General features: G+C 67.7%; 52 protein-coding genes (1 of these 52 cut by a window edge). 30 read left to right on the top strand and 22 right to left on the bottom strand.

The genetic code is table 11. The features are described from left to right. The first annotated feature begins 110 nt into the window (after positions 1-110). Positions 111-1,202, top strand: coding sequence for an ABC transporter substrate-binding protein (locus tag ACULPM_RS03985; protein WP_445331064.1), 1,092 nt, complete (start codon positions 111-113; stop codon positions 1,200-1,202). Positions 1,203-1,356: 154 nt separating this feature from the next. Here the strand turns inward: ACULPM_RS03985 and ACULPM_RS03980 are convergent, their stop codons facing one another. Beyond that, a complete protein-coding gene (locus ACULPM_RS03980) occupies positions 1,357-1,905 on the bottom strand; it encodes a nucleoside-triphosphatase (protein WP_445331063.1) in 549 nt (182 codons plus the stop codon). 45 nt (positions 1,906-1,950) lie between these two features. Here ACULPM_RS03980 and ACULPM_RS03975 point away from each other — a divergent pair, with 45 nt between their 5' ends. After that, a complete protein-coding gene (locus ACULPM_RS03975; protein WP_445331062.1) occupies positions 1,951-2,736 on the top strand; it encodes a Rossmann-like domain-containing protein in 786 nt (261 codons plus the stop codon). Positions 2,737-2,835: 99 nt separating this feature from the next. Here the strand turns inward: ACULPM_RS03975 and ACULPM_RS03970 are convergent, their stop codons facing one another. From ACULPM_RS03970 to ACULPM_RS03955, 4 genes are all read right to left on the bottom strand, one after another. After that, entirely contained in the window at positions 2,836-3,957 is a 1,122-nt protein-coding gene (locus ACULPM_RS03970) for a hypothetical protein (RefSeq protein WP_445331061.1), read from the bottom strand. A 209-nt stretch (positions 3,958-4,166) separates the two neighbouring features. Next, positions 4,167-4,892 (bottom strand): ABC-2 transporter permease, encoded by a 726-nt coding sequence (locus ACULPM_RS03965; RefSeq protein WP_445331060.1) that lies wholly within the window; start codon positions 4,890-4,892, stop codon positions 4,167-4,169. Next, positions 4,892-5,782 (bottom strand): ABC transporter ATP-binding protein, encoded by an 891-nt coding sequence (locus ACULPM_RS03960; RefSeq protein WP_445331059.1) that lies wholly within the window; start codon positions 5,780-5,782, stop codon positions 4,892-4,894. The genes ACULPM_RS03965 and ACULPM_RS03960 overlap by 1 nt, the downstream gene beginning before the upstream one ends. A 78-nt stretch (positions 5,783-5,860) precedes the next feature. Then, complete coding sequence (locus ACULPM_RS03955; RefSeq protein WP_445331058.1) at positions 5,861-6,229, bottom strand: GntR family transcriptional regulator; 369 nt, start codon at positions 6,227-6,229, stop codon at positions 5,861-5,863. Positions 6,230-6,555: 326 nt separating this feature from the next. Here ACULPM_RS03955 and thiC point away from each other — a divergent pair, with 326 nt between their 5' ends. From thiC to thiD, 4 genes are read left to right on the top strand one after another with little or no spacing between them, the layout of a single operon-like run. Further along, positions 6,556-7,917: a phosphomethylpyrimidine synthase ThiC gene (gene thiC / locus ACULPM_RS03950; protein WP_445331057.1), complete on the top strand. Its 1,362-nt coding sequence runs from the start codon at positions 6,556-6,558 to the stop codon at positions 7,915-7,917. Positions 7,918-7,944: 27 nt separating this feature from the next. Further along, entirely contained in the window at positions 7,945-8,778 is an 834-nt protein-coding gene (thiM, locus tag ACULPM_RS03945; RefSeq protein ID WP_445331056.1) for a hydroxyethylthiazole kinase, read from the top strand. Next, positions 8,775-9,461, top strand: a complete 687-nt coding sequence (thiE, locus tag ACULPM_RS03940; protein ID WP_445331055.1) for a thiamine phosphate synthase — start codon at positions 8,775-8,777, stop codon at positions 9,459-9,461. Before thiM ends, thiE begins: the two co-directional genes overlap by 4 nt. 9 nt (positions 9,462-9,470) lie before the next feature. Then, the gene (thiD, locus tag ACULPM_RS03935) at positions 9,471-10,301 is read left to right on the top strand and encodes a bifunctional hydroxymethylpyrimidine kinase/phosphomethylpyrimidine kinase (protein WP_445331054.1); all 831 of its coding nucleotides are present in this window, start codon (positions 9,471-9,473) and stop codon (positions 10,299-10,301) included. An 18-nt stretch (positions 10,302-10,319) separates the two neighbouring features. Here the strand turns inward: thiD and ACULPM_RS03930 are convergent, their stop codons facing one another. Both ACULPM_RS03930 and ACULPM_RS03925 read right to left on the bottom strand, forming a co-directional pair. Beyond that, positions 10,320-10,670 (bottom strand): DUF2200 domain-containing protein, encoded by a 351-nt coding sequence (locus ACULPM_RS03930; protein ID WP_445331053.1) that lies wholly within the window; start codon positions 10,668-10,670, stop codon positions 10,320-10,322. A gap of 52 nt (positions 10,671-10,722) precedes the next feature. Continuing rightward, positions 10,723-11,133 carry a helix-turn-helix domain-containing protein gene (locus tag ACULPM_RS03925; protein WP_445331052.1) on the bottom strand — a complete coding sequence of 137 codons (411 nt, stop codon included), beginning with the start codon at positions 11,131-11,133 and terminating at the stop codon, positions 10,723-10,725. A gap of 222 nt (positions 11,134-11,355) precedes the next feature. Here ACULPM_RS03925 and ACULPM_RS03920 point away from each other — a divergent pair, with 222 nt between their 5' ends. The 4 genes from ACULPM_RS03920 (at position 11,356) to ACULPM_RS03905 (ending at position 14,895) form a co-directional block, all read left to right on the top strand. Next, positions 11,356-12,774 (top strand): FtsX-like permease family protein, encoded by a 1,419-nt coding sequence (locus ACULPM_RS03920; RefSeq protein WP_445331051.1) that lies wholly within the window; start codon positions 11,356-11,358, stop codon positions 12,772-12,774. A 55-nt stretch (positions 12,775-12,829) separates the two neighbouring features. Beyond that, positions 12,830-13,120: a type II toxin-antitoxin system RelB/DinJ family antitoxin gene (locus ACULPM_RS03915; RefSeq protein ID WP_445331050.1), complete on the top strand. Its 291-nt coding sequence runs from the start codon at positions 12,830-12,832 to the stop codon at positions 13,118-13,120. Continuing rightward, a complete protein-coding gene (locus ACULPM_RS03910; protein ID WP_445332318.1) occupies positions 13,108-13,593 on the top strand; it encodes a GNAT family N-acetyltransferase in 486 nt (161 codons plus the stop codon). The genes ACULPM_RS03915 and ACULPM_RS03910 overlap by 13 nt, the downstream gene beginning before the upstream one ends. Before the next feature lie 120 nt (positions 13,594-13,713). Next, entirely contained in the window at positions 13,714-14,895 is a 1,182-nt protein-coding gene (locus ACULPM_RS03905; protein WP_445331048.1) for a helix-turn-helix domain-containing protein, read from the top strand. Here the strand turns inward: ACULPM_RS03905 and ACULPM_RS03900 are convergent. Next, entirely contained in the window at positions 14,892-15,215 is a 324-nt protein-coding gene (locus tag ACULPM_RS03900; protein ID WP_445331047.1) for a DMT family transporter, read from the bottom strand. The genes ACULPM_RS03905 and ACULPM_RS03900 overlap by 4 nt on opposite strands. Before the next feature lie 675 nt (positions 15,216-15,890). Between ACULPM_RS03900 and ACULPM_RS03895 the strand changes: the two genes are divergently transcribed. From ACULPM_RS03895 to ACULPM_RS03885, 3 genes are all read left to right on the top strand, one after another. Further along, positions 15,891-16,523 carry a type IV toxin-antitoxin system AbiEi family antitoxin domain-containing protein gene (locus tag ACULPM_RS03895; protein ID WP_167930624.1) on the top strand — a complete coding sequence of 211 codons (633 nt, stop codon included), beginning with the start codon at positions 15,891-15,893 and terminating at the stop codon, positions 16,521-16,523. Beyond that, a complete protein-coding gene (locus tag ACULPM_RS03890) occupies positions 16,513-17,400 on the top strand; it encodes a nucleotidyl transferase AbiEii/AbiGii toxin family protein (RefSeq protein WP_445331045.1) in 888 nt (295 codons plus the stop codon). The genes ACULPM_RS03895 and ACULPM_RS03890 overlap by 11 nt, the downstream gene beginning before the upstream one ends. 118 nt (positions 17,401-17,518) lie before the next feature. Next, on the top strand, positions 17,519-18,346 hold the full coding sequence (locus ACULPM_RS03885) for a TipAS antibiotic-recognition domain-containing protein (RefSeq protein ID WP_445331044.1): 828 nt from the start codon (positions 17,519-17,521) through the stop codon (positions 18,344-18,346). A 418-nt stretch (positions 18,347-18,764) separates the two neighbouring features. Here the strand turns inward: ACULPM_RS03885 and ACULPM_RS03880 are convergent, their stop codons facing one another. Continuing rightward, on the bottom strand, positions 18,765-19,274 hold the full coding sequence (locus tag ACULPM_RS03880; protein WP_445331043.1) for an AAA family ATPase: 510 nt from the start codon (positions 19,272-19,274) through the stop codon (positions 18,765-18,767). A gap of 140 nt (positions 19,275-19,414) precedes the next feature. Here ACULPM_RS03880 and ACULPM_RS03875 point away from each other — a divergent pair, with 140 nt between their 5' ends. Continuing rightward, on the top strand, positions 19,415-19,858 hold the full coding sequence (locus ACULPM_RS03875) for a zinc ribbon domain-containing protein (RefSeq protein ID WP_445331042.1): 444 nt from the start codon (positions 19,415-19,417) through the stop codon (positions 19,856-19,858). A gap of 126 nt (positions 19,859-19,984) precedes the next feature. Here ACULPM_RS03875 and ACULPM_RS03870 read toward each other — a convergent pair whose 3' ends face one another. Then, positions 19,985-20,614, bottom strand: a complete 630-nt coding sequence (locus tag ACULPM_RS03870; RefSeq protein ID WP_445331041.1) for a helix-turn-helix transcriptional regulator — start codon at positions 20,612-20,614, stop codon at positions 19,985-19,987. A 485-nt stretch (positions 20,615-21,099) separates the two neighbouring features. Between ACULPM_RS03870 and ACULPM_RS03865 the strand changes: the two genes are divergently transcribed. Then, the gene (locus ACULPM_RS03865) at positions 21,100-21,837 is read left to right on the top strand and encodes an alpha/beta fold hydrolase (protein ID WP_445331040.1); all 738 of its coding nucleotides are present in this window, start codon (positions 21,100-21,102) and stop codon (positions 21,835-21,837) included. Between the two features lie 264 nt (positions 21,838-22,101). Here ACULPM_RS03865 and ACULPM_RS03860 read toward each other — a convergent pair whose 3' ends face one another. The 3 genes from ACULPM_RS03860 to ACULPM_RS03850 all read right to left on the bottom strand — a co-directional run bounded on the left by ACULPM_RS03860 (position 22,102) and on the right by ACULPM_RS03850 (position 24,091). Then, positions 22,102-22,668: a nucleotidyltransferase family protein gene (locus ACULPM_RS03860; protein WP_445331039.1), complete on the bottom strand. Its 567-nt coding sequence runs from the start codon at positions 22,666-22,668 to the stop codon at positions 22,102-22,104. A 140-nt stretch (positions 22,669-22,808) separates the two neighbouring features. Then, the gene (locus tag ACULPM_RS03855) at positions 22,809-23,339 is read right to left on the bottom strand and encodes a hypothetical protein (protein ID WP_445331038.1); all 531 of its coding nucleotides are present in this window, start codon (positions 23,337-23,339) and stop codon (positions 22,809-22,811) included. A gap of 29 nt (positions 23,340-23,368) precedes the next feature. Next, the gene (locus ACULPM_RS03850) at positions 23,369-24,091 is read right to left on the bottom strand and encodes a DNA alkylation repair protein (protein WP_445331037.1); all 723 of its coding nucleotides are present in this window, start codon (positions 24,089-24,091) and stop codon (positions 23,369-23,371) included. 100 nt (positions 24,092-24,191) lie between these two features. Here ACULPM_RS03850 and ACULPM_RS03845 point away from each other — a divergent pair, with 100 nt between their 5' ends. From ACULPM_RS03845 to ACULPM_RS03820, 6 genes are all read left to right on the top strand, one after another. Further along, positions 24,192-24,470 (top strand): type II toxin-antitoxin system RelE/ParE family toxin, encoded by a 279-nt coding sequence (locus tag ACULPM_RS03845; RefSeq protein ID WP_445331036.1) that lies wholly within the window; start codon positions 24,192-24,194, stop codon positions 24,468-24,470. Continuing rightward, the gene (locus tag ACULPM_RS03840; RefSeq protein ID WP_445331035.1) at positions 24,457-24,789 is read left to right on the top strand and encodes a HigA family addiction module antitoxin; all 333 of its coding nucleotides are present in this window, start codon (positions 24,457-24,459) and stop codon (positions 24,787-24,789) included. The genes ACULPM_RS03845 and ACULPM_RS03840 overlap by 14 nt, the downstream gene beginning before the upstream one ends. A 153-nt stretch (positions 24,790-24,942) precedes the next feature. After that, positions 24,943-25,452: an RNA polymerase sigma factor gene (locus ACULPM_RS03835; protein ID WP_445331034.1), complete on the top strand. Its 510-nt coding sequence runs from the start codon at positions 24,943-24,945 to the stop codon at positions 25,450-25,452. After that, on the top strand, positions 25,449-26,213 hold the full coding sequence (locus tag ACULPM_RS03830; RefSeq protein WP_445331033.1) for a hypothetical protein: 765 nt from the start codon (positions 25,449-25,451) through the stop codon (positions 26,211-26,213). Before ACULPM_RS03835 ends, ACULPM_RS03830 begins: the two co-directional genes overlap by 4 nt. Before the next feature lie 123 nt (positions 26,214-26,336). Continuing rightward, positions 26,337-27,266: an ABC transporter ATP-binding protein gene (locus ACULPM_RS03825; RefSeq protein WP_445331032.1), complete on the top strand. Its 930-nt coding sequence runs from the start codon at positions 26,337-26,339 to the stop codon at positions 27,264-27,266. Further along, positions 27,259-28,524, top strand: a complete 1,266-nt coding sequence (locus ACULPM_RS03820) for an ABC transporter permease (RefSeq protein ID WP_445331031.1) — start codon at positions 27,259-27,261, stop codon at positions 28,522-28,524. Before ACULPM_RS03825 ends, ACULPM_RS03820 begins: the two co-directional genes overlap by 8 nt. Before the next feature lie 36 nt (positions 28,525-28,560). Here ACULPM_RS03820 and ACULPM_RS03815 read toward each other — a convergent pair whose 3' ends face one another. Further along, positions 28,561-29,331, bottom strand: a complete 771-nt coding sequence (locus ACULPM_RS03815; protein WP_445331030.1) for an Abi family protein — start codon at positions 29,329-29,331, stop codon at positions 28,561-28,563. A 425-nt stretch (positions 29,332-29,756) separates the two neighbouring features. Here ACULPM_RS03815 and ACULPM_RS03810 point away from each other — a divergent pair, with 425 nt between their 5' ends. Together ACULPM_RS03810 and ACULPM_RS03805 are read left to right on the top strand one after the other, a co-directional pair. After that, the gene (locus ACULPM_RS03810; RefSeq protein ID WP_445331029.1) at positions 29,757-30,470 is read left to right on the top strand and encodes a response regulator transcription factor; all 714 of its coding nucleotides are present in this window, start codon (positions 29,757-29,759) and stop codon (positions 30,468-30,470) included. Next, the gene (locus tag ACULPM_RS03805) at positions 30,460-31,659 is read left to right on the top strand and encodes a sensor histidine kinase (protein WP_445331028.1); all 1,200 of its coding nucleotides are present in this window, start codon (positions 30,460-30,462) and stop codon (positions 31,657-31,659) included. Before ACULPM_RS03810 ends, ACULPM_RS03805 begins: the two co-directional genes overlap by 11 nt. Before the next feature lie 89 nt (positions 31,660-31,748). Here ACULPM_RS03805 and ACULPM_RS03800 read toward each other — a convergent pair whose 3' ends face one another. Both ACULPM_RS03800 and ACULPM_RS03795 read right to left on the bottom strand, forming a co-directional pair. Continuing rightward, positions 31,749-32,444 (bottom strand): C39 family peptidase, encoded by a 696-nt coding sequence (locus ACULPM_RS03800; protein ID WP_445331642.1) that lies wholly within the window; start codon positions 32,442-32,444, stop codon positions 31,749-31,751. 201 nt (positions 32,445-32,645) lie between these two features. Continuing rightward, on the bottom strand, positions 32,646-33,086 hold the full coding sequence (locus ACULPM_RS03795) for a hypothetical protein (RefSeq protein WP_445331643.1): 441 nt from the start codon (positions 33,084-33,086) through the stop codon (positions 32,646-32,648). A 58-nt stretch (positions 33,087-33,144) separates the two neighbouring features. Between ACULPM_RS03795 and ACULPM_RS03790 the strand changes: the two genes are divergently transcribed. Further along, positions 33,145-33,654, top strand: coding sequence for a YaiI/YqxD family protein (locus ACULPM_RS03790; RefSeq protein WP_445331644.1), 510 nt, complete (start codon positions 33,145-33,147; stop codon positions 33,652-33,654). A 23-nt stretch (positions 33,655-33,677) separates the two neighbouring features. On the opposite strand, the gene selD is transcribed toward ACULPM_RS03790, so the two are convergent. The 5 genes from selD to ACULPM_RS03765 form a co-directional block, all read right to left on the bottom strand. Beyond that, positions 33,678-34,718: a selenide, water dikinase SelD gene (gene selD / locus ACULPM_RS03785; protein ID WP_445331689.1), complete on the bottom strand. Its 1,041-nt coding sequence runs from the start codon at positions 34,716-34,718 to the stop codon at positions 33,678-33,680. A gap of 134 nt (positions 34,719-34,852) precedes the next feature. After that, entirely contained in the window at positions 34,853-35,224 is a 372-nt protein-coding gene (locus tag ACULPM_RS03780) for a YegP family protein (RefSeq protein WP_273395432.1), read from the bottom strand. 322 nt (positions 35,225-35,546) lie between these two features. After that, positions 35,547-36,179 carry an indolepyruvate oxidoreductase subunit beta gene (locus ACULPM_RS03775; RefSeq protein WP_445331645.1) on the bottom strand — a complete coding sequence of 211 codons (633 nt, stop codon included), beginning with the start codon at positions 36,177-36,179 and terminating at the stop codon, positions 35,547-35,549. A gap of 3 nt (positions 36,180-36,182) precedes the next feature. Next, positions 36,183-37,952 (bottom strand): thiamine pyrophosphate-dependent enzyme, encoded by a 1,770-nt coding sequence (locus ACULPM_RS03770; RefSeq protein WP_445331646.1) that lies wholly within the window; start codon positions 37,950-37,952, stop codon positions 36,183-36,185. A 151-nt stretch (positions 37,953-38,103) separates the two neighbouring features. After that, entirely contained in the window at positions 38,104-39,741 is a 1,638-nt protein-coding gene (locus ACULPM_RS03765) for a class I adenylate-forming enzyme family protein (RefSeq protein WP_445331647.1), read from the bottom strand. A gap of 391 nt (positions 39,742-40,132) precedes the next feature. Here ACULPM_RS03765 and ACULPM_RS03760 point away from each other — a divergent pair, with 391 nt between their 5' ends. The 6 genes from ACULPM_RS03760 (at position 40,133) to ACULPM_RS03735 (ending at position 47,077) form a co-directional block, all read left to right on the top strand. Then, a complete protein-coding gene (locus ACULPM_RS03760; protein ID WP_445331648.1) occupies positions 40,133-40,804 on the top strand; it encodes a response regulator transcription factor in 672 nt (223 codons plus the stop codon). A gap of 133 nt (positions 40,805-40,937) precedes the next feature. Continuing rightward, positions 40,938-41,969 carry a sensor histidine kinase gene (locus tag ACULPM_RS03755; RefSeq protein ID WP_445331649.1) on the top strand — a complete coding sequence of 344 codons (1,032 nt, stop codon included), beginning with the start codon at positions 40,938-40,940 and terminating at the stop codon, positions 41,967-41,969. A 248-nt stretch (positions 41,970-42,217) separates the two neighbouring features. Next, on the top strand, positions 42,218-43,015 hold the full coding sequence (locus ACULPM_RS03750; protein WP_445331650.1) for an ABC transporter ATP-binding protein: 798 nt from the start codon (positions 42,218-42,220) through the stop codon (positions 43,013-43,015). After that, entirely contained in the window at positions 43,005-45,113 is a 2,109-nt protein-coding gene (locus ACULPM_RS03745) for an ABC transporter permease (protein ID WP_445331651.1), read from the top strand. The genes ACULPM_RS03750 and ACULPM_RS03745 overlap by 11 nt, the downstream gene beginning before the upstream one ends. A 233-nt stretch (positions 45,114-45,346) precedes the next feature. Further along, positions 45,347-45,910, top strand: coding sequence for a PTS sugar transporter subunit IIA (locus ACULPM_RS03740; protein WP_167930988.1), 564 nt, complete (start codon positions 45,347-45,349; stop codon positions 45,908-45,910). A 72-nt stretch (positions 45,911-45,982) separates the two neighbouring features. Continuing rightward, on the top strand, positions 45,983-47,077 hold the full coding sequence (locus tag ACULPM_RS03735) for a glycerol dehydrogenase (protein ID WP_445331652.1): 1,095 nt from the start codon (positions 45,983-45,985) through the stop codon (positions 47,075-47,077). A gap of 387 nt (positions 47,078-47,464) precedes the next feature. On the opposite strand, the gene ACULPM_RS03730 is transcribed toward ACULPM_RS03735, so the two are convergent. Next, positions 47,465-47,562 carry the final stretch of a CDP-alcohol phosphatidyltransferase gene (locus ACULPM_RS03730; RefSeq protein WP_075280645.1) on the bottom strand. The gene runs 208 nt beyond the window's last position, so only the last 98 of its 306 coding nucleotides appear in the window; its start codon lies off the right edge, out of view; the stop codon is at positions 47,465-47,467.

The following is a 47,562-nucleotide window of genomic DNA, read 5'->3' as shown; positions in this document are numbered from 1 at the left end:
CTGGCCTGGGAATTGGAGACAGCCCCCAATTCACACAAAGGTTTTATGTGAATTGGGGACTGTCCCCAATTCACAGGCGGAAGGGAGAAGAAGTGAGGAAAAGAACGTTCTTGTCGGCAGTTGCGGCGCTTGCGGTGGCGGTGTCGCTCGGGGCGTGCGGCGGCACGCCGGCGGCGGAGTCCGGTCAGCAGCCCGACAGCCAGCAGCCCGCGGCGGAGCAGGCCGCAACGCGCGTGGTCACGGACTCGCTCGGGCGCGAGGTGGAGATTCCGGCCGAGGTCGAGCGCATCGCGGCTTCCGGCCCCGTGGCGCAGCAGGTGCTGCTCACGGTGGCTCCCGAGAAGATGGTCGGCCTCTCCGGCGAGCTCACGGACGAGCAGCTCGCCTACCTCGGCGAGGACCTCGCTGACCTGCCCGTCTTTGGCCAGATCTACGGCGGCAAGGGCGACTTCAACAAGGAGGCCGCCGCCGCGGCGGACCCGCAGCTGATCATCGACGTCGGCGAGGCCAAGGACTCGCTCGCCGAGGAGCTGGACACGCTGCAGGAGCAGATCGGCATCCCGTGCGTGCACATCGACTCGACCGACCTCCACAGCTACGTCGACCTCTACGACCAGCTTGCGGACATCCTGGACTCCGAGAAGGCCGCCGAGCTCGCGGAGTACTGCCGCAACGCCGTGGCCGAGGTCGAGGCCGTCGTGACGGAGGTGTCCGAGGACGAGCGCCCGCGTGCGGCGTACCTGCTCGGTGACACCGGCACTAACGCGATGGCGCGCGGCGGCTTCCAGTCCGGAATCATCGACCTGTGCTCCGAGAACGTTGTGGTGGTGGACGACCCATCGTCCAGCGGCAAGGGCAACGAGATCGGCCTCGAGCAGATCGCGCTCTGGGACCCCGAGCTCATCGTCTTCGTGGGCGACTCGATCTACGACACTGTGGGCGACGAGCCCGCCTGGGCCGAGCTCAGCGCCATCAAGTCCGGCAACTACTTCCGCGCGCCGAGCGAGCCATACAACTGGATTTCCATGCCGGCCTCGGTCAACCAGATCATCGGCCTGCAGTGGTACGCGCGCCTGTGCTACCCGGAGCGCTTCGACGATGACCTGCGCGACGTGGTGGGGGAGTACTACCAGCTCTTCTACGGCCACGACCTCACGGACGAGGAGTACGACGCGCTGATGCGCGGCGCCGTGCGCGAGTAGGGGGAGATTGTCTGTGATTTCATGGGCTCCTGGCGAGTATGGACACGATGCATGGTCGAGAATCCGCAGGTAGGCGAATCAGCTACCATGCCCCTACTCGTGGGGAGCGATAGAAATCACAGACAATCCTCTCTCGGACGCCGCGTGGCGCCCGTTAGCCGGGTATGTGCTCCAAGAGGCGCCGCCTGCCCCGCTCGTCGGAGCGCAGAACCTCGACGGAGCCCCACGCGGGGCGCCAGCGGGCGGCAGCCTCCTCAGCCAGCGCCGAGCGCACGACCACGAGCGCGTGAGGCCAGGTCGGCGTGGGGCCGGCGTCCAGCAGCTCGAGCGCCGCGGTGAGGCCACCGCCGCGGCGCAGCTCGAGCGGGCCGACCTCGTCGATGGCGAGAAGCCCGGGGCGCACGTCATTCTCGCCTGTCTTTGCGGCAAGCCGGCTGAGGTGCGCGTTCACGCGGGCAAGCGCCGCGGCGTCGAAGTCCCAGCCCAGGCCGGTCGAGCACCCATCCTTGGCAGGCGTGGCGAGAAGGACGCGCTCGCGCGAGGGCAGGAGCGCGTTCTCGATCCCGGCCTTCTCGCCGTCGCGCCAGACGCCCGGGGCGAGTACGCCACGCACGGGCACGCCCGCCGCCTCGAGCTCGCGCACGCGCGCCTCGAGCCACGTGGTCTTGCCCGTCCGGATGTCTCCGGTGAGAATGAACAGCATGCAACCTCCCGACCGCCCAAGCCGCAACGACCCAACCTGGAGGAAATGATGACAGATGCGTGGTCGCTCTACGACCGAATGATCGCCCAGGTTCCCGAGGGCGCGCTTGTGCGACACGTGGTCATGGGCGCCCACCACTGCCTCGTCGAGGCCGAGTGCGGGACGGGCGTGGCCGCGCTCCATCGCGGCGGCGCGCGCCTGCGCATGGAGCGCGGCTGGGCGGGCCGTCCCCTGCGCGAGCTCGCGGAGTGCGCGAAGTCGTGGGACTTCGAGGTGGCGTCGGTGGGCGTGGCAGCGCTCAACGCCTGGCACAACCAACGCGAGCGGCTGGGTGCGCTGGACCTGGTAGAGGGCGCGGAGAGCGTGGACCCGTTCGTGTTCCTGGCCCCGGTTGCCGCGCGCATGGCGGCCGAGAAGAACGACGGCTCGCGGCCCCGCGCGGTGGTGGTCGGTCACTTTCCGCATCTCGCGGCCATCGCGGAGCACGCGGAGGTTGCCGTGCTGGAGCGCGCCGCCCGCGCGGACACGGACCTGCCCGACACCGCCTGCGAGTACCTGCTGCCGGGCGCGGACCTCGCCATCATGACGGGCATGACGCTCGCCAACAAGACCATGCCGCGGCTGCTGGAGCTTTCGCGCGGCGCGCTCACCTGCGTGGTGGGCCCGTCGGCCGCGATCTGCGCGCCGGTACTGGACGCGGGCGCGGACCTCATCGCCGGCAGCGTGGTCGCCGACGCCGCGCTGGCCCGCGAGGTCGTGAGCTGCGGTGCCCCGCTCCACGGCTCCGGCGCCCTCGAGCACGTGCTCGTAAAAAGGGGGCGGGTTGCCTAAAAGGGGACGGGTGCATTTCTGGCAAGTTTTCTGAGAACGCCCTTTTCAGAAAACTTGCCAGAAATGCACCCGTCCCCTTTTAGGCAACCCGCCCCCTTTTTACGAGGGCTCCTCGGCCTTGTGCACAAGAAGCCACGCGGGGGAGCGCTTGTGCCACCTCGATGACGGATCAACGTCCATGTAGGTGCGGCGCGCGCAGAGCCTCACCGCCGACGGCGCACCGGCTGCGTCGGGGTCGTCCGCATATCCCTCGCGAGCGAGGAGGTCTGCGAGGTCGGAGGCATCCTCGACGTTGCCCGTGGCGAGAAGGACGGAGAGGAGCCTTGTGACGTTCTCGGGCGTGAGGTCCTGGCCTGGGTCGATGTCCCCGCAACACACGCCCTCCGCCCAGCGCACGTTGGCGTTCGCCTGGCCGAGAATCCTGGCTCCGGCCGGCGTGAGCCGGGGCCCGAGGTCCACGAGGGCGCCGCGGCAGATCATGATGGCAATCATGAGGACGCAGGCGACGGGGGCGAACACGGGCCCCGGCTCCATGTTCGCCATCGCTGGCCCAAGCAGGCACCAGAAGCACGCGAGTACGGAGACGGGGCCGCTGAACAGGAGCTGGGAGAGCACGCTCGCGCTGCGCGCAAGGCCAGCGCCAAGCAGGTCGTTGGAGTACTGCCCGAGGAACCTCTCGAGCGGACGGTAGGTGTCCCCGGAGCCGATTCTCCCGCACAGCTCGGCGACGCTGGCCTCGCGGGCGCCCTCGGGCATCAAGAGGTCGACCGCCTCGCGGTCGTAGCGGCCGAGGTCCTTCGCGCGAACCTCGATCCAGAGGCCGGAGCCGAAGTCGAGGGTCCGCTGGTCGGTTGAGTATCGCTTGCGCTTCTGACCGCGCCGCCTCCCCGTGGAGATCGGGCCGTCCTGCTCGCCCGTCGCATCCTCCTCGTTCGCCCCCTGACGCTCCTCAAGCGTGACGTACCCTCTGCCCATCAGGCAGACGAGGGTCGCAAGCGCGACCCTGCAGGCATTCATCCCGCGCCTGACGTCCCCCTCCCGGCGGTATCGAAGCGCACCGAGAAGGGCGGGGTGGATGTCGGGCACCGTGGACGTTGGCGCGAGGTCGTCGGGGACGCGCTCTGCCCGCATTGCGTTAACGCGGTTCGCGATGATGCACATGACGATGTATCCCACGGGAATGCCCCATGCGGCGATGAGCTGGGCAAAGGAGGAGGGCATGCGGTCCGGCTCCTTTCTTACTGGCCTGCGATGCCCCCAGTTTACGTCCCCGCCCATCGCCCAACGGGCAGCCATCAAGACCCTTACGAAGCCCGTAAAAAGGGGACGGGTTGCCTAAAAGGGGACGGGTGCATTTCTGGCAAGTTTTCTGAAAATGCCCTTTTCAGAAAACTTGCCAGAAATGCACCCGTCCCCTTTTAGGCAACCCGTTACAGCTCGCGCTGTTCGTAGAGCTTGAGGGAGACGGCGGCGGAGATCGCCAGCGCGGCGGCCGACAGGGCCACGAGGACCACGCAGCCCACGGCCATGCCGGCCGGCGTGTCGAGCGCCTCGAGCGCGGCGGAGACAAGCTCCATCCCCGGGATGCCGCCGTCGAGCATGCCGCTGTTGCCGAGGACGACCACCGGCACCACGAAGAGCAGCACGATCACCGTGGGCAGGATCTGCGTGGCGCGGGTCTGGCCTAGGCGGAAGTAGAGCGGCGTCACGACGCTCGCCACCACAGAGCCGATGAGCAGGGTGAAGCAGGTGACGACGGCCATGACGCCGAGCATGTCCGGATCGAACGCGAAGGCCTCGCCGACCTCGCCGGGCAGGCCCACCGCCGAGACGACGGCCGTCGCCGCGAGTGCTGCCACGAGCCCCACGACCATGCCGAGCAGGCCAAACGCCACGATGGCGGCGTAGCGGCCGAGCACGACGTCGCGCCGGGAGAGCGGCAGCGTGAGCCGGAAGAGCTCCCAGTGGTTGAGCTGGTCGTAGGCGGCGAGACCCATCGCGCTCATCATGAAGAACATGCAGGTGAGGGTAGCAGGCATCGCGAGCGGCGTCTGCATGCCGAGCCCGATGCACAGGCTCACGAGAAGCCCCAGTCCCACGAGCTGCCGTGCGTAGTCGCGAAAGATCGTCATCTCAAGGAGGAACGCGCGCTTCATTATCGGACACCGCCCTTCAGGGTGAGGGTCATGTAGTCGTCTATGGTCATGCGGTCTACCGGAATCTCCGGGAAGCTCTCCGCAAAGGCAAAGCGGTCGGGGACGAGCACGTCGATGCCGTAGTCGTGGCGTAGGTAGCGCAGCTCGGCGTCCGGGACGACGCCCGAGTCCGCGATCCTCTCGAGGTCCGCCACGCGGCAGCGCGCGACGCCCATCTCGTCGGTGATGACGTCCTTGGGCAGGTCAAAGACGATGCGCCCGGCGTCGATGCACACGATGCGGTCGGCGATGCGCTCGAGGTCGCTCGTGATGTGGCTGCTCATGAGGATCGCGCGGCCGGGCTCGGCCACGAAGTCGCGCAGCAGGTCGAGCACCTCGTCGCGCGCCATCGGGTCAAGGCCGGCGGTTGCCTCGTCGAGGATGAGCAGGCGCGCGTCGTGCGCGAGCGCGCAGGCCAGGGAGAGCTTCATACCCATGCCGCGCGAGAGCTCCTTCACCGTCTTCTTGGCGTCTAGGCCAAACTGCGCGGCCAGGCGCTCGAAGCGATGAGCGTCCCAGGTGGCGTAGGTGCGCTCGTAGATGCGCCCCACGTCCGCGACCTTGAGGTGCTCCGGGAGCGAGATCGCGTCGAAGACGACGCCGACCTGCTCCTTCACCGCCGCGCCGGACGCGCGCGAGAGCTCGTCGCTGGATACGCCGAGCACGCTCGAGGTGCCGCCGTCGGTGGGGAAGAGGCCGAGAAGGGCCTTGATGGTGGTGGACTTGCCGGCGCCGTTCTGGCCGATGAAGCCTACGACCTCGCCCTCGTTCACGGTGAGGTCCACGCCCTCGAGCGAGAACCCGTCGTAGTGCTTGGTGAGCCCGCGGGCCTCGATGAGACTGCCGCTCATGCGATGTCCTTTCTGTAAAAGTGTGTAAAAGGGGACGTGTTTTTTCTTTCTGAGAGAAATAACCCGTCCCCTTTTCCGTCACTCCAGTACCAGGGCGAACATCTCGGACAGCTCGTCGTCGGTGAGGCCGATCGCCCGACCGCGCTCCACGGCCTTGGCGAGAAGCCCCTCGACCTCCCTCATCTGCTCCTCGCGGATGAGCTCGGCGTTTCCGCCGGCGACGTAGGTGCCCTTGCCCTGCACCGTCTCGATGAGCCCCGCCGCCTCCAGGTCCGCGTAGGCGCGCTTGGTGGTGATGGCGCTCACGCGCAGGCTGTTGGCGAGGGCGCGGATCGAGGGGAGCTGCTCGCCCTCCGCGAGCTGGCCCGTCACGATCGCCGACTTGATCTGGTCGGTGATCTGCTCGTAGATGGGCCTGCCGCTCGAGGTTGAGATGATGATGTCCAAGTCGTCGTCCTTCCGTGCCGGCCCGCCAGGACGTCTCCTGCGGGCCAACCGTGTATACCCGGTAAGTACAGTATATACACACCTATACACAGTGCAAGCGAGAAGGGCAAAGTTTTTCTCGGCATGCCGTTTGCCCCGCTACGGCCGCCTTTTGTCCGAGCGAACACAAGCCCTGGGGGAGCGCTATACTTGCCACAGGCGGACTTCGCTCCGCCGGAACAACCGCATAGCGCGGGGAGCTTGCAGGACGGCAGGCTGAGAGGGGGCGCGCCCGCCCCGACCCGAGGAACCTGACATGGGTAATGCCAACGGAGGGAGTCTTGCGCATGAGCACAGCTGTAGAGAAATTGGGCGGGCAGGCACCGCGCGGCGAGAAGAACCTCGTCACGCAGCTCGACTATGCCCTCGCCGGGCAGATCACGCCCGAGATGCGCGCCGTGGCGGAGGCGGAGCGCCGAGACCCGGAGTTCGTCCGCGAGGGCGTGGCGGCGGGGCGCATCGCCATCCCGGCCAACGTCCGCCACCTCGAGAAGGGCCTCGTCCCGCGCGGCGTGGGCGCAGGCCTCTCCACCAAGGTCAACGTCAACCTCGGCATCTCCGGGGACGTGGCGGACGCCGGCATGGAGTGGGAGAAGGTCGGCACGGCCGAGAAGTACGGCGCGGACGCCATCATGGACCTCTCCAACTCCGGCAAGACCCGCTTCTTCCGCCAGCAGCTCGTGGAGCGCACGCCGCTCATGGTGGGCACCGTCCCCATGTACGACGCCATCGGCTACATGGAGAAGCCGCTCGTGGAGCTCACCGCCGAGGACCTCCTCGCCACGGTGCGCGCCCACGCGGAGGACGGCGTGGACTTCCTCACCATCCACTGCGGCATCAACCGTCGCGTGATCGAGACCTTCAAGGAGACCGGGCGCCTCATGAACATCGTCAGCCGCGGCGGGTCGCTGCTGTTTGGCTGGATGGAGGTCACGGGCAACGAGAACCCCTTCTACGAGCACTACGACGAGGTGCTCGAGATCTGCCATGAGTACGACGTGACCATCTCGCTGGGCGACTCGTGCCGCCCGGGCTGCCTCTTCGACGCCAACGACGCCGCCGAGACCGCAGAGATGATCGAGCTCGGCAAGCTCACGAGGCGCGCCTGGGACGCGGGCGTGCAGGTCATGATCGAGGGCCCGGGCCACATGGCCATCAACGAGATCGCCGCCAACGTGACGATGGAGAAGCGCCTCTGCCACGGTGCGCCGTACTACGTGCTCGGCCCGCTCGTGACGGACGTGGGCGTGGGCTACGACCACATCACGGCGGCCATCGGCGGCGCCATCTCGGCGAGCGCCGGGGCGGACTTCCTCTGCTACGTGACGCCGGCCGAGCACCTCTGCCTGCCCGACGCAAAGGACGTGCTCGACGGTCTTATCGCCACCCGGATCGCCGCGCACGCGGCGGACATCGCCAAGGGCGTGCCCGGCGCGCGCGAGGCGGACGACCGCATGGGCGACGCCCGGCGGCGCCTGGCCTGGGGCGAGATGTGGGACTACGCGCTCGACCCGGACACGGCCCGCGCGCGGCACGAGGCCTCGCCCGCCTCGACGGAGGGGACCTGCACCATGTGCGGCAAGATGTGCGCCGTCCGCACGGTGAACAAGGTCTTCGAGGGCACCACGATCGACCTCGACGCACAGTAGCCAGCAACCTCGCGAAAGGACTCCGCAATGAATGGCAGCCTGCTCGGAACCGCGCTCGAGAACGTCCGCTCCACGACGCCGCTCGTGCACTGCATCACCAACTACGTCACCGTCAACGACTGCGCCAACGCGCTTCTCGCCTGCGGGGGAAGCCCCATCATGGCCGACGACGTCGACGACGCCCCGGAGATCACCCGCATCTGCGGCGGCCTCGTGCTGAACATCGGCACGCTGAACGCCCGCACCATCGGGACCATGCGCGCCGCCGGCAGGGTCGCCGGCGAGCTCGGCCACCCGATCGTGCTCGACCCCGTGGGCGCCGGTGCGAGCGCGCTTCGCACCAACACGGCCGCCACGCTTGTCGACGAGCTGCCCGTCACCGTGGTGCGCGGCAACATGAGCGAGGTCAAGACCGTTGCCGGGGCGGCCGCCGCGACCCGCGGCGTGGACGTGAACCCGGACGACGCGGTGGGCGAGAAGAACCTCGCGTCGAGCGCCGCCTTCGCGCGCGAGCTCGCCGGGCGACTCGGCTGCGTCGTGGCCATCACGGGCGCCATCGACGTGGTGGCCTCGGCGGATCGCGCCTACGCCATCCGCAACGGCGTGCCCATGATGGGAAAGATCACCGGAACCGGCTGCATGCTCGACACCATCGTCGCCGCGTACGCGGTGGCAAACCCCGGCCGCGCGCTTGAGGCGACCGTGGCCGCCGTCGCCGGCTGGGGCCTCGCGGGCGAGGTCGCGGCGGGTCGCATGGGGCCGCTCGACGGCAACGCGAGCTTCCGCACCTACCTCATCGACGCGGCCTACAACCTCACGGCCGAGCAGCTTGCGGCCGGCGCGCGCGTGGAGGAGCTGTGAGCGGCGCGGGCGTGCCGGCGGCCCGCGGGTCCTTCTCGCCCGAGGCCATCCGTCGCGGCATGCTGCTCTATGCGGTGACGGACAGGGCCTGGCTCGACGGTCGGACGCTCGCCGACTGCGTGCGGGAGGCCATCGCCGGCGGCGCCACCTTCGTCCAGCTGCGCGAGAAGGACCTCACGACGGAGGAGATCGTGGCAGAGGCGGCGGAGATCATCCCCGTCTGCCGCGCGGCGGGGGTGCCCTTCGTGATCGACGACGACGTGGAGGCCGCGCGCCGCTCCGGCGCGGACGGCGTGCACGTGGGCCAGTCCGATGCCGCCTGTGCCGAGGCCCGGGCGGCGCTGGGACCCGAGGCGATCGTGGGCGTCTCGGCGCAGACGGTGGAGGAGGCGCTCGCCGCTCAGGCGGCCGGTGCCGACTACCTGGGCGTGGGGGCGATGTACGGGACCCCCACCAAGCCCGACGCCGTCGACGTGACCTTCGAGGAGCTCGCGCGCATCTGCGCCGCCGTGGACATCCCGGTGACGGCCATCGGCGGCATCAACGCGCGCACGATGGGCTCGCTCGCGGGGACGGGCGTCGACGGGGCGGCGGTGGTCTCGGCGATCTTTGCCGCCGAGGACATCGAGGCTGCGACGCGCGAGCTGCGCCGCCTTGCCGCGGATGCCGTGGGGTCAAGATAGGGGGGTCTCATGAACACGGGGAGCTGGAGCGTTCCCGCGGTGCTCGCGATTGCCGGCTCGGACTCGAGCGGCGGTGCGGGCATCCAGGCGGACATCAAGACCATCGCCGCGCACGGGCTCTTTGCCGAGACCGCGATAACCGCGCTCACGGCGCAGAACACTCGTGGCGTGCGCGACGTCATGGAGGCCACGCCCCAGATGGTGTCCGAGCAGATCGACGCCGTCTTCGAGGACATCCCACCCGCCGCGGTCAAGGTGGGCATGGTGTCCTCCGCCGCGATCGTCGAGACCATAGCCGAACGGCTCGAGCACTGGGGCGCCGAGAACGTGGTCGTGGACCCGGTGATGGTGGCCACCTCGGGCGCGCGCCTCATAGACGACGGCGCGGCGGGGGCGCTCGTGGGGCGCCTGCTGCCGCTCGCGCGCGTGGTCACGCCGAACATCCCCGAGGCGGAGGCGCTGCTCGGCGAGCCGGTGCGAAACGAGGACGAGCAGGAGACGGCCGCGCTCGCGCTTGCCGAGCGCCTGGGCTGCGCCGTGCTCGTCAAGGGCGGGCACGGCGTTGCGGACGCTAACGACGTGCTGGTGGAGTCGGCCGTCGATGACGAGGGCGCCCCGCGCGTGACGTGGCTGCGCGCCCCTCGCGTGGAGACCGGGAACACCCATGGCACGGGCTGCACGCTCTCGAGCGCCATCGCCTGCGGCCTGGCGGAGGGCCTCACGCTGCCCGAGGCGGTGTCGCGCGCGAAGGACTACCTCACCGGCGCGCTCTCTTCCGGCCTGGACCTGGGGCACGGCTCCGGTCCCGTGGACCACATGTGGTGCCACCGCGGCAGATAGCGCGTGAGCCGCCCGGCGCTAGCTCCGCAGCACCTTCTCCAGCGCGCGGCCGCGGGCGAGTTCGTCCACCAGCTTATCCAGGTAGCGGGCGTTTTGCTCCACCGGGTCCTCGATGGCGGCCACGTCCACGCCGCAGACCTTGCCGGTGATGAGCGTGCGGTTGGGGTTCATCGCCGGCGCCTCGTCGAAGAGCTCCCGGTAGGTGACGCCGCGCTCCAGCTGCCGGGCGAGGCCGGCCTCGTCGTAGCCGGTGAGCCAGCAGGTCACAGCGTCTACCTCCGCGCGTGCGCGCCCCTTGCGCTCGGCCTTCTGCACGAGCAGGGGATAGACCTTCGAGAACGACATCTCCGCGATCGACTTGCGCCCCATGCGACCTCCTTCCAGCGTGCAAAAGGGACAGGCACTTTTCCACGCTTCCAGCTTACTCCGGATCGGGGCCGTGCATAAGCTGGACGAGCGCCAGGCACGCGACGCCGATGCCCAGAAGCCCGAGCGCGTTTCTCGGCTCCACCTCGTCCATGACGGTGAGCGCGGTCACGCCCACGCCCATGGCAAGCGCGACCGCCTTGAGGACGAGCTCCACGAGCGCAGGCACGCGGGACCCCGCCGGCTCCTCCTGCGCCGCCGTCTTCACTTCGAGCAGCTCGTCCACCGAGGTGCCCAGCACCTCGGCCAGCTTGGGCAGCGACGCCACGTCCGGAAACGAGAGATCTCGTTCCCATTTCGAGACGGCCTTGTCCGTGACGCCCATCTGCCGGGCGAGCTCGAGCTGCGTCATGCCCTTCTCCTTGCGCAGGGCGGAGATGGCGGCGCCGAAGGTCTGCTTGGTCATGGTGGTCCTTTCGCTAGGGTCCGTCTGGCAGGGTCATCGTCACGCGACGCCGCCTCGCGCTCAACCGACCGCCAGTAGAGTTGGCTCGACCGTTGGTAGAGTTGCAGTTTACGGCAGGTAACCTTGCAAAACCGTTAGGGGAGCATAAGCCCGGGCGATGGCGCGCCGGGCGGGCGAGAAGGACGATGGGCCCGTCACTGACGCCGGCTGGAAGGAGCCGTCATGCCCGTCACCCTGCGCGTCGCGCTCGGCAACGTCTCTCGCTGCGCGCGCGACTACTCGGTCTACCTTGTCACGCTCGCCTTTGCCACGTGCCTGCTCTACGCGTTCAACGCCTCGGGCGACTACCTCCTGGCGATGCCGCTCACCGGCCCGCAGCTCGAGGTCATCCAGAAGGCGCGCGACATAACGGGCGCCTTCTCGGTCTTCGTGGTGCTGGTCTTTGCCGTGCTCGTGGCCTATGCCACGCGCTTCATCGTGCGGCGGCGCTCGCGGGAGTTCGGGACGTACGCGCTGCTCGGGATGCGTGCGCCGGCGCTCGCGGCAATACTTGCGGCGGAGGGCGCGCTCGTGGGGCTCGCGGCACTGGCGGCGGGGCTCGCGCTCGGCGTGGCGGCGTCGCCGGCCTTTGGCGCGGTGGCGGCGTTCGTCTTTGCCGTGCCGTGGCGGCTCGCCTGGTCCTTCTCGCCCGCTGCCGCGCTCGACGCGTGCTCGTGGTTCGCCGGGATCGAGGGGCTGGCGATCGCGCTCTCCGTGGTTGACGTGCTGCGCCGGCCGCTCGTGGAGCTTCTCGAGCACGACCGCGCGCCTGAGCGGCTTGCGCTGTCCGGCCATCGCGGTGTGACGCGCGCACAGGCGGCGCTGGCCGTGGTTCTTCTCGCCGTGGTGTGGGGAACGTGCGTGGTTCAGCCCGGGCTCTTTGTGCTCGCGATCCTGCCGATGGGATGGGCCGCCTACGTTGCCACCTCGCTCGTCTTTCGGCTGGTGGCCGTGGGCGTGCCGGGTCGCGTGCGCCGCGGATCCAGCTACTGGGAGGGGCTGCGCGCCTTCACGCTGCGGCAGGTGGAGGGCCATGTGTCCACGGGGTGCCAGGCGCTCTCGTGCACGTGCGTGCTCGTTGCCTGCGCGGTCTGCATGATCTGCGCGGGGCTCCTGTTCTCGGTGGGGCAGCGCGCGGCCGGGCTCGCGGACCCGGGCGCTCTCTCGGAGGCGTCGCTCGCGCCCATCGGCTACGTGGGGATCTTCTACGGGGAGGCGTTTCTCGTGGCGGCCGCGGCGGTGCTCGCGCTGCAGCAGGTGAGCCAGGCCGCGGACGGGCGGCGCGCCTACGCCACGCTCATGGCGCTCGGGACGGACGAGCGGGAGGCGCGCGGTGCCGTGCGGGCGCAGGTGGGCGTCGCCTTTGCGCTTCCGGCGGCGCTCGCGGTGGCGCACGACTGCTTTGGGCTTCTCCTGGTGCGCCAGCTCGCGCTCGGTGTGCCTGACGAGGTGTTTCTCGCCATCGCGATCTGCTCGGTCGTGGGTACGCTCGGGCTTCTCGCCCTGTACTACCTGCTCTGCGTCCGCGAGTGCTCGCGCGTGCTGTTGGGCGGGGCGTCGAGTCAGCCGATTGGCAATCAAAGGGATTACAGCGTGGTCTAACGTGGTATAAATGGAATAAAATAGTGACACTTGGACAATCGGAAGGGGAGGTCCCATGGCAACGACAATGACGTCGCTCAACACCAAGCTGAGCGCCGAGGAGAAGGATGCCTTCGTCAGGAACACCGCTGCCCTGGGCCTGACGCCGTCCGCTGCCATCAAGGTCTTCGTCCACATGTTCAACGAGTGCGGTGGCTTCCCGTTTGAGGTTCGCCGGCAGGTGAGCGACGAGGCCACGACGTACCTCTCTGCGGATGACTACGGGCGCTTTGCGAGCGCCCTCGACTCCGCCGTTCCCGCGGCCACCCGCGAGCTGCTCGATCGCGAGTTCACATGGGAGGACTAGCGTTTCGTCGCATCCGCCCGCTTCGCGACGATGACGACGTGAGCGGGTTTAGCTCCGGCAACTGCGACAATGACGCTTGGCTCAAGGAGCGTGCGCATCGCGCGATGCGCGACGGGACGGCTCGGGTGTACGTGCTGCCCCTCGCTTCCGGCGAGATCTGCGGCTTCTATGCCCTGAGCGCCCATGCGGTCGCGCGGGTCGGGACGCTGGCCGGCGCGTTGCGTCGAAACGTCCCGAACCCGATTCCCTGCACGCTGCTTGGCCAGCTCGCCGTCGACGAGCGCTATCAGGGGGAGTCGGCGGGTGCTCGACTGCTGCAGGACGCCATTCGCCGCGCGGCCGCGGCGTCGCTCATCGTTGCGTCGCGGGCGCTTGTCGTCGACCCGGCTGACGAGCACGCGGAGGGCTTCTACGCTCACTTTGGGTTCCAGCGCTTGGCGAGCGATTCCCGTCGCATGTTCGTGCGGCTCTAGGGTAGGGCGTCGAACCTCAGTTGACTGCTTGCGAGAAACGTCAACCAGCGCTCCTTTGATTCCACTTCCGCTCGACCCCATACTGAAGGTGTCAGCTGTTCGCAGCGTCGAGGGGGAGCCATGAGCGAGAGCGTAAACATCGGCCGCACCATCGCGCGAGAGCGTCGCCACAAGGGCGTCACGCAAGAGGCTCTCGCCTCCCACCTGGGCGTCTCGAAGGCCGCCGTGTCCAAGTGGGAGCTCGGGCAGAGCCTCCCGGACGTGAGCCTCCTGCCGCGCATCGCCGCGTACTTCTCGCTCACCCTGGACGAGCTCTTCGATTGGCGCGACGAGCTCTCTCAGGAGGAGTCTGCCGCGCTCTATGCCGAGGTCTACGCATTAGGCGAGAAGGACCTGGGCACCGCATACGAGCGACTGCGAGAGCTCGCGGCGAAGCACTACTCGGACGCGAACCTGCTGCTCATGCTGGCGTCACTCCTCACGGTGTGGGCGGCCGGCATGGCAACGCCGTTCGCTCCGGCGGGCGAGAAGGACGGCGCACTCGATTCCTCGACTCTCATTGACGAGGCGCTCGGTCTGCTCGACCGCGCGTTCGAGGTGGCAACGGACCCGTCGACCCTGTACCTCGCGCAGCAGCAGAAGGCCACGACGCTCTTCCAGGCGGGTCGTCACGAGGAGGCGGTGGCGCTGCTGGAGCCGCTCGTGCGCCGGCAGGACGCGAGCGCTCCGACGATGCTTCTCGCCTCCGCCTACCGCAAGCTGGGCCGCAACGACGAGGCCCTCGACCTTCTGCAGGCAGAGCGCCTGCGCGCGGCGAGCTTCGTGCTCTCGTCGCTCATGCAGGAGGTGGGGATGCGGGACGACGCGGCGTTCGCGCGGGCGGCCGGCGCCGCTGCTGAGGCGGTCTTCGAGGCGCTCGACCTAAGTGCGGTGAACCCGTTCTTCTCGGCAACGATGTCTCTCGAGGTTGCCGAGGTATTGCGCAGGGCTGGCGAGAAGGACGGTGCGCTCAGCGCCCTTGCGCGGGCAGCAGAAGCCATGGCTGTCGCCCCGGCAGGCCCAAGCCCGTCCGGCCTTCCGCTCTGGGATCGCGTGGGTGTCCGCCTCGACCCCGCCCAAGCCGGAGAGGCCTGGGCCGAGCACAAGGAACGCCAGGTGGACGAGGTGGCATCGCTCATGCGTCAGGCGCTTGCCGAGCGCGTCTCGTCCTCCGAGTGGCGCGAGCTCGCGGCTGACGACCCTCGCTACCATAATGTGCTTGTGGCAGCCGAGAAATGGGCTGCTTCTGAGGACAGCGCCTAGTGCGCCTCGCCCACCAGCTTGAGGCCGACGACGCATGCCACGAGGCCCGCGATGAGCAGGATCTTTGCCCAAGAGAACGACTCCGCGCCGGAGGCGATGCCCCACGCCACCGTGAGCGCGGCGCCGATGCCCACCCAGACGGCGTAGGCGGTGCCCAGCGGGATCGTTCGGACAGCGTGGCTCAGTCCGAGCATGCTCGCCGCGAGGGCGGCGATGAACACAATCGTGGGGATGGGCTGCGTGAAGCCCTCGGAGCGGTCGAGGGCTTGGGCCCAGACGGCCTCCATTGCGCCCGACACGACCAAAATGACCCAATCCATGACAACCTCCCAGATAGATGCGCCGTCTTTGCGATTCTGGTACGGCTGCCCTCGTCAGAGACCCGTTGGGTCGGGGGCATCGTAGCACAGGCGCGGGAGGTTATGTGGTGCGTGCTCCTTGCCCAACGGTTCTTCTCGCGTTCTCGCAATTCGGAGCCATGGACGAGAAGATCGGGCTGCTCGAAAAGAGCTACAGCAGAATATTAAAATGATACGAACAGATGTTTCATATTGTGCTATACTCTCCACAAGGTACGGGAGCAACAAGAGCGGCACGGAGGCCCCCAATGGTGCGTGCCGACGGGTGATCAGGGGTAGCAGGGACTGGTCACACTTGAAGCCCCCGGGCGGGCACGCGCCCCCGTCTTCCGGCACCCCAAGAGTCCGGACTCACAGTCTATGCAGGTTAATTTGCCGTGAGTGAAACGGGGGCTCAGCTATGGCCGAGAAGTCTATCAAGCATTTTGACGAGAAGAACGGCGTGCGGGTTTGCGCGCTGGTTCGTGAGGCACTCGGTCTTTGGGCTGCAGCCCGCAATCAACTTATGAATCTATGCTTTATCAGAAGCGCCATGTGAATTGGAGGCGTGCATGGAATGGAAACTCGTTGCTCCCAATAGTTTCAAGTGGATAGAGAATATGCCGCAAAAGTATCTTAATAGGCTACAATTGAGACATGAATAGACAGAGACAAGCACCGTTCATTGACTCGCTTTCCGCTTCCGAAGGCGTGTTCACGACCGCTCAAGCGGAGCGCCTCGGCATATCTCGCGGCGCTCTAGCAAAGGCCTGCTCCGCCGGGCGGCTCGTGAGGCTCGCGCACGGAGCGTATCGCTCGGCCGCGGTGACGTCTTCTCCCGCCGACGAGATCGCCGCTGCTTGGAAGCTGACGTCTCCCGAGAAGATGCTTCATGAGCGAATGGCGTATGGCGCGTGGGACGGTATTGCTGTTGGCGGAACTACGGCGGCATCCCTCATCGGTATCGGTGACTTCTTCCTGACCCCCATCCGTATGTATGCCCCCAGACGGCTCAAGACCAGAAACCCCGATGTGCGCTTCTCTGTCCGACAGATCTCCTGGGAAGACGTGGGTTTTGAACATGGGTTTGCCGTAACGAGGCCGGAACGAACCATCGTTGACCTTGTGCTCGATGACGAAGAGCTCTCGCTTGTGCGAGATGCTTACGATGACGCGCTGGAGAAGGGGCTTGACCTCGAGAAACTGCGCGCCATCGTAAGGCGACTCGCGCCTGGGAAGGCTCGCAAGGTGCGCCGGGCTTTCAAGGAGTGCAATCTCCATGAGGTATAAGACTTCAGAGGATCTTGATAAGGCGATCAAGGCCGCGGCGAAGGCATCGCCGATGGATACCGGCAGGGCTTATGCAGGATTCTTCTTCCATCGGCTCCTCTGTCGAGTTTTCAGCGACCCCGACTCTCGCTTTCTGCTCAAAGGAGGGCTGGGCATGCTCGCGCGCACGATTGATGCTCGTACGACGCGCGACATAGATCTCCTGTCAACGGGCGACGATCTCGAGGAAGCCGTTGAGGAGCTGAAGCGTCTGGCTGCTACTGACTTAGGGGACTTCGTCACGTTCTCATTTGCGGGAATGGCTCCCATCAAGGCGGAGGACGAGTATCGATCTGGCATGAACGTGAGGTTCCAGGTCCGACTGGGGAACAAGAGGCTCCAGGATATCTCTATCGACCTTGTGGTCGATGACATTCCCCAAGACGATTTCGACATCGTCATGCCTGCCGACCGAATTACTGTGCGAGACCTTCCGACATGCTCCTACCGCGTGTATGCCGTGGAGAGCTCGCTTGCCGATAAGTTCTGCGGCATCGTGGAACGGCACCACGACAGGCCCTCTTCGAGACAGAAGGATCTGGTTGACGTTGTGGTGTTCGCCCGAAGCTGTGCGATTGACGGTACGAAGCTCTCTCGGCGACTAAGTCTGGAATGCCTTGCAAGAAGAATGCCTCTCCCCAATCACTTCGAAATTCCTGCGGAGTGGTTTGGCGCAGGGGAGACCAGGTTCAGGAAGTTATGTCGACAGGTGCCTCTAGTCTCCGACATTGGGGACATTTCCGACGCCGCTGCGCTTGCTACCGCCCTATTCGATCCGGTGCTTGAAGGCTCCGCCGAAAGCAGGACATGGAATCCTGCACTGGGAAGCTGGGGGTAGGCCCTCGTTCTCGTAAGGGAGTAGGAGGAACCGGGCTGCGCAACATCCCGTTTCTTGTGCCGGGGCTCTCACCCGGTGACAATGGCCTTGCCGAGAGACCCGAGCAAGGAGGAACCCCATGGCCATCAAGGACGTCATCACCGCCATCCGCAAAGAGGCGGGTATCACGCAGGAGGAGATGGCGCGCAGGCTCTACGTGACGCGGCAGGCCGTGAGCCGCTGGGAGCAGGGCGAGACCACGCCCGGGATCGACATGGTCAAGCTGATCTGCGTCACCTTTGGCGTGCCGCTCGAGCGCTTCTTCGACATGCCCATGAGCTACTACTGCCAGTGCTGCAGCATGCCTATCCCCGACGAGGAGATGCACGGCACCGAGGCCGACGGCTCCAAGAGCGCGGACTTCTGCAAGTACTGCTACGACCACGGCGACTTCACCGCCAAGGGCATGACGATGGACGAGTTCATCGAGGCCACGGCCCCCATGGAGGCCAAGGCGCTCGGCGTCTCGCTCGACGAGGCGGTCTCGCTCATGGCCACGCTGCTGCCGCACCTCAAGCGCTGGCGCGAGGTCGCCGAGAACGAGGAGACCTATGGCGAGGAGGTCCGTGCTGCCTACGGCGACGAGGTGATGGACGCCGCCAACGAGAAGTACGTGGCGATGGGGGAGGCCGCTCACCTGCAGGCCGACGAGCTGGCGCTCGCCATCAACGAGCAGCTGCGCCGCGCGATGGAGACGGGGGACCCGGCGGGCCCAGAGGCGCGCAAGCTCGTGGCCATGCACGGTCACTGGCTGCGTATGTACTGGCCGGAGGGGCTCTACACGCCCGAGGCCCACAAGGGCCTGGCCGACGGCTACGTCTCCGACGAGCGGTTCCGCGCCTACTACGAGAAGGTGGCCCCGGGCGCCGCGCAGTTCCTGCGCGACGCAATCCACGCGTGTGCGTGATTCGGCTTCAGGAGTCGTGTCCTGGTCCGTACAGGACGCGCTCCCTTCCCAATCCGGTTCTGACCCAATTCGCTTAAACCTAGCAAACCGTTAGAAATTGATCATTTGCTAGGAGATCCTAGCAAAATGAGAATTTAAAGAAATTGCCAGGATACCGACCTCATTGCCCGGCTGAAGGTCGAGTACTTCTCGGTCAACTGGTGGAGGGACTGGTCGGCAGAGGTGGACTTCGTGGTATCACATCACGCGTCTTGTCAGGGACGGACGCTCTATTTGGACAAGTTCCAGTTGCCGGGCGCAGGCCGGCACGCTCGAGCATTGCTAGAAGTGCTGCGGCTCCGCGCTCGTGACCGTCGACGAGCTGGAGGCCGCTCCCTCAGCATTAACCTCGGCGTTTAATCGGTTGCAGTCGAGACGTTTATCCGTTGGATGCGACAATGCGCGCGGCGACATCGTGCGGCGCGAGGCAGGTGGTGTCTATGAGCTCTGTACCGAGGTCGCGATAGCGCGGGAGGTAGGATAGCGAGTGTGCCACCGCCTCTTCGTCGCGCAAGCCCGCGCGAACGTCTCCCTCGATGCGTCGGCGTAGCTCGTCCTCGTGGGCAATCAGGGAGACGATCCGGAGCTCGGCGCCGCACTCCTCGATAGACAACCGCCCGAGTATCTCGTCGATGATTGCGCGCTCGTGCATGACCCAGCAAAGGATGACGCTCTCGTACGCGCCGCAGCGCAGGAAGTTGCCGAGCAGGTGGCAGATGTTGTCGAGTACCATGCGCTTGGTCTCCGGGGTCACCTGGAACGGGTCGGCGCACCAGCACCAGTCTCCGTCGAGCATGACGGAGGCGGGCAGCATCCGGTTGAGCTCGCGGCAGACGACGGTCTTGCCCACGCCCATGGGACCGCCGATGAGGTACAGAGTCTTGGTCATGTGAGCCCCTCCGAGACGCCTGGATAGTCGTAGCTTAGTATTGCAGGTAATCAAGCCTGTAAACCACTTTTTACTGCACCTTGTGCGTCCCTCGGCTACGTTGGGGTCGCAGGAGAGGCGGCGAGGGAACGGAAACGCGCATGGACGTCGGCAACCAGATCAGGGAGCGCAGACAGCGGCTCGGGCTCTCCCAGGAGGAGCTCGCTCAGCGGCTCTATGTGACCCGCGTCACGGTGAGCCACTGGGAGACCGGCGCCACCGAACCCGGCATCGACATGCTCAAGCTCATCGCCCGTGAGCTGGACGTGCCCGTGACCGCCCTCCTCGACATGCCCGAGCACTACTGCCAGAGCTGCGGCATGATGTTCACCGGCCCCGACCAGCACGGCCACGAGGCGGACGGATCCGAGACGGAGGACCTCTGCCGATGGTGCTACGAGGGCGGCCGCTACACCGATGACGTCACGATGGACGAGATGATCGAGGACTGCGCCCCGCGCATGGCCGAGGCGATGGGCTGGACCGTGGACGAGGCGGCCTCGCTCCTCGGCGCGGTACTGCCGACGCTGCGCCGCTGGGCATGAGAGCCGCGCACAAATCCGAGCGGCGCCAAGGGCCTTTGCAGCCTATGCCGAGCGGGGCGAGAATAGCCCGCACCCCACCACCCGCTCGTCGTCGAGGGTCGCGCCACAGCCCCAAAGGGGCTGCCCTTAGCTGAGGAGCCCCCGCAAGAGCTGGACGCCGTAGCGGGCGCACAGGTACCCGACCGCGGCGGCGAGGACCACCATGCCGACCGAGCGCACGGCGCGCATCCAGCCCGGAATCGCCCGCTCGCGGCGACCGCGTTCGGTGTCGCGGTTCGGCTCGACGCCGTTCCAGAAGTCCAGCACCTCGCGATAGGTCGCGAGGTCGTGGTCGCGCTTGATCCTCTCCGCCCAGTGCGAGCAGAACATCAGGCACGCCCAGAGCACGAGCGTGAGCAGGAGGGTGGGCACCACCTGGACGCCCTTCCACCCCCAGATCTCGACCTGCGCCACCGCCCACAGTGCGGAGGCGACCGTGCATGCCGCGAGGGCGATCATCGCCGCGCCCAGCCTCCTGATGATGACGACGTCCCTCTCGATGGTCTCGTTCATGGTCTCCACGTCTCCTTTGATGAGAGAGTCCACGGACGCGCCGAAGATCTCGGAGAGCAGGAGCAGGCTCTGGACGTCGGGGTAGGTCTTGCCGTTCTCCCATGACGATATCGTCTGGCGGCTCACGTACACCCGCGCCGCGAGGTCGTCCTGCGACATCCCGTGCGCCGCGCGCAGCTCGCGTATCCTCCCGCCGATCTCCATGCCCGCTCTCCCTCCGTTCTCCTCGGCGCGGCCCCTTACGGGCCAGACCATGGCACGTCCCGCGGAATCGTACCATCAAAGGGTCCCGACATCGGGCGCTGCGGGGCGCGAAACGCGCGTCAAGAGTTCTTTACGTGGCCTCTACCTGCGGCTTTCCGAAGCGTACGTGGCCCGGTCGACGGCCGCGGCGCCTCCTTCGCGCCGGACGAGAAGAACGCCCGCGCATGCACCTCCGCCAGCACCTTTCCACATTCTCGCGAGAGGCCGTCGACAACCTCCCGGCGCCCCGCGCGTTCCGTTGCCCAGCGTTCCAAAGCATCTCATGCCGAGAAGAACGTGCCGAGACCCCAATGTGGAAAACTCCCGCATGCCGCCCGTATAATGGACGCACGGGGCGAGAAGAGCCGCGCGACCATGCGCCGGCCTAAGAGCGCGCCCGTCTCCTACGGCGCCGCCCGGGCCACGTCACCGCCGAAAGGATCAAGATGGTCACTCACACGCTCGGCTCGGGCACGCGGACAGCGGTGCTCCTGCACGGGGGCGGCCTCTCGTGGTGGAACTACCGGGCAGTCGCCGACCTGCTCGCCGCCAACGGGTACCGCGTCGTGCTACCCGTGCTCGACGGGCACGCCGGCTCGGACCGCCCATTTACGTCGATCGAGGAAAACGCCTCCGAGCTCGTTGCCCTCATCGACCGCGAGCTCGGCGGGCGCGTCGACGCGCTCGGCGGCGTCTCCCTCGGGGCGCAGGTCGCCCTCGAGGCCCTTGCGCAGCGGCCGCAGATCGCGGAGCGCGCCGTCATCGAGAGCGCACTTGTGCTCCCCATGCGCGCCGCCCGCGCCCTCGTCGCGCCCGCCGTCGCCCTGAGCCACCCGCTCGTGCAGCGCCCCTGGTTCTCGCGGGCGCAGTTCGCGAGCCTCCATCTCCCCGAGGAGCTCTACGAGCCCTACTACCGCGACAGCTGCGCCATATCAAAGCCGGACATGATCGCCTTCATGCGGGCGAACAGCTCCTACCGGCTGAGGCCCGAGCTCGCGGGCTGCGGGGCGCGGGCCACCATCCTTGTCGGCGGGAAGGAGCCCCGCATCATGGTGCGCTCGGCGCGAGCCCTGGCTAAGGCCATGCCGGACAGCACGCTTGTCGAGCACCCTGGCTGGCGGCACGGCGAGGCGAGCTTGTGGCATCCCGAGGTCTACCTCGATGCGCTCGAGGGTCGCCCATAAGCAAGCGTTCAAGCACCGCTTGCGCAGAGTCTCTGCGCGAGCGGTGCTTGAGTGACAGCGAATCGGCTTGAGACGGGATTACGATAGGCGCTCGACCATGGCCCCCCGAGCGGAGGGAAGGGCCACCGCTATGGTAAGCACGCCGTCGTCGACGCGGGCTTCCACGGATCCGCCCATGCGCCTGCAGAGGCCTCATCGAGCGGTGCTCCGAGCTCGCCAATCTGTCTCTGAGTCTGCGTGACCACATCGAATATCTCTTGTATCCTACCGAGGTCGTTCGACTTCGCGCTCATAGATCAGCTCCTTATCCCGCTCGATAGCCTCCCGCAGCGCGGTGTTCTTTATCGTTCTGGCAGTCACCACGTCGGTGGATCGGCCCGTGAGCTGCTCGACCTGCTTGGAGAAGTGCTCGAGGTCGCGAAGGTTGAACGTACGAGATGTGCCGATGTCAAGCCGGATGTCAACGTCGCTTTTGTCGGAGTATGTTCCTCGTGCGAACGAACCGAAGAGGTAGGCGCGCTCGATGGCAGGAAAGTGCGAACACACCTCTCGTATCTTGTCGATAACGAACTGTTTATCGTTGGCGATGCCTTGCTGTTTTTGGATAAGTCGAAGCGTCTCGGATACCTTCTGCTCTATGCGGGCGAGGGCGCCATCCTCAGTCTCGTGTTTCTCAGACTCAATGCCCCTATTAAGGAAATGGAGAAACGCGTCGGTTTTGCTCAAGCGATGTTCGAAGGCAAACTGTTCGATCGTGCTCACGAGCTCCGACGGGAGTCTCAGCGAGACGGCGGTTCTCGGCTCCCTTGCTACTGGGGGGTATGCGTCCATTCCCTCACCTCCAATATGTATGACAATTGTATCACACAAGAATCAGAGATGGAGATTGTCCTATGGGCGCGCTGGAATCGGTGGCATGTCCGGTAAAGGCCGTCCAGGCGCGCGGAGCAGGAGGTTTACGGCGAGTAGCGCTACCCCGCGAGCGCGCGCAGCGCGTCGGCGGCGGCCTGCGACGTGAGGTAGAGCCTGAGGCCGATGGGGCTCACCTCGAGCCCCACGACGGGCGACCCCTCGTAGGTGGTGACCTCGAGACCCTTGTACTCCTCGAGGTCGTCGGCGCTCTGTCCGAGCTTCTGCGTCTCCGGCTCCCACAGCTCGAAGACGTATTCTGCGTCGGCGTCCGGTTCCGTGGCGATGCCGCTCTCCTCGGAGAACGGCTCGAAGGCGTTCTCGATCTCAATCTGGTCGGTCACCTCGCGAATGACCTCACCGGTCTGGGCGTCCCTCACCACGAGGCGGCAGACCTTGCCCCAATCGACGTTCGAGAGCGTTTCGGCGAGCTCCTGCGCCTGCGAGGCGAAGTCCTCCGCCTGGTCGGCGACGTCGTCGAGGCCGTGCAGCCCGAAGCAACCCGCGAGGGGCAGCGCGATGGTCGCGGCGAGCAGGGCGGCGATGGCGGTGCGTGCTCTCATGATTCTCCCCTCGACGTTCTTCTCGCCCATTCTATTCCTCAGCTCGGAACCTTGGTGCGTCACACCTTGAGCGACTGCAGGTATGCCTTCTGCTCCGTCGCAACGCGGCGGCTCTCGCGCGCCTTCTGGAGCGCCTTGTTGTGCGTCCATGCATCGAGGGCGACCGGCCGCCGCTCGAAGAGGGGAAGGGTCGCCTCGGGCTGCTTTATGAGGGCAAACGAGAAGTACCAGGCGCGCGCCATGTTGACGTAGTACTCGGGGCGGTCGATGCCGGCGACGAGCACGAGGTGCTCCGGCTCGAAGGCGTCGTCCAGGAAGAGCGTCATGAGCTGGACCACCCCAAAGCGCACCGTATACTCCGGCTCTGCGGCGACCCAGCCGTGGATGCGCTCGAGCACCGCCAGCAGGTCGCGCTTGAAGGCGGGAACGCGGATGAGGTCGCAGGTCGCCCAGTTGTCGACGAAGGGGAGGAAGGCGTCGAGCAGCTCGAACGCCTCCGCGGGCGTCTTGGCGAGACGACCGATGAGCTCGCCGTGCAGGTTGTTCTCGTCGTAGGTCTCGTGCGGGAGCGCTGTGAGGAAGGCGCGCGCCTCGGCTGGCCGCTCGCGTGCGAGCCTGCGCGCGTAGTCGCGCAGCGCCGGCGTGCGCACGCCGAGGATGCGCGCGGGGTCGACGGTCGGTACGAGCTTCGCCTGGAAGTCGCGGTACGTGGGATCGGCAAGCGCCTCCAGCTCACGACGGATGCGGTTAGTCACACTGTCCTTCGGCGTCGCTCTGCTCATGTGGCTCCCTTGAAACGAACACATGTTCCTATATAATGAGTCTAGCACATGGAACGTGGCGGCGGAATTGAGATTGACAGTAGTAACGCGAGGCAATACTATGATTAGGTCATTTGCAGACAAGGATACCGAACGGCTCTCATCGGGATTTCGCGTTGCAAGGTTCTTGGCGTTCGAGCGCGTTGCACTGAGAAAGATTCGGCAGTTGCAAATCGCAAACGAGCTGTCTGACCTCAGAATTCCGCCGGGAAATCGTCTCGAGGCACTGAGCGGAGATAGAGCTGGGCAATTCAGCATCCGCATCAACGACCAGTTCCGAGTCTGTTTTCGGTGGGTCGAGGGAGGTGCCGAGGATGTCGAAATCGTTGACTATCACTGAGCCTGTTCACGAGGGGGAGGTGGTTGCCCCCATTACTCCGGGCGAGCTGCTGCGCGACGAGTTTCTCGTGCCTATGGGCATCTCACAGTACCGTCTTGCTAAGGAGACGGGCATACCTGCGCAGCGCATAGGACAGATTGTGTTGGGGCGCCGCTCCGTGACCGCCGACACTGACCTGAGGCTCTGTCGCTTCTTTGGCCTTTCTGACGGGTATTGGCTGCGTGCGCAGGCGGCGTACGACATCGAGGTGGCCCGACGCAAGCTCGAGCCTGAGCTCAGAAAGATAAAGCCCTTCTCCAAGATTGCCGCTGTGCTGTAGTCCGTACCACGCGGACTCTGCCAAACGTCATCTCTCGACATTCGAGGCCACCCAAAGGGGCGGCCAGTTGTCATCCGACCTACAAAGAAATATCGATTCGACCGCTCATCCCGGCCCGCTGGGTCGTTAATAGGGATAGAGGGAGGTGGCGCAGTGGACGAGAAGAACGGGCGGACGGACGAGGCGGAGCGCCTCGTCGGCGAGCACTACGCGGACGTGCTGCGGTACTGCCGCAGGCACGCGCCGGCGGGGCTCGCCGAGGACGCAGCGCAGGAGACGTTCCTGCGCTTCGTCCGCGCCCGCTCGCGCTACCGGGAGTGGGGCCGCGCCCGCGCCTACCTCGTCACCATCGCCCGCAACGTCTGCGCCGACATGGCGCGCGACCGCGCCTCCTCGTGGGCCGATCTCCCGGAGGCGCTCCCCGGCGGGGGCGACCCGGGCGAGGCGGACGATCGCCGCGACCTGGCCTCCGCGCTCGCCCGGCTGCCCCGCGCCCAGCGCGAGGCGCTCGAGCTCAGGTACGGGGAGGGCCTCACGGTCGGCGAGGTGGGCGCCGCGCTGGGCATGAGCAGGTTCGCGGCGGCGCGCGCCCTGTCGTCGGCGCTCGATGCGCTGCGGGCGAACCTGGACGTTTCGACGGACGAGTGGGGAGGCACACGATGAGAAGGCGAGAAGAACGCGCCCTCGAGGACGCGCTGCGAGACCACTACCGGGCGGTGCCCGGCACCGACGCCGCCCCGCCCCGCGCGCTCGTGGAGGCGGTCGCGGCCGAGATGGCACGGCCCTCCCGGCCGCGCGCCGCGGAGGTGGTCGCCGGCCAGGCCCGCCGCGTCGGTGCGGGGGCGTGGGCGCTGCACGCAGCGCTCGTCCTTCTCGCCGTGCCGTGCGCCCTCTCCGGGGTCGGCGTCGGTACGGTCGCGGCGGCCCTCGGGGCGGCGCTCGCGCTCGCCTCGCTCGCGGGCGTCACGCGCTCGCGCTCCTGCGGCATGGCCGAGCTCGAGGCCGCCTGCCCCGTGAACGCCCAGGCCGCGGCGTGTGCCCGGGGGCTCGTGCTCTGCTGCGCGGACGCGCTCGCGATCGCCCTCCTCGCCGCCCTCGCCGGCCCGGCGGGGGGCGCGCCCTGGGCCGTGCTCGCCCAGGGGCTCGCGCCCTACCTCGCGGCGCTCGGGGCGGGGCTCCTCGCCGCCCGCCGCGCGGCGAGCCCGGACGCGACCGTGGCCGCCGTCGCCGCGGCGGCCGGCGTGTGCGCCGCCTGCGTCCTCGCGCGCACCGTCTGCCCGGCGGCCTTCGGCCCCGCGGCGGCGCTCGCCTGGTGGGCCGCGGCGGCCGCAGCCCTCGCCTTCGCGGCGGCGCAGGCCCGCGCGTGGCTCCGCGCGGCGGCCTCCGGCTTCGCCGACGCGCCCGCGCCCGCAGGCGCGCTCTAGCAGAGGCTGGACAACATACATTCTGCGCCGCAAGACAATCGCCAACTGGCAAAACACAGCCATTCGCGCGCAGCGTGCATGGTAGTGCTCGTCAACAATCGCCTACGAGAGAAGAGGCCGAACATGGAACTGACGCTCGACCGGCTGACCCGGGAGTTCGGGCCCAAGATCGCCGTGGACCGCGTGAGCGCGACGCTCGCCCCCGGCGTCTACGGCCTGCTCGGCGCCAACGGCGCCGGCAAGACCACGCTCATGAGGATGGTCTGCGGGGTGCTGCGCCCCACCTCGGGCGAGGTGCGCTACGACGGCGCGCCCGTCGCGCGCATGGGCGACGAGTACCGCGCCCTCCTCGGCTACCTGCCGCAGGACTTCGGCTACTACCCCGAGTTCACGGCGCTCGACTTCATGGAGTACATGGCCGCCCTCAAGGGCCTCGGCCGCCGCGACGCGCGCGACCGCTCGCTCGCCCTCCTCGAGCGCGTGGGGCTCGGCGGCGAGGAGCGCAGGCGCATCCGGACCTTCTCCGGCGGCATGCGCCAGCGCCTCGGCGTCGCGCAGGCCGTCCTCAACGACCCCGAGGTCCTCGTGCTCGACGAGCCCACGGCCGGGCTCGACCCCAAGGAGCGCGTGCGGTTCCGCAACCTCATCGCCGGCCTCGCGCGCGACAAGATCGTCCTTCTCTCCACGCACATCGTCTCCGACGTGGAGCACATCGCGGACGAGATCCTCGTGATGCGGGCGGGCGCGGTTGTGCTCTCGGGGCCGCCGGCCGAGCTCGTGGCGAAGGCCGAGGGCAGGGTCTGGGAGGCCGTCGTCCCGGCCGAGCGGGCCGAGGCGCTCGAGGCTGCGCTCACGGTGGGTAACGTGCGCCATCTCGAGGGCGGGCGGGCGCTCCTGCGCTACGTGGCCGACGAGCCCAGGGTGCCGGGCTCCGCCCCCGCCGAGCCCACGCTCGAGGACCTGTACCTGTACGTGTTCCGCGACGGCGCCGCCGGGGCGGGATCGCCCCGCGCCGCCCGCGGTACCCACTTCAAGGAAGGACGCCATGCCTAGGCTCATCCTGTTCGAGCTCAAGAAGATGCTCTCCCGCCGCGTGGCGCTCACGGCCAACGTCGGCGTCGTCGTCTTCCTCGCGGCGATCATGGCGCTCAACGTGGTCCAGACCAAGACGGCGAACGCCCGGGGCGAGATCGTCTCCGGCACCGAGGCGATCGCGCAGATGCGCGCCGACGCCGAGGAGCACGCGTGCACGATAACCGCCGAGCGCGCGGCGGCGGACATAGCCGCCTACCAGGAGACGGTCTTCTCGCGGATCGACCGCGACGCCGTGACCCAGATGACGGGCTCGGCCGTCTACGACCTCATGTTCCAGAGCTTCTCCGACGAGGAGGTCTACGAGCTCTACAACCCCTACTGGAGCTGGCTGCTGCGGCCCTGGCGGGTCACGGGCGAGGAGCCCGCGCAGACGGCCGCCCGCGTGACGCCCGAGATGGCGGCCGACTGGTACGGTGCGGCGGCCGAGCTCACCCAGCAGGCCCTCGACGACGGCCAGGGCGGCATGTGGGAGTACTCCGAGGCGGAGCGCGCGTACTGGACGGAGATGCGCTCCTCCGTGCCCGAGCCCATCGAGTACGGCTACTCGGGCGGCTGGGGCAACGTGGTCGACTGCGCGGCCTTCCTCGTCTTCCCGATCCTCGCGGCGTGCGTGACGCTGGCGCCCGCGTTCTCCTTCGAGTACCAGTCCGGCGCGGACGCGGTGGTGCTCGCCACCCGGCGCGGCCGCTCGACGCTCGTGGCGGCCAAGGTCGTGGCGGGTCTCGCCTACGCCACGGTGTACTTCGCACTCTGTGCGGGGCTTATCGTGGGCGTGTCGCTTGCCTTCTACGGGGCGGAGGGCTTCGGGCTCTCGGTTCAGAGCATGGCGCTCTCCTCGCCCTACCCGCTCACGGCGGGGCAGGCCGCGCTCGCGTGCGTGGGGCTCATGTACGCCGCGTGCCTGGGCTTTTCGTGCCTCACGCTCGCGCTCTCGTCGCGCACCCCCTCGACGCTCGCGGTCTTCCTGACGGACGTGGTGCTCGTGCTGCTCACGGGGCTCGTCCCCTCGGCGGGCGTGGGCGCGCTCGAGCGCGCGCTCGCCCTCTTCCCGATCAACTTCGCCAACTTCAGCGTGCTCTACACGGCGCTCGAGTCCTACCCGCTCGGCCCGGTCGTGCTCGACCTCATCGGCATGGTGCTCCTCGTCTACGCGGCGCTTGCGCTCGTCTCGACCCCCGTGGCGGTGGTCTCGTTCAGGAGGCGCCAGGTGGCGTAACAGGATAGCGGCGCTGCCGTCTGTTCGGCAGCGCCGCTACAGCATAACCTCAACGGGAACGGGGTTCTGCTCGCAGAAAACCTCGAAAGGCGTCCTCCCGTTGTTTTCTCCGTAGAGATAGTGAGTTGCCTCAGGAGAGAGCTCATCCATCAAACGTACGATGTGGGCATCGACGAGAGACGGCCTGAACTCCTCGCGAACTGGATTAAAGAGTCGCTCGTTGTGCGCCACGCGGTTCCTTACTTTGTTGATGGCGTAGAGATGGCGGTGCAGCACGGCGCGGTCCGTTCCCTTCGACCAGGCTCTGTGCAACGCGGGGATCCACAGGTCGCGTTCTCTGCTTCGGTCGGTTAGGTGCGACCAGAAGCCAAGCATGAGGTTTGAGATGACTTGGTTGGGATCGTTGGGGTCATGGGCACGGTCCCGTGCCTGCCCAATAGCCTTTCTGTTGGGCAGGTTCACGTCGAGCATCCTGCCGCCCTTGCTCGTGCGCATGATGGCTCTTCTGACTGGAGAGAGCTTGTCGAACAGCCAATGCTCGTTGCCATTCCAGGCCTCGCATAGCGTCCGGTCGTATGCGTTACGCAGCGCCACCTCGAAGCAGCCGATGTTTCCCATAAGCGTTTGGCACAGACGAACGTTCCAGTGGTAAAGCTCTAGGGCTTTGCCGACATTGCCATTTGCCGCCTCGAGATAGGGGCCAAACCGTGCAGGCGACAACCATCGCTCAACCCACGCGCGCGTCTCGTCCGATTCGCATGGGAAGTCGCCACATCTCTCGGAGACTGCTCTTGATACCTCGGGCATTGAACCCCCTACAGAGCATTCAGGCCCGGTGACATGCTACGCAGCGGTCATCCCGGGCCCATCGATACTTATCTTACCCACTTCTGCGGGCTCCAACAAGAGGATCATACGATGAGTTCCGAACGACTCTGGCGACCATAGGCTCATCCTTCCTGAACAGAACAAATGTTCTCATATAGCTAGCTTACCACATCAGGGTCGCGCTGCATGTCCGGGTTTCTCTGCAGCCTCGTTTTTGAGTTTGCGATTAGCGGAAGTGAATCCAGTTTCACTTCCGAAAAATGAAAATACGAGAAGTGAGTACGCGCGGCGTTCGAATGAGACAAACGAACCTGCTTCCCTGCCTCACCGCGCCCTTAAGCAAACGTTAGGAACTGCCGCGTTCTTCTCGCGTATCCTTGTGGCCGATACGAGGGGAGGGGCGCATGGGCGCACGTGTGCTGGTGGTGGACGACGAGCCGGAGATCTGCGAGCTCGTGCGCGTCTACCTCGAGGCGGAGGGCTTCGAGGTGGAGACGCTCGGCGACGGCGCGGCGGCGGTCGCCCGCGTGACGGACGATGGCGCACCGGCGCTCGACCTCGCGATTCTCGACGTCATGCTGCCCGGCGCGAGCGGCCTCGAGGTCTGCCGGGCCATCCGCGAGCGCCACAGCTACCCGGTGATCATGCTCACGGCCTGTGGCGAGCAGGCGGACAAGATCGCCGGGCTCACCCTGGGCGCGGACGACTACGTGGTGAAGCCCTTCCTGCCGCTCGAGCTCGTGGCGCGCGTGAAGGCGCAGCTCAGGCGCTACACCACGTACAACGCGGCGGGCGGCGCGCACGGCGAGAAGGACGGCGTCATCGCGTGCCGAGGCCTCGTGCTCGACGTGCCGGCCCACGAGGCGACCCTGAACGAGCGCCCGCTCGCCCTCACGCCGACGGAGTTCTCCCTGCTGCGGATCCTGCTCGAGGCCGACGGCGCGGTCGTCTCCGCGCGCGAGCTCTACCAGCGCATCTTTGGTGACGAGTACTACGAGCGCGGCTCGGGCTCCATCACGGTGCACGTGCGGCACCTGCGCGAGAAGATGGGCGACTCCTTCGAGGACCCGCGCTACATCAGGACCGTCTGGGGATTGGGGTACAAGATTGAGCGCTAGCGAGAAGAGCCCGGGCGAGAAGAACGGCGGGGCGCGATCGATCGTCCTGACCGTCGCGGTGGTGGCGGGCGCGATCCTGGTCGCATCCGCAGCGTTCAGCACGGTCTTCGGCTTTGTGGACAAGGCCTGGAACGGCTCGTTCATGGACTGGCTGGCCCCGCAGATCCTGAACGTCAACAACCTGAACGAATTTGGCCTCTGGCCGGAGATGGTGCTGGACGTCTCTGGCACCAAGTACTTCTTCATGCAGCTGGGCATCTGCGGCATCGTGCTTCTCGCCGTGGGCTGTGCGGTGGCGGCCGTCCTGTCGGCCCGCCGCGCGCGCCGCGAGGAGCGCGCCCACGCGGCCGAGCTGCTGCGCGTCTTTCTCGCCCACGACCTGGAGGCCCACGAGGCGTTCCCGCCCGGCTGGGAGGAGCTCGCGCTCGTCGCCGCTGACGCCAAGCGCGCCGCCGCGGAGCGGGAGCGCCAGCTCGCCGACGAGTCCGCGCGCAGGAGCGACCTCGTGACCTACCTCGCTCACGACCTCAAGACGCCGCTCACCTCGGTAATCGGCTACCTCTCGCTCCTGGACGAGGTGCCCGACATGCCCGAGGCGCAGCGCGTCCGCTACACGGGCGTCGCGCTGGACAAGGCGTGCCGGCTCGAGCGCCTGGTGAACGAGTTCTTTGACATCACGCGCTACAGCCTCACGAACATCGAGCTCGAACTTGCGCCCGTGGACCTCGCCGGGCTTCTCGTCCAGCTTTCCGACGAGTTCTACCCGGCGCTTTCTGCCCACGGCAACGTGGCGCAGGTGACGGTGGCGGGCACGTCGCGGACCGTCGAGCAGCCGGGCGAGCCGCTCGTGGTCACGGCTGACGCGGCCCGCCTCGCGCGGGTCTTCGGCAACCTGCTGCGCAACGCGATCGCCTACAGCGACGAGGGAACGCCCGTTGAGATCGAGGCCGCGGCCGGGGAGGGGAGCGTCGTCGTCGCCGTCTCCGACACGGGCGCAACCATTCCCTCGCACAAGCTCCGTGCGATCTTCGACCGCTTCTTCCGGCTGGACGAGTCGCGCGGGAGCGCCACCGGCGGCGCCGGCCTCGGGCTTGCCATCGCGCGCGAGATCGTGGAGCTGCACGGCGGCACCATCTCCGCCGCAAGCGAGAACGGTCGCACCACCTTCACCGTCGAGCTGCCCGCGTGAGACAAAGGGGGCGGGCGTGCCACTGGCGTCAGGTTCGTTTGGCACACGCCTCGTGTGCCAAACGAACCTGACGCCAGTGGCACGCCGCTTTAGGCGGGACACGAGAAGGCCCACAGGTTCAAGCACTGGCCGAGCACGCGCTCGAGGTCCCAGGGGTGCGCGCTGCGCTCGGCGCTGTTGGGGTCGTGCACGACGACCTCGCCGTCCTCGGTCAGGCCCGAGAGCACGACGAAGTGGCCCGTGGTGGTGAAGTCGCCGGGGCCCACGCTGCAGATGACGGGCCTCCCCGCGAGGAGCGCCTCGCGCACGGCGCCCGCGCTGGCGGGCAGCTCCCCGGAGACGAGCCCAAGCTCAGCCGCGCCGTCGCTCATGAGCGCCCACGCCGTCATCCCGTCGGTCGTGTAGCCGCCGCGCTCGGAGAAGTCCGCCATGGCGGCGGGGTCGAGGTCGTCGCGCCCGGTGAGCGACACGTAGACCATCGAGAGGCACGTGGGGCCGCAGCCGTTCTTCTCGACGGTTCCTCCGGCGTAGGGGTGGCCTGCCCACTGCTGGTCAATCTGGTAGAGGAAGGGGACCTCGCCCGCCCGCCAGTCCGAGCGCGGCGTGGAGCTTGCCGGCGAGGTGCCGCCAACCTGCCTCGTCCCGCCGGCGCTTGCCGCCGCGACGAACCAGAGCGCGACGGCAAGCGCGGCCGCCAGGGCCCCGACGATCCCGAGCGTGTGCGGCACCCGGCGTGCCCTCCTGCGATCGATGTACCTGCGCGGTGCGATGCGAGTCGTGCTCATGCTGCTCCCTTCGACGTGGCTCAGCCAAGCCTAGGGGCGCCCGCCATAACGGCGCATGAACCGATTGCTAATAGTTCCCTAAGGGTGAGACAAAGGGGGCGTGCGTGCCACCGGCGTCAGGTTCGTTTGGCACGCGACTCGCGTGCCAAACGAACCTGACGCCGGTGGCACGCACGCCCCCTTTGTCTCACGCCCCCTGTCTCACGGAGTGGCCTCGGCCACCATCTCGAGCGCACGGGTGACGAAGCCGATCTTCCGCTCGTCCGTGCTGCCGTCGCCCGTGCGCACGGAGACCACGGTGACGGCGATCTGGTCGTCCTCGCTCGGCTCGGGGCTGCCCATGAGGGTGGTCCACTCCACGGAGACGTCATCGGCGGAGAGCTCGCCGTCGCATGCGACCTCGTAGCTCACCGGCTCGAAGAACCTGGAGTTGGACTCGGCGGAGACCGTCGCGGTGCCCGGCGCGGCCTGCGTCACCCGCACGGTGTAGTAGACGACGTCCGCCTCCGAGCTCACGTACTTCTCGTTGGGCGAGACCGTCTCCTCAAAGACGACCGTGCCGGCAGAGGTGGCCCCGCAGCCGAGAAGAACGAGCGTGCACGCCAGGCAGATCGCCGCAAAAACCGCCGTCACCTTCTTCATGCGAGCCTCCCGTCGTCGTCTGCCCTATAGTCTAGTCACTCATCGGCGAAGGAGGCGCATGTTCCGCAACCGCACCCTCTACATCGACGCCGACGCGTGCCCGGTCACGCGCGAGGCGCTTGCCTGCGCGCGGCGCGCCCGGGTGGGCGTCGTGATCGTGGGCAACACCACGCAGAACCTCGAGCGCCACATCCGGCGCGACGACCCGCGCGACGCGGGCCACGCCCGTGGCCGCGACGCCACGCACGGCGGCTTCTGGGTGGACGTGCTCGACGTGTCCATCGGTGCGGACAGTGCCGACTTTGCCATCGTGGAGCGCCTGCAGCCGGACGACGTGGTGGTCACGCAGGACATCGGCCTCGCGAGCATGGTGCTGGGGCGCGGAGCGGCGGCCATTGGCGTGCGAGGGCGCGTCTACACCAAGGCGACGATCGACATGGACCTCTTCATCCGCCACGAGGAGAAGAAGGTGCGCCGCGCCGGCGGCCGCACGCGCGGGCCGGCGGCGTTCACTAGCGACGACCGCGAGCGCTTCACCCGCAACCTCGCCGATCTTCTCGCCCGGTGATGAGAAGGGACTGTCCCTTCGTATCACGCCACGACGACGCTCTTCTCGCCGCGCGGGATGGCGCGGCCGATGACCGCGGCGGGGAGGCCCTCGTCGCGCAGGGCGTTGACGAGCCGCTCCGCGTCCGACTCGCCCAGCGCGAGGAGCAGGCCGCCTGAGGTCTGCGGGTCAAAGAGCACGTCGGCGAGGTCGAGCGGAAGCGCGTTGTCGAGCGCCACGCGCGGGCCGAAGAAGTCCCTGTTGCGGTAGGCACCGGCGGGGATGAGGCCGAGCGCCGCCATCTCGCGGGCGCGGGCCATGACGGGCACGGCGGCGGCGTCGATCTGGAGCGTGGCGCCCGAGGCCTCGGCCATCTCGCAGGAGTGCCCCATGAGCGAGAAGCCCGTGACGTCGGTGGCCGCGTGCGGCCAGAAGCCCAGCTCGCGCGCCAGGCGAATCGGCGCCTCGTTGAGCGTGGTCATGGAGTCCGTTGCCACGCGCACGCCGGCGTCGTCGAGGAGTCCCCCCTTGTGCGCGGTGGTGAGGATGCCCGTGCCGAGCGCCTTGGTGAGAACGAGCGCGTCGCCGACCTGCGCGCCGCCGTTCTCAAGGCGCTCGTCCAGCTGCACGAACCCCGTCACGGCGAGGCCGTACTTGGGCTCGTGGTCGTTGATCGAGTGGCCGCCCGCGACCACGCACCCGGCGCGACGGCACGTCTCGGCGCCGCCGGCCAGGATCTGCCCGGCGACCTCGATGCCCAGGCAGTTGGGGAAGCACAGGAGGTTGAGCGCGAGCGCGGGACGCCCGCCCATCGCATAGACGTCCGAAAGCGCGTTGGTGGCCGCGACCTGGCCAAACAGGAACGGGTCGTCCACCATGGGCGGGAAGAAGTCCGTTGTGGCGATGAGGCCGCGACCGTCGCCGAGGTCCCACACGCACGCGTCGTCGGAGGCGTCAAAGCCCACCACGAGCTCCGGTGCGTCCAGACGCGGCAGCCCGGAGAGCACACCTGCGAGCTCGCCCGGCGCGATCTTGGCCGCGCACCCGGCGGCCTCCACGAGCTCCGTGAGCCTCACGCCCGTCATGTCCATCGCAGCCCCCCATCCGCTGAAAGCCTGTCCCAAAAACTCTGAGAGAAAAAACACGTCCCCAATTGACAGACGCCCCCGGGAGCGTAGGTCCCGGGGGCGTGCCGAGTCAACGTTCTTATCGCCAGCCGCTAGTTCTCGTCGGCGGCGAGGGAGGAGTCGCACTCCGCGCGCGTGCGCTCGATGCGGCGCAGCAGGGACTCCTTGAGCTCATAGGTGTGCGAGCGCGCGATGTCGCCCGCCTCGTGCGTGATGAAGCGGAAGAAGAAGTGGCCGTCGAAGTCCTCGTAGATGCGGAACTTGGGCGTGGGCTCGCGATCGAAGGCGTCAACGGTGCTGTCCTCGATCTCGGCGTTGGCGGCGGAGGCGCGCACGCACTCGATTCCGTGCAGGCACTCGTCCTTGGACGGGAAGATGATCGAAGACATGAGGATGTGCCCGTTGCTGGCGCAGAGGTTGAAGCAGTAGCGGCCCTCGTTCTCAACCACGACGTACTGACCCATGGAAATCACCACCTAAGTCGGTTTACTTGCGGATTACAAAAGCCTACCCCGCGCGAGCCCCTGCGGGAGCGGCGCGTTCGCGGACGGTCGGATTTGTTCGGGGAGAAGGGCATGACGCAGCGTCGGTGCGGGCGGCAAACGAGTCGTGGGGGAATACGGGCAGGAAAATGGGGTATGATTGCTTTACATCCCCCGAACGCAATGGGTTGGCGTGGTCGGGGGACGCGCCAGCCCACCAGACGAAAAGGGCCCCGGCCTCCCATGCGGGCGGCCGGGGCCACGTCGTTTCTGGCGCCGAGAAGGGCGGGCTGCCCCTCCCTCGCTAGCGCGCCTCGCCGCGAAGCGCGGCGTCGCGGCCGGCGTCGAAGGCCGCGAGGTTGGCCTCCACCGTCCTGGGCGGTACGCACGCGCGCACGGCGTCGCGCCAGAGCTCGGCGTCGAAGGGCAGCGCCGTCGAGAGCGCGCCCACGAGCACCACGTTGGTGGAGCGGGGGGCGCCGAGGCCGCGCGCGATCACGCCGGCGTCCAGCAGGTGGGCGCCCAGCTCGCGCAGGCGATCGTCCACGCGCTCAGGCATCGTGAAGTTGCCGATGTTCACGGAGACGGGCGTGATCTCCTCGTCGTTGACGAACATCGTGCCGCCCTCGGCGAGGTAGTGCTGGGCGCGCAGGGCCTCCACGGCCTCGAAGGCCACCACCACGTCGGCGCAGCCGTCGTCGCAGACCATGGTGGAGACGTGCTCGCCCAGGCGGATGACCGTGCTCACCGAGCCGCCGCGCTGGCTCATGCCGTGGATCTCGGAGACCTTGACGTCGAGCCCGGCGCCGGCGGCGACCGTCGCCAGCAGCTTGCCCGCGAGGATCGTGCCCTGGCCGCCCACGCCCACGAGGAGGATGGTCTTGGTGCCGTGCAAAAGTGCCTGTCCCCTTTGCACGCTCTTCTCGGTATCAGCCATTGCTTACTCCTTCGTGATGCAGCCGAACGGGCAGGACTGGACGCACTGGTCGCACCCGACGCACTGCGTGGGGTCGATCGCGGCCGTGCCGTCCTTGGCGCGCCCGAGGGCGGGGCAGCCGATCTTGATGCACTGGCCGCACGCGCGGCAGTCGCGGATGGTGGGCAGCTTGCCGCGACTGCGGTCGATGAGGCGGCACGGCGCCTTGAAGACGATGACGGAGAGGCGGTCGGTCGCGGACGTGGCGGCCTTGAGGGCGGAGCGCACGGCCTTGAGGTCCTGCGCATCAACCTCGACGACGTCCTCCACGCCCATCGCGCGGCACAGGGCGAGAAGGTCGAGCGCCTTGCCGGTGGGGTTGTCCAGCGGGCCTATTCTGTGCGAGCTGTCCGTGAGGGTGACGCCGTTCACGGGGTTGCCCTGCGTGCCGGTCATGGCCGTGGTGCGGTTGTCCAGGATGCAGAGGGTGCCGGTGCCGCCGTTGTAGATGGTGCCGAGCATGCTCGTGATGCCGGAGTGCGCGAAGGTGGAGTCACCGATGACGCCCACGACGGGGCGGCCGGTGCGCTCAGGCGCGCCGGCGAGCTCCATGCCGTGCGCCATGGAGAGCGAGGCGCCCATGTCGATGACCGTGTGGCACGCGCCGTAGGGCGCGACGGCGCCGAGCGTGTAGCAGCCGATGTCGCCGGTGACGATGGCCTTGAGGCGGCGCAGCTCGCAGAAGACGAGGCGGTGCGGGCAGCCGGGGCAAAACGCCGGCGGGCGCGGCGGGAGGTCCGTGGCGGGGTCGAGGTGCGCGGGCTGCTCCACGCCGAAGGCGGCGCGGATGAGCTGCGGCTTGAGCTCGCCGGCAACGGGGAGCGGCGCGGCGGGCGGCTCGGCGAGCTCGATGCCGAGGGCGCGCACGCGCGAGGAGAAGTAGTCGCTCGCCTCCTCGATGACGTAGCACGCGTCGACGGACGCGGCGAAGTCGGCGAGCGCGCGGGCGGGCAGCGGCCAGGCGAGGCCGAGCTTGAACGTGGAGGCCTCGGGCAGCGCCTCGCGGACGTGCTGGTAGACGGCGCCGGCGCAGATGACGCCGATCTTCTCGTCACGCATCTCCACGTGGTTGTACGGGCAGGTCTCGGCGTACTCCTCGAGTGCCGCCTGGCGCTCGTCCACGACCACGCGGCGCTTGACCGCGTTGGCCGGCATCATGACGTACTTGGGGATGTCGTCCGCGTATTCGCGCGGGGCCGCGGCCTCGCGCGCACCGTCGGCGGAGATGAGCGTGCGGGTGTGCGCGATGCGCATGGTCTCGTGCAGCATGACGGGCGTGTCAAAGCGCTCGGAGAGCTCGAAGGCCGCGCGGGCCATCTCGTAGCAGTCCTGCGAGTCGGCCACGTCGAGGCAGGGGATGCGGCCGAAGGCGGCGTAGAAGCGCGAGTCCTGCTCGTTCTGGGACGAGTAGCAGGACGGGTCGTCGGCGGCCAGGAGCACGAGGCCGGCGTTCACGCCGGTGGACGCGGCGGCCATGAAGGGGTCGGCGGCAACGTTCACGCCCACGTGCTTCATCGTGACGAGCGAGCGCACGCCGGCGATGGCGGCGCCGAGGCCCACCTCGAAGGCGACCTTCTCGTTGGGGGACCACTCGCAGTAGACGTCGTCCTTGCGCACGAGGGCCTCGAGCGTCTCGGTGGACGGCGTGCCGGGGTAGCCCACGCCCACGGCGACGCCCGCCTCCCAAGCGCCCTGGGCGATGGCCTCGTTCCCGGACATGAGGTGCTTGTCCATGTCTCTCCTTTCCTGCGGATGTACCGGGGGCAGCGGCGTGCAAAGGGCGTGCAAAGGGGACAGTCACTTTTGCACGCTAGGACCGAAAGCGTGCAAAAGTGACTGTCCCCTTTGCACGGTCCCCTTTGCACGCCGCCGCCCCCCTGCACGCCTAGTGGCGGGTCTCGCGGGCGACGAGGGCGTCGGCCCCGTACTTCGCGCGAAGCGCCGGCTTCTCTATCTTGCCCGTGGGGTTTCTCGGCACGGGGGCAAAGATGACCCTACGGGGCCGCTTGTAGCGCGGCAGCCCCTTGCAGAACCGGTCGACGTCCTCCTCCGTGAGGGGCGCGGCGTCCGGCTTGAGCTCGATGATGGCGGCGGCGATCTCTCCCAGGCGCTCGTCGGGCAGGCCGATCACGGCCACGTCCTTGATCGCGGGATGGCCCATGAGGTAGTCCTCGATCTGCACCGGGTAGAGGTTCTCGCCGCCCGTGATGATGACGTCCTTCTTGCGGTCGACGAGCCAGTAGAACCCCTCCTCGTCGCGCCGGGCCATGTCGCCGGTGTGGAGCCAGCCGTCGATGAGCGTCTCCGCCGTGGCCTCGGGGTCCTTGTAGTAGCACTCCATGAGGCCGGGCCCCTTGACGCAGAGCTCGCCGACCTCGCCCGCCGCCACCTCGGCGTCGCGCTCGTCCACGATCTTGCACTCCCAGCGGTAGCCGGGCACGCCGATGGCGCCCACGTGGTCGATGTTCTCCACGCCCAGGTGCACGCAGCCGGGGCCCATCGACTCCGAGAGGCCGTAGTTGGTGTCGTAGTCGTGGTGCGGGAAGACTGCGCGCCAGCGCTGGATGAGGCTCGCGGGGACCGGCTGCGCGCCGATGTGCATGAGGCGCCACTGGTCGAGGTGGTAGTCCTCCAGCCTCACCGTCCCCTCCTCGATGGCCACGAGGATGTCCTGCGCCCACGGCACGAGCAGCCACACGATGGTGCACCCCTCGCTGGACGCGGTCTCCAGCACCGTCTTGGGCGAGACGCCGCGCAGCAGCACGCCGCGCCCGCCCACGAGCAGGCTTCCCATCCAGTGCATGCACGCGCCGGTGTGGTAGAGCGGCGGGATGCACAGGAACACGTCGTCGTGGGTCTGGCCGTGGTGGCGCTGCTCCATCTCGGCGGCCTGCGTGAGGCTCTCGTGGTTGTGGAGGATCGCCTTGGGAAAGCCCGTGGTGCCGGAGGAGAAGTAGATGGCCGCGTCCTCGTGCTCGGAGAGGGGCACGCGCGGGTCGGCCGAGGAGCATAAGGAAGCCAGCTCGCGGTAGCTCTCGGCCCAGGTGGGGCAGTCGTCGCCCACGTAGAAGAGCAGGCGACCGGCGTGGATGCGGTCCACGATCTCCTCCACGCGACCGATGAACTCCGGGCCAAAGACGAGGATGTTCACGTCCGCCTTGTCCAGGCAGTACTCGATCTCGTCGGCGGAGTAGCGGAAGTTCAGCGGCACCACCGTGGCGCCCGACTTGAGGACGCCAAAGTAGAGCGGCAGCCACTCGATGCAGTTGTAGAGCAGGATCGCCACCTTGTCGTCCTTGCGCACGCCGCGGCTGAGCAGCAGGTTGGCAAAGCGGTTGGCCTTCTCGTCAAAGACGGACCACGTCATCTCGCGGCGGAACGGCTCGTCGTCGGTGGTCTCCACGAGGTCGTAGTCGCGCCAGGTGATGTGGCGGTTCTCGCGCCGCTCGGGGTTGACCTCCACGAGGGCGACCTCGCTCGGGTACTTCTCGGCGTTGGCGCGCAGCATGTCGACGATGGTCATACGGGGCCTTTCCGGTCTTGTCACACGTAGGGGACATGATAGACGCGGACGCGCCGGGAGGGGCGCGCGACTTCGCGTCCGGTAACGTTCATGTGACGTTGCGTTGCGATTTTGGGGGTCGTGGCAGTTTGGGGCGGACGGGCGTTGCGCGGACGGGGGTTATGGCAGCGGCGCGGCTGCCATAACCCCGAAAAGCGCGGCGGGGCGAGAAGAACGCGCAGTTGGCGTCCGGGACCGATTGCCATAACCCCTCTTCCGGCAACGCGCTAGGCGCCGGGATTGCCATAACCCCCGCTCACGCAACGCCCGCCGTTCGCACCTCCGTCCTTCTCGCCGCGTCGTGCCGCTGTGCTACCCTCGTGGCGAGAAGAGCCCGTGGATAGGAGGCCCCATGAGACGCCTTTTGGTGGTTGAGGACGACGCTCGGCTGCGCGACGAGCTCTGCGTCCTTCTCGAGCGCAACGGCTACGAGGCCGTGGCGCTCACGGACTTCGCGGACACCGCCGGCCAGATCCTCACCGTCGCGCCCGACCTCGTGCTCCTGGACCTCAACCTTCCCGGCGTGGACGGCCAGTACGTCTGCCGCGAGGTGCGCCGCAAGAGCGACGTCCCCATCATCGTGGTGACGAGCCGCGACAACGACATGGACGAGCTGCTCACGCTCTCCCTCGGCGCGGACGACTTCGTTCCCAAGCCCTACAACGACCAGGTCCTCCTCGCCCATGTGGCTACGGTCCTCAAGCGCAGCTACGGCGAGGGCGCGGCGGCCGCGGAGATATGCCACGGCGGCGTGACGCTGGACACGGCGCGCTGCCGCGTGAGCGCGGGCGGCCGCACCGCCGAGCTCACGAAGAACGAGCTGCGCATCCTGGCGCTGCTCATGCGCAACGCGGGCGCGGTGGTGAGCCGCCAGCGCATCCAGGAGGAGCTGTGGGCGTCCGACGAGTTCGTCGACGACAACACGCTCACGGTGAACGTCAGCCACCTGCGCGCGACGCTCGCGAAGATCGGCGTGGAGGACTTCGTGCTCACCAAGCGCGGCATGGGGTATCTGGTGGAGTGAGGCAACGGGCGCGTCGTGCCACTGGTGTGCCACTGGTGTCAGGTTTATTTGGCACGCGCAGCCGGCGTGCCAAATAAACCTGACACCAGTGGCACGCCAGTGGCAGACGCCAGTGGCACGCGAGGGAGGACACATGGGCTTTGGCGCGTACATCGCCGACCGGCTGGTCCCGCTGGTCGTAGGCACGGCGGCGCTCGCGTTCGCCGCGCTCGTCATGGGCGTCTACGGCCTCGACCCGGCCGCCGTGGCGTTTGTCTGCGGCGTGCTCGTGCTCGCCGCCGCCGTGGCCCTGCTGCTCGACTGGCTGCACCGCCGCACGTTCTACCAGCGGCTCTCCGACATGCTCGACTCGCTCGACGAGACGTACCTCGCCACGGAGCTCGTCGGGCGGCCGGACTTCCTCGAGGGCGAGCTCTTCTACGACGCGCTCGATCGCGAGTCAAGGGCCATGCGCGACCGCATCGCCACGGCGCGTCGCCTCCAGCGCGAGTACCGCGAGTACGTGGAGACCTGGGTGCACGAGATCAAGACGCCCATCGCCGCGGCGCACCTCATCGCGAAGAACAACCCCTCTCCCGAGGTGGACGCCCTGGATGCCGAGGTCGACGCCATCGAGGGCTACGTCGAGCAGGCGCTCTACTACTCGCGCGGCACCTCGCTCGAGCGCGACTTCCAGATTCGCGAGGTCCTCCTCGCCGACGTGGTGCGCGACGCGCTGCGCCACAAGGCCCGCACGCTGATCGGCGCCCGCGTGACGCCGGAGCTGGAGGGGCTCGACCTCACGGTGCGCGCCGACCCCAAGTGGCTCTCCTTCGTGATCGGCCAGGTGCTCGTGAACAGCGCGAAGTACCGCAGCGAGAAGGACGGTCGGGGTCGCGTGCGCATCACGGCCACGCGGCGGGAGACGGGCCTCGACGCGTGGGAGACGGTGCTCGCGATCGCCGACGACGGCGTGGGCATGCCGGCCTCCGACGTGGGCCGCGCGTTTGACAAGGGCTTCACGGGCGAGAACGGCCGGCGCTTCGCCCGCTCCACCGGCATGGGCCTCTACCTTGTGCGCGAGCTCTGCGAGAAGATGGGCGTGCGCGCCGCGCTGGAGTCCGAGGAGGGCTCGGGCACCACCGTGTACCTGAGCTTCCCCGACATGGTCGACAGGAAAGGGTGACGGGTGAGACAGGGGGGGCGGCGAGACAAAGGGGACAGGCGAGACAAAGGGGACAGGTTCGTTTGTCTCATGTACACCCCAATGAGACAAACGAACCTGTCCCCTTTGTCTCGCCTGTCCCCTTTGTCTCGCCGCCCCCTGTCTCACCTTACGAAACCATAAGGAAGCGATAAGCCCCGCCGATGGCACCGTCCTTCTCGCCGGGCGAGTATGGTCTTGTACCAGAACGCCACACGAGAGGAGCCCCCATGGCACCCGCTCACATCCGATCCGCCCAGCCTGCCCAGCCTGTCCTCGTCTGCCAGGACGTGGAGAAGCTCTATGGCACCCGCTCCAACGTCACGCGCGCCCTCGACGGCGTGTCCTTCGACGTTGCCGCCGGCGAGTACATCGCCATCATGGGCCCGTCCGGCTCGGGCAAGACCACGCTCCTGAACTGCATCTCCACGATCGACCGGCCCACCTCCGGCCACATCCTCGTGGACGGCCAGGACATCACCGCCCTGCGCCCCGGGCAGCTCTCCCGCTTCCGCCGCGAGCGCCTGGGCTTTGTCTTCCAGGACTCCAACCTGCTGGACACCCTCACCGCGCGCGAGAACATCGCCCTCGCGCTCACGATCAACCACGCCCCCGCCAAGGAGGTCGTCGCGCGCGTGACCGGCGTGGCGGAGCGCCTCGGCGTCGCGGACGTCCTCGACAAGTTCCCGCACGAGATGTCCGGCGGCCAGAAGCAGCGCGTGGCCGCGGCCCGCGCCATCGTGACCGACCCCTCGCTCGTGCTCGCCGACGAGCCCACGGGCGCCCTCGACTCCAAGAACTCCCGCCGCCTGCTCGAGAGCCTCGAGGCCCTGAACGCCGACGGCGCCACGATCATCATGGTCACGCACGACTCCTTCGCCGCGAGCTACGCGCGCCGCGCCCTCTTCCTCAAGGACGGCCGCGTCTGGAACGAGATCGTCCGCGGGTCCAAGACGCGCAAGGCCTTCTTCGACGAGATCATGGACGTCGTGTCCTTCCTGGGAGGGGAGGGGGCAGATGTACGCTAAGATCGCGCTCGGCAACGTCCGCAAGTCCTTCCGGGACTTCTCGGTCTTCTTCCTGACGCTCGCCGTCGGTGTCTGCGTGTTCTACGCCTTCGGCTCGATCACCGACCAGACTGCCGTCATCCAGATGGCGGCCGACCAGCGCCGCATGGTCCAGGGCCTCGCGGACATCCTCTCCGGCCTCTCCGTGTTCGTCGTCATCATCCTCGGGTTTCTCGTCGTCTACGCCAACCGCTTCCTCATCCGGCGGCGCAAGCGCGAGTTTGGCATCTACCTCACGCTGGGCATGGACATCCGGCACGTCTCGCTCATCGTGGTCATAGAGACGCTCATCGTGGGCGTGGTCGCGCTGGCGGTGGGCCTGCTGCTGGGCATCGGCCTCTCGCAGGTCATGATGTACGTCACGGCCGGGCTCTTCGAGGCCACGATCAAGGGCTTCGTCTTTGCCTTCTCGCCGTCCGCGTGCCTCTCCACGATGGCGTGCTTCGCGGGCATCTTCCTCGTGACGCTCGTCTTCAACGTGACCACGGTCAGCCGCTACAAGCTCATCGACCTCATCAACGCGGACAAGGTGAGCGAGAAGGTCCGCCTGCGCAGCCTGCCGCTCTCCGTGGTGCTCTTCCTCGTGTCGCTCGCGCTCATCGGCGTGGCGTACAAGGTCCTGCTCGAGCACGGCATGATGGAGGAGGGCCCGTACTTCGCCATCGCCACGGGCCTGGTCACGGTGGGCACCCTGCTCTTCTTCTTCTCAATCTCCGGCTTTGCCCTCCGCGCGCTCCAGGCGAGTCCCCGCGCCTACCTCTCCGGCCTCAACATGTTCGTGATGCGCCAGCTCAACAGCCGCATCAACACCGCGTGGCTCTCCGTCTCCCTGGTGTGCGCGATGCTCTTCCTCGCCATCTGCGGCGTGTGCACGGGCTTCTCGGTTGCCACGGGCATGAACGAGAGCCTCAAGGTGGGGACGCGCTACGACATGTCGCTCGTGAGCTACCCCATGGGCATGGCCTCGGCGCTCGTCTCCGCCGACCCCGAGGAGGGCCCCGCCGCTGCGGACGGCTATGACGCCATCGCCCGCCTGCGCGCGGACATCCCCGACTACGACGAGCTCTTCTCGGAAGCCGTCCAGGTCAACCAGTACACCTACGACGCCGAGGGCAACCTGCTCGTGGACACCACGGTGGAGGAGCTCTTCGCCAACACGGACTTCACGGGCAACGCCACCATGCAGACCATGATGCAGGGCAACACGGACCAGCACCTCGTCATCGTGCCGGTCTCGCAGTACAACGCCCTGGCCCAGATGCTGGGCGAGAAGAACGTGGAGCTCGCGGCCGACGAGTGCCTGCTCTGGAACGACATGTCGTCCCTCGACGAGCTCTGGGAGGCCGTGGTCGCGCAGAACCCCGAGGTCGAGGTCCAGGGCAAGACGCTGCGCTTCGCCGCGGAGCCGCTCGCGCGCCTGCCCTTCTCGGACTCGAGCGCCGGCGGGACGGTGTCGGGCGCGCTCGTCGTCCCCGACGACCTGATTCCGGCTGACGCCGGTCCCACCTCGACCGTGGTGAACCTCATGTACGCGGGCGAGCGCGCGGAGGTCGAGCCCGCTGCCGTCACCGCGATTGACGAGGCCTACGGCGACATCATGGGCCAGGGCTCCACGCTCGACGCCTGGCCGGTCTGGATGCGCACGACCGCCCAAGGCCTGCTCGACCAGGCCTCCGGCACCACCGTCGTGGTCACCTACCTGGCCATCTACATCGGCGTGGTCCTGCTCGTGAGCTGTGCCACGGTGCTCGCCCTGCAGCAGCTCTCCGAGGCGGCGGACAACGTGGGCCGCTACCGCGTCCTCGCCGAGCTCGGCGCCGAGCGGCGCATGATCAACCGCGCGCTTCTCGCCCAGGTGGGGGTGTACTTCCTCTTCCCGCTGGTCGTGGCCGTGGCGCACGCGGCCGTGGCGCTCAGCGTGGTGAACGACATCGTGGCGCTGCTCACGGGCTTTCAGATCGGCACGGCGCTCGTGGGCACGGTGGCCTTCGTGGTGGCGCTCTACGGCGGCTACTTCCTCGTGACCTACCTCACCTCGCGCAGCCTCATCGTGCGGTAGCGCAAGGCGAGACAGGGGGGCCGGGTACGGCGAGACAAAGGGGACGGGTTCATTTGTCTCATCGAGTTCATGAGACAAATGAACCCGTCCCCCTTGTCTCACCGTCCCCCCTTGTCTCGCCGTACCCGTCCCCTTTGTCTCGCCCCCTTTTGCGCCGCTGGCCGAATGAACCTGAAACACGCATGCAACATCGGTACCATGAAGCAATGGAAGGGAAGAGACAGGAGGTACCCATGGGACTGTTCGATAAGATCAAGAGCAAGTTCGTCTCTGACGACGGCACGTTCACGCCCCCCGAGGCGTCGTTCGCCACCCGCCCGGACACCGTGTACGCCCCCGTCTCGGGCGTGCTCATCCCGCTCGAGGAGGTCAACGACGAGATCATCTCCGCCGGTCTCATCGGCAACGGCTACGGGATCCTCCCCACCGGCAACGGCGTGCTCTACTCGCCGGTCAACGGCCGCATCGGGGCCACCACGGTGACCAACCACTCCATCGGCATCGCCACGCACGAGGGCATCGAGGTCCTCATCCACATCGGCATCGGCACGGTCAACATGAAGGGCAAGGGCTTCAAGCGCCTGGTCGAGGCCAACGACGAGGTCCACGCCGGCCAGCCGATCATGCTCTTCGACGTCGACGCCATCAAGCTCGCCGGCTACGACGAGGTCATCGCCTGCGTCATCTCCAACCCGGACGCCTTTGCCAAGATTCGCCACGTCGGCGCCTCGGGCACGCTCATCGGCGACCGCCCGCTCGTCAAGATCGGAGACCCGCTCCTCGTGGCGAAGAAGTAGCGGTACAATCACGCGGTCACGGGGCCCCGCATTCGTGCGGGGCCCCTTTCACGAAGAGAGAGGATCTTGCACATGGCACGCATCTTCATCAGCCCCAGCAAGTACGTCCAGGGCCCCGGCGAGCTCACCCGCCTCGGCGAGTACGTCAGGGCCTACGGCGACCACGCGCTCGTGGTCATCTCCGAGGGGGGACTCCGCCGCTCCGGTGACGTCATCACCGCGAGCCTCGAGGCCGCGGGCGTGGCGCGCACCTACGACAACTTCAACGGCGAGTGCTCCCAGGCGGAGATCGACCGCCTCGTGGAGGTCTTCCGCGCGTCCGGCGCCGACTTCGTCGTGGGCGTGGGCGGCGGCAAGATCTTCGACACCGCCAAGGCCGTGGCCGCCGCCGTCGACGTGCCCGTGGTGATCGTGCCCACCATCGCCGCCACGGACGCCCCGTGCTCCGCGCTCTCCGTCATCTACACCGACGACGGCCAGTTCAAGGAGTACCAGTTCTTCAAGCAGAACCCCAACCTCGTCCTCATGGACACCGACGTCATCTCCAAGAGCCCGGTGCGCCTGACGGTCTCCGGCATGGGCGACGCGCTGGCCACCTACTTCGAGGCCCGCGCCTGCAAGCGCTCCGACGCCACCACCTGCGCCGGCGGGCACGTGACCGAGGCCGCCATGGCGCTCGCCCGCCTGTGCTACGAGACGCTCATCTCCGACGGCCTCAAGGCTAAGCTCGCGCTGGAGGCCGGCGCCTGCACCGAGTCCGTCGAGAAGATCATCGAGGCCAACACGCTGCTCTCCGGCCTGGGCTTCGAGTCCGCGGGCCTTGCCGGCGCGCACGCCATCCACAACGGCATGACCGCCCTGCCCGAGACCCACGCGTTCTACCACGGCGAGAAGGTCGCCTTCGGCACGCTCACGCAGCTCGTCCTGGAGAACGCCGAGGAGCTCTACGAGGTGCTCGACTTCTGCGTGGAGGTCGGCCTGCCTGTGACGTTCGCGCAGCTCGGCGTCGAGGACGCGAGCTGGGAGCGCGTGCTCGAGGTGGCCAAGCTCGCCTGCGCGCCCACCGACACCCTCGGCAACATGCCCTTCGAGGTCACGCCCGAGAAGGTCGCCTCCGCCATGCTCGCGGCCGACGCCTACGGTCGCGCCGCCCTCGGCGAGGAGTAGCTCGGCGGCCCGAGGTTCTTCTCGCCCCGGCGTCCGGACGCGCGGAGTCCCGGCTTTCGGCTCCTCCGGCTCCCGGCTCCCGCCGCTCAGGCGTTGGCCTTTCCGGGGTTATGGCAATTAACCCGTCGCCCGCGTTGCCCGATGGGGGGTTGTGGCAGTTTTCGACCTGCCACAACCCCCGATTCCGCAACAGGGCGAGAAGAACGCCCAGTTGACGCTCCGCCGCGACTGCCATAACCCCCATCTCCGCAACGCGTCGGAGCCGCAAATTGCCATAACCCCCGAACCCGCAACGCGGCCCCGCGGCACGTCCCCTCGGCACAGAAACGGGGCCGGAACCCTGAGGCTCCGGCCCCGTCGCAGGTGCGGGTGACGATTGGTGAGGCGTCAGTCCTTCTCGCCGGAGATGGAGGCGTAGAAGGTCGCGTGATCGAAGACGTCCTTGATGGTCTTGCCGTGGATGAAGGGGAGGGCGAGGAACTCGT

This window comes from Thermophilibacter sp. ZX-H3 (assembly GCF_052599055.1).
Note: the sequence above shows the minus strand (reverse complement) of the source record. Positions and strands in the feature narration are given on the sequence as shown.

What these genes read in the sequence shown, in the direction of transcription:
- ACULPM_RS03910 (WP_445332318.1), top strand. Translation starts at nt 13,108, where the DNA reads ATGGGAGGACTAGCGTTTCGTCGCATCCGCCCGCTTCGCGACGATGAC.
- ACULPM_RS03770 (WP_445331646.1), bottom strand. Translation starts at nt 37,952, where the DNA reads ATGGACAAGCACCTCATGTCCGGGAACGAGGCCATCGCCCAGGGCGCT.
- ACULPM_RS03925 (WP_445331052.1), bottom strand. Translation starts at nt 11,133, where the DNA reads ATGACCAAGCAGACCTTCGGCGCCGCCATCTCCGCCCTGCGCAAGGAG.
- ACULPM_RS03895 (WP_167930624.1), top strand. Translation starts at nt 15,891, where the DNA reads ATGAATAGACAGAGACAAGCACCGTTCATTGACTCGCTTTCCGCTTCC.
- ACULPM_RS03820 (WP_445331031.1), top strand. Translation starts at nt 27,259, where the DNA reads ATGCCTAGGCTCATCCTGTTCGAGCTCAAGAAGATGCTCTCCCGCCGC.
- ACULPM_RS03890 (WP_445331045.1), top strand. Translation starts at nt 16,513, where the DNA reads ATGAGGTATAAGACTTCAGAGGATCTTGATAAGGCGATCAAGGCCGCG.
- ACULPM_RS03810 (WP_445331029.1), top strand. Translation starts at nt 29,757, where the DNA reads ATGGGCGCACGTGTGCTGGTGGTGGACGACGAGCCGGAGATCTGCGAG.
- selD (WP_445331689.1), bottom strand. Translation starts at nt 34,718, where the DNA reads ATGACGGGCGTGAGGCTCACGGAGCTCGTGGAGGCCGCCGGGTGCGCG.
- ACULPM_RS03765 (WP_445331647.1), bottom strand. Translation starts at nt 39,741, where the DNA reads ATGACCATCGTCGACATGCTGCGCGCCAACGCCGAGAAGTACCCGAGC.
- ACULPM_RS03755 (WP_445331649.1), top strand. Translation starts at nt 40,938, where the DNA reads ATGGGCTTTGGCGCGTACATCGCCGACCGGCTGGTCCCGCTGGTCGTA.
- ACULPM_RS03750 (WP_445331650.1), top strand. Translation starts at nt 42,218, where the DNA reads ATGGCACCCGCTCACATCCGATCCGCCCAGCCTGCCCAGCCTGTCCTC.
- ACULPM_RS03795 (WP_445331643.1), bottom strand. Translation starts at nt 33,086, where the DNA reads ATGAAGAAGGTGACGGCGGTTTTTGCGGCGATCTGCCTGGCGTGCACG.
- ACULPM_RS03830 (WP_445331033.1), top strand. Translation starts at nt 25,449, where the DNA reads ATGAGAAGGCGAGAAGAACGCGCCCTCGAGGACGCGCTGCGAGACCAC.
- ACULPM_RS03960 (WP_445331059.1), bottom strand. Translation starts at nt 5,782, where the DNA reads ATGAGCGGCAGTCTCATCGAGGCCCGCGGGCTCACCAAGCACTACGAC.
- ACULPM_RS03875 (WP_445331042.1), top strand. Translation starts at nt 19,415, where the DNA reads ATGGACGTCGGCAACCAGATCAGGGAGCGCAGACAGCGGCTCGGGCTC.
- ACULPM_RS03780 (WP_273395432.1), bottom strand. Translation starts at nt 35,224, where the DNA reads ATGGGTCAGTACGTCGTGGTTGAGAACGAGGGCCGCTACTGCTTCAAC.
- ACULPM_RS03865 (WP_445331040.1), top strand. Translation starts at nt 21,100, where the DNA reads ATGGTCACTCACACGCTCGGCTCGGGCACGCGGACAGCGGTGCTCCTG.
- ACULPM_RS03980 (WP_445331063.1), bottom strand. Translation starts at nt 1,905, where the DNA reads ATGCTGTTCATTCTCACCGGAGACATCCGGACGGGCAAGACCACGTGG.
- ACULPM_RS03735 (WP_445331652.1), top strand. Translation starts at nt 45,983, where the DNA reads ATGGCACGCATCTTCATCAGCCCCAGCAAGTACGTCCAGGGCCCCGGC.
- ACULPM_RS03800 (WP_445331642.1), bottom strand. Translation starts at nt 32,444, where the DNA reads ATGAGCACGACTCGCATCGCACCGCGCAGGTACATCGATCGCAGGAGG.
- ACULPM_RS03870 (WP_445331041.1), bottom strand. Translation starts at nt 20,614, where the DNA reads ATGGAGATCGGCGGGAGGATACGCGAGCTGCGCGCGGCGCACGGGATG.
- ACULPM_RS03775 (WP_445331645.1), bottom strand. Translation starts at nt 36,179, where the DNA reads ATGGCTGATACCGAGAAGAGCGTGCAAAGGGGACAGGCACTTTTGCAC.
- ACULPM_RS03790 (WP_445331644.1), top strand. Translation starts at nt 33,145, where the DNA reads ATGTTCCGCAACCGCACCCTCTACATCGACGCCGACGCGTGCCCGGTC.
- ACULPM_RS03900 (WP_445331047.1), bottom strand. Translation starts at nt 15,215, where the DNA reads ATGGATTGGGTCATTTTGGTCGTGTCGGGCGCAATGGAGGCCGTCTGG.
- ACULPM_RS03815 (WP_445331030.1), bottom strand. Translation starts at nt 29,331, where the DNA reads ATGCCCGAGGTATCAAGAGCAGTCTCCGAGAGATGTGGCGACTTCCCA.
- thiD (WP_445331054.1), top strand. Translation starts at nt 9,471, where the DNA reads ATGAACACGGGGAGCTGGAGCGTTCCCGCGGTGCTCGCGATTGCCGGC.
- ACULPM_RS03855 (WP_445331038.1), bottom strand. Translation starts at nt 23,339, where the DNA reads ATGGGCGAGAAGAACGTCGAGGGGAGAATCATGAGAGCACGCACCGCC.
- ACULPM_RS03740 (WP_167930988.1), top strand. Translation starts at nt 45,347, where the DNA reads ATGGGACTGTTCGATAAGATCAAGAGCAAGTTCGTCTCTGACGACGGC.
- ACULPM_RS03975 (WP_445331062.1), top strand. Translation starts at nt 1,951, where the DNA reads ATGATGACAGATGCGTGGTCGCTCTACGACCGAATGATCGCCCAGGTT.
- ACULPM_RS03825 (WP_445331032.1), top strand. Translation starts at nt 26,337, where the DNA reads ATGGAACTGACGCTCGACCGGCTGACCCGGGAGTTCGGGCCCAAGATC.
- thiM (WP_445331056.1), top strand. Translation starts at nt 7,945, where the DNA reads ATGAATGGCAGCCTGCTCGGAACCGCGCTCGAGAACGTCCGCTCCACG.
- thiC (WP_445331057.1), top strand. Translation starts at nt 6,556, where the DNA reads ATGAGCACAGCTGTAGAGAAATTGGGCGGGCAGGCACCGCGCGGCGAG.
- ACULPM_RS03850 (WP_445331037.1), bottom strand. Translation starts at nt 24,091, where the DNA reads ATGAGCAGAGCGACGCCGAAGGACAGTGTGACTAACCGCATCCGTCGT.
- ACULPM_RS03920 (WP_445331051.1), top strand. Translation starts at nt 11,356, where the DNA reads ATGCCCGTCACCCTGCGCGTCGCGCTCGGCAACGTCTCTCGCTGCGCG.
- ACULPM_RS03965 (WP_445331060.1), bottom strand. Translation starts at nt 4,892, where the DNA reads ATGAAGCGCGCGTTCCTCCTTGAGATGACGATCTTTCGCGACTACGCA.
- ACULPM_RS03885 (WP_445331044.1), top strand. Translation starts at nt 17,519, where the DNA reads ATGGCCATCAAGGACGTCATCACCGCCATCCGCAAAGAGGCGGGTATC.
- ACULPM_RS03845 (WP_445331036.1), top strand. Translation starts at nt 24,192, where the DNA reads ATGATTAGGTCATTTGCAGACAAGGATACCGAACGGCTCTCATCGGGA.
- ACULPM_RS03860 (WP_445331039.1), bottom strand. Translation starts at nt 22,668, where the DNA reads ATGGACGCATACCCCCCAGTAGCAAGGGAGCCGAGAACCGCCGTCTCG.
- ACULPM_RS03880 (WP_445331043.1), bottom strand. Translation starts at nt 19,274, where the DNA reads ATGACCAAGACTCTGTACCTCATCGGCGGTCCCATGGGCGTGGGCAAG.
- ACULPM_RS03905 (WP_445331048.1), top strand. Translation starts at nt 13,714, where the DNA reads ATGAGCGAGAGCGTAAACATCGGCCGCACCATCGCGCGAGAGCGTCGC.
- ACULPM_RS03760 (WP_445331648.1), top strand. Translation starts at nt 40,133, where the DNA reads ATGAGACGCCTTTTGGTGGTTGAGGACGACGCTCGGCTGCGCGACGAG.
- ACULPM_RS03970 (WP_445331061.1), bottom strand. Translation starts at nt 3,957, where the DNA reads ATGCCCTCCTCCTTTGCCCAGCTCATCGCCGCATGGGGCATTCCCGTG.
- ACULPM_RS03930 (WP_445331053.1), bottom strand. Translation starts at nt 10,670, where the DNA reads ATGGGGCGCAAGTCGATCGCGGAGATGTCGTTCTCGAAGGTCTATCCC.
- ACULPM_RS03915 (WP_445331050.1), top strand. Translation starts at nt 12,830, where the DNA reads ATGGCAACGACAATGACGTCGCTCAACACCAAGCTGAGCGCCGAGGAG.
- ACULPM_RS03745 (WP_445331651.1), top strand. Translation starts at nt 43,005, where the DNA reads ATGTACGCTAAGATCGCGCTCGGCAACGTCCGCAAGTCCTTCCGGGAC.